At 66.3% G+C, this 56,569-nt stretch carries 52 protein-coding genes (2 of these 52 cut by a window edge); 23 read left to right on the top strand and 29 right to left on the bottom strand.

Annotation, left to right across the window (positions count from 1 at the left end; all coding sequences use genetic code 11):
* From AC27VL_RS01475 to AC27VL_RS01415, 13 genes are all read right to left on the bottom strand, one after another.
* On the bottom strand, positions 1-844 hold the 5' portion of the coding sequence (locus tag AC27VL_RS01475) for a flagellin (RefSeq protein WP_100552482.1). The gene continues 374 nt to the left of window position 1, outside the view; 844 of the gene's 1,218 nt are visible here — the first part of the coding sequence; the start codon lies at positions 842-844; the stop codon falls past the left edge of the window.
* Positions 845-1,243: 399 nt separating this feature from the next.
* The gene (gene flgL / locus AC27VL_RS01470; protein ID WP_488765378.1) at positions 1,244-2,446 is read right to left on the bottom strand and encodes a flagellar hook-associated protein FlgL; all 1,203 of its coding nucleotides are present in this window, start codon (positions 2,444-2,446) and stop codon (positions 1,244-1,246) included.
* Entirely contained in the window at positions 2,443-4,323 is a 1,881-nt protein-coding gene (flgK, locus tag AC27VL_RS01465; protein WP_108267552.1) for a flagellar hook-associated protein FlgK, read from the bottom strand. Before flgK ends, flgL begins: the two co-directional genes overlap by 4 nt.
* 8 nt (positions 4,324-4,331) lie before the next feature.
* Positions 4,332-5,525, bottom strand: a complete 1,194-nt coding sequence (flgJ, locus tag AC27VL_RS01460; RefSeq protein WP_488765376.1) for a flagellar assembly peptidoglycan hydrolase FlgJ — start codon at positions 5,523-5,525, stop codon at positions 4,332-4,334.
* Position 5,526: 1 nt separating this feature from the next.
* The gene (locus AC27VL_RS01455) at positions 5,527-6,669 is read right to left on the bottom strand and encodes a flagellar basal body P-ring protein FlgI (RefSeq protein WP_100552486.1); all 1,143 of its coding nucleotides are present in this window, start codon (positions 6,667-6,669) and stop codon (positions 5,527-5,529) included.
* Positions 6,670-6,671: 2 nt separating this feature from the next.
* Positions 6,672-7,364, bottom strand: coding sequence for a flagellar basal body L-ring protein FlgH (gene flgH / locus AC27VL_RS01450; protein ID WP_025879104.1), 693 nt, complete (start codon positions 7,362-7,364; stop codon positions 6,672-6,674).
* Between the two features lie 22 nt (positions 7,365-7,386).
* Positions 7,387-8,172: a flagellar basal-body rod protein FlgG gene (flgG, locus tag AC27VL_RS01445; RefSeq protein ID WP_025879105.1), complete on the bottom strand. Its 786-nt coding sequence runs from the start codon at positions 8,170-8,172 to the stop codon at positions 7,387-7,389.
* Between the two features lie 103 nt (positions 8,173-8,275).
* The gene (locus AC27VL_RS01440; protein WP_099818408.1) at positions 8,276-9,025 is read right to left on the bottom strand and encodes a flagellar basal body rod protein FlgF; all 750 of its coding nucleotides are present in this window, start codon (positions 9,023-9,025) and stop codon (positions 8,276-8,278) included.
* A gap of 32 nt (positions 9,026-9,057) precedes the next feature.
* Positions 9,058-10,281 (bottom strand): flagellar hook protein FlgE, encoded by a 1,224-nt coding sequence (gene flgE, locus AC27VL_RS01435; protein WP_100552487.1) that lies wholly within the window; start codon positions 10,279-10,281, stop codon positions 9,058-9,060.
* Positions 10,282-10,313: 32 nt separating this feature from the next.
* Positions 10,314-10,997: a flagellar hook assembly protein FlgD gene (locus AC27VL_RS01430; protein ID WP_100552488.1), complete on the bottom strand. Its 684-nt coding sequence runs from the start codon at positions 10,995-10,997 to the stop codon at positions 10,314-10,316.
* 23 nt (positions 10,998-11,020) lie between these two features.
* The gene (gene flgC, locus AC27VL_RS01425; RefSeq protein WP_025879109.1) at positions 11,021-11,428 is read right to left on the bottom strand and encodes a flagellar basal body rod protein FlgC; all 408 of its coding nucleotides are present in this window, start codon (positions 11,426-11,428) and stop codon (positions 11,021-11,023) included.
* 3 nt (positions 11,429-11,431) lie between these two features.
* Positions 11,432-11,827 carry a flagellar basal body rod protein FlgB gene (gene flgB, locus AC27VL_RS01420; RefSeq protein ID WP_089241053.1) on the bottom strand — a complete coding sequence of 132 codons (396 nt, stop codon included), beginning with the start codon at positions 11,825-11,827 and terminating at the stop codon, positions 11,432-11,434.
* Between the two features lie 151 nt (positions 11,828-11,978).
* Positions 11,979-12,923 (bottom strand): chemotaxis protein, encoded by a 945-nt coding sequence (locus tag AC27VL_RS01415; protein WP_089241055.1) that lies wholly within the window; start codon positions 12,921-12,923, stop codon positions 11,979-11,981.
* 134 nt (positions 12,924-13,057) lie between these two features.
* Here AC27VL_RS01415 and flgA point away from each other — a divergent pair, with 134 nt between their 5' ends.
* From flgA to AC27VL_RS01395, 4 genes are all read left to right on the top strand, one after another.
* On the top strand, positions 13,058-13,714 hold the full coding sequence (gene flgA / locus AC27VL_RS01410) for a flagellar basal body P-ring formation chaperone FlgA (protein WP_191078046.1): 657 nt from the start codon (positions 13,058-13,060) through the stop codon (positions 13,712-13,714).
* A gap of 75 nt (positions 13,715-13,789) precedes the next feature.
* Positions 13,790-14,095, top strand: coding sequence for a flagellar biosynthesis anti-sigma factor FlgM (flgM, locus tag AC27VL_RS01405; RefSeq protein ID WP_488765375.1), 306 nt, complete (start codon positions 13,790-13,792; stop codon positions 14,093-14,095).
* Positions 14,092-14,430 carry a flagella protein gene (locus AC27VL_RS01400; RefSeq protein WP_025879114.1) on the top strand — a complete coding sequence of 113 codons (339 nt, stop codon included), beginning with the start codon at positions 14,092-14,094 and terminating at the stop codon, positions 14,428-14,430. The genes flgM and AC27VL_RS01400 overlap by 4 nt, the downstream gene beginning before the upstream one ends.
* 91 nt (positions 14,431-14,521) lie before the next feature.
* Positions 14,522-15,739, top strand: coding sequence for an ATP-binding protein (locus AC27VL_RS01395; RefSeq protein ID WP_099818410.1), 1,218 nt, complete (start codon positions 14,522-14,524; stop codon positions 15,737-15,739).
* A 95-nt stretch (positions 15,740-15,834) separates the two neighbouring features.
* Here the strand turns inward: AC27VL_RS01395 and AC27VL_RS01390 are convergent, their stop codons facing one another.
* Positions 15,835-17,610: an EAL domain-containing protein gene (locus tag AC27VL_RS01390; RefSeq protein ID WP_488765374.1), complete on the bottom strand. Its 1,776-nt coding sequence runs from the start codon at positions 17,608-17,610 to the stop codon at positions 15,835-15,837.
* A gap of 4 nt (positions 17,611-17,614) precedes the next feature.
* Positions 17,615-19,717 carry a sensor histidine kinase gene (locus tag AC27VL_RS01385; RefSeq protein WP_180167013.1) on the bottom strand — a complete coding sequence of 701 codons (2,103 nt, stop codon included), beginning with the start codon at positions 19,715-19,717 and terminating at the stop codon, positions 17,615-17,617.
* A gap of 143 nt (positions 19,718-19,860) precedes the next feature.
* Between AC27VL_RS01385 and AC27VL_RS01380 the strand changes: the two genes are divergently transcribed.
* On the top strand, positions 19,861-22,620 hold the full coding sequence (locus AC27VL_RS01380; protein WP_488765372.1) for a bifunctional diguanylate cyclase/phosphodiesterase: 2,760 nt from the start codon (positions 19,861-19,863) through the stop codon (positions 22,618-22,620).
* Positions 22,621-22,976: 356 nt separating this feature from the next.
* Here AC27VL_RS01380 and AC27VL_RS01375 read toward each other — a convergent pair whose 3' ends face one another.
* From AC27VL_RS01375 to AC27VL_RS01345, 7 genes are all read right to left on the bottom strand, one after another.
* Positions 22,977-23,504, bottom strand: coding sequence for a hypothetical protein (locus tag AC27VL_RS01375; RefSeq protein WP_488765371.1), 528 nt, complete (start codon positions 23,502-23,504; stop codon positions 22,977-22,979).
* Between the two features lie 65 nt (positions 23,505-23,569).
* Complete coding sequence (locus AC27VL_RS01370) at positions 23,570-23,785, bottom strand: hypothetical protein (protein WP_488765370.1); 216 nt, start codon at positions 23,783-23,785, stop codon at positions 23,570-23,572.
* A gap of 98 nt (positions 23,786-23,883) precedes the next feature.
* Positions 23,884-25,074: a methyl-accepting chemotaxis protein gene (locus AC27VL_RS01365; protein ID WP_100552494.1), complete on the bottom strand. Its 1,191-nt coding sequence runs from the start codon at positions 25,072-25,074 to the stop codon at positions 23,884-23,886.
* Between the two features lie 163 nt (positions 25,075-25,237).
* Positions 25,238-25,852 carry a high frequency lysogenization protein HflD gene (gene hflD, locus AC27VL_RS01360; protein ID WP_100552495.1) on the bottom strand — a complete coding sequence of 205 codons (615 nt, stop codon included), beginning with the start codon at positions 25,850-25,852 and terminating at the stop codon, positions 25,238-25,240.
* The gene (gene mnmA / locus AC27VL_RS01355; protein ID WP_488765368.1) at positions 25,849-26,991 is read right to left on the bottom strand and encodes a tRNA 2-thiouridine(34) synthase MnmA; all 1,143 of its coding nucleotides are present in this window, start codon (positions 26,989-26,991) and stop codon (positions 25,849-25,851) included. The genes hflD and mnmA overlap by 4 nt, the downstream gene beginning before the upstream one ends.
* The gene (locus AC27VL_RS01350; RefSeq protein ID WP_089241080.1) at positions 26,988-27,449 is read right to left on the bottom strand and encodes an NUDIX hydrolase; all 462 of its coding nucleotides are present in this window, start codon (positions 27,447-27,449) and stop codon (positions 26,988-26,990) included. The genes mnmA and AC27VL_RS01350 overlap by 4 nt, the downstream gene beginning before the upstream one ends.
* A gap of 1 nt (position 27,450) precedes the next feature.
* The gene (locus AC27VL_RS01345; RefSeq protein WP_346558207.1) at positions 27,451-27,939 is read right to left on the bottom strand and encodes a hypothetical protein; all 489 of its coding nucleotides are present in this window, start codon (positions 27,937-27,939) and stop codon (positions 27,451-27,453) included.
* Positions 27,940-28,052: 113 nt separating this feature from the next.
* Between AC27VL_RS01345 and clpS the strand changes: the two genes are divergently transcribed.
* Positions 28,053-28,379, top strand: a complete 327-nt coding sequence (clpS, locus tag AC27VL_RS01340) for an ATP-dependent Clp protease adapter ClpS (protein WP_025879127.1) — start codon at positions 28,053-28,055, stop codon at positions 28,377-28,379.
* A gap of 135 nt (positions 28,380-28,514) precedes the next feature.
* Here the strand turns inward: clpS and AC27VL_RS01335 are convergent, their stop codons facing one another.
* Complete coding sequence (locus AC27VL_RS01335; RefSeq protein WP_488765366.1) at positions 28,515-29,327, bottom strand: APH(6) family putative aminoglycoside O-phosphotransferase; 813 nt, start codon at positions 29,325-29,327, stop codon at positions 28,515-28,517.
* 138 nt (positions 29,328-29,465) lie between these two features.
* Between AC27VL_RS01335 and clpA the strand changes: the two genes are divergently transcribed.
* Entirely contained in the window at positions 29,466-31,748 is a 2,283-nt protein-coding gene (gene clpA, locus AC27VL_RS01330) for an ATP-dependent Clp protease ATP-binding subunit ClpA (protein WP_049467362.1), read from the top strand.
* Positions 31,749-31,820: 72 nt separating this feature from the next.
* On the opposite strand, the gene AC27VL_RS01325 is transcribed toward clpA, so the two are convergent.
* The 3 genes from AC27VL_RS01325 to aat form a co-directional block, all read right to left on the bottom strand.
* On the bottom strand, positions 31,821-32,216 hold the full coding sequence (locus AC27VL_RS01325) for a hypothetical protein (RefSeq protein WP_191078040.1): 396 nt from the start codon (positions 32,214-32,216) through the stop codon (positions 31,821-31,823).
* Between the two features lie 203 nt (positions 32,217-32,419).
* Positions 32,420-32,638, bottom strand: coding sequence for a translation initiation factor IF-1 (gene infA / locus AC27VL_RS01320; protein WP_005409596.1), 219 nt, complete (start codon positions 32,636-32,638; stop codon positions 32,420-32,422).
* A gap of 86 nt (positions 32,639-32,724) precedes the next feature.
* Positions 32,725-33,465 carry a leucyl/phenylalanyl-tRNA--protein transferase gene (gene aat, locus AC27VL_RS01315; RefSeq protein WP_488765401.1) on the bottom strand — a complete coding sequence of 247 codons (741 nt, stop codon included), beginning with the start codon at positions 33,463-33,465 and terminating at the stop codon, positions 32,725-32,727.
* 71 nt (positions 33,466-33,536) lie between these two features.
* Here aat and AC27VL_RS01310 point away from each other — a divergent pair, with 71 nt between their 5' ends.
* Positions 33,537-34,805, top strand: a complete 1,269-nt coding sequence (locus AC27VL_RS01310) for a hypothetical protein (RefSeq protein WP_488765357.1) — start codon at positions 33,537-33,539, stop codon at positions 34,803-34,805.
* 59 nt (positions 34,806-34,864) lie between these two features.
* On the opposite strand, the gene AC27VL_RS01305 is transcribed toward AC27VL_RS01310, so the two are convergent.
* Positions 34,865-35,989, bottom strand: coding sequence for a GNAT family N-acetyltransferase (locus AC27VL_RS01305; protein WP_488765356.1), 1,125 nt, complete (start codon positions 35,987-35,989; stop codon positions 34,865-34,867).
* Between the two features lie 345 nt (positions 35,990-36,334).
* Here AC27VL_RS01305 and AC27VL_RS01300 point away from each other — a divergent pair, with 345 nt between their 5' ends.
* Positions 36,335-37,717, top strand: a complete 1,383-nt coding sequence (locus AC27VL_RS01300) for an N-acetylmuramoyl-L-alanine amidase family protein (RefSeq protein ID WP_488765354.1) — start codon at positions 36,335-36,337, stop codon at positions 37,715-37,717.
* A 68-nt stretch (positions 37,718-37,785) separates the two neighbouring features.
* On the opposite strand, the gene trxB is transcribed toward AC27VL_RS01300, so the two are convergent.
* Positions 37,786-38,757 (bottom strand): thioredoxin-disulfide reductase, encoded by a 972-nt coding sequence (gene trxB, locus AC27VL_RS01295; RefSeq protein ID WP_025877237.1) that lies wholly within the window; start codon positions 38,755-38,757, stop codon positions 37,786-37,788.
* Between the two features lie 232 nt (positions 38,758-38,989).
* On the opposite strand from trxB, the gene AC27VL_RS01290 reads away from it, so the two are divergent.
* From AC27VL_RS01290 to AC27VL_RS01270, 5 genes are all read left to right on the top strand, one after another.
* Entirely contained in the window at positions 38,990-41,353 is a 2,364-nt protein-coding gene (locus AC27VL_RS01290; RefSeq protein ID WP_100552503.1) for a DNA translocase FtsK, read from the top strand.
* Positions 41,354-41,389: 36 nt separating this feature from the next.
* On the top strand, positions 41,390-43,330 hold the full coding sequence (locus tag AC27VL_RS01285; RefSeq protein WP_488765353.1) for a DUF3857 domain-containing transglutaminase family protein: 1,941 nt from the start codon (positions 41,390-41,392) through the stop codon (positions 43,328-43,330).
* A gap of 110 nt (positions 43,331-43,440) precedes the next feature.
* Positions 43,441-44,079 carry an outer membrane lipoprotein periplasmic chaperone LolA gene (gene lolA, locus AC27VL_RS01280; protein ID WP_488765352.1) on the top strand — a complete coding sequence of 213 codons (639 nt, stop codon included), beginning with the start codon at positions 43,441-43,443 and terminating at the stop codon, positions 44,077-44,079.
* A gap of 269 nt (positions 44,080-44,348) precedes the next feature.
* The gene (locus tag AC27VL_RS01275; protein ID WP_223880159.1) at positions 44,349-45,647 is read left to right on the top strand and encodes a replication-associated recombination protein A; all 1,299 of its coding nucleotides are present in this window, start codon (positions 44,349-44,351) and stop codon (positions 45,645-45,647) included.
* 87 nt (positions 45,648-45,734) lie between these two features.
* On the top strand, positions 45,735-46,136 hold the full coding sequence (locus AC27VL_RS01270; RefSeq protein ID WP_100552506.1) for a DUF805 domain-containing protein: 402 nt from the start codon (positions 45,735-45,737) through the stop codon (positions 46,134-46,136).
* Positions 46,137-46,220: 84 nt separating this feature from the next.
* Here the strand turns inward: AC27VL_RS01270 and AC27VL_RS01265 are convergent, their stop codons facing one another.
* Complete coding sequence (locus AC27VL_RS01265; protein WP_100465333.1) at positions 46,221-46,595, bottom strand: hypothetical protein; 375 nt, start codon at positions 46,593-46,595, stop codon at positions 46,221-46,223.
* 270 nt (positions 46,596-46,865) lie between these two features.
* On the opposite strand from AC27VL_RS01265, the gene AC27VL_RS01260 reads away from it, so the two are divergent.
* From AC27VL_RS01260 to AC27VL_RS01220, 9 genes are all read left to right on the top strand, one after another.
* The gene (locus tag AC27VL_RS01260; RefSeq protein WP_100552507.1) at positions 46,866-47,894 is read left to right on the top strand and encodes an alpha/beta hydrolase; all 1,029 of its coding nucleotides are present in this window, start codon (positions 46,866-46,868) and stop codon (positions 47,892-47,894) included.
* A gap of 121 nt (positions 47,895-48,015) precedes the next feature.
* Positions 48,016-49,395: a Vgb family protein gene (locus AC27VL_RS01255; RefSeq protein WP_100552508.1), complete on the top strand. Its 1,380-nt coding sequence runs from the start codon at positions 48,016-48,018 to the stop codon at positions 49,393-49,395.
* Between the two features lie 50 nt (positions 49,396-49,445).
* The gene (locus AC27VL_RS01250; RefSeq protein ID WP_483022548.1) at positions 49,446-50,492 is read left to right on the top strand and encodes a heme/hemin ABC transporter substrate-binding protein; all 1,047 of its coding nucleotides are present in this window, start codon (positions 49,446-49,448) and stop codon (positions 50,490-50,492) included.
* A complete protein-coding gene (locus tag AC27VL_RS01245; protein ID WP_488765350.1) occupies positions 50,489-51,532 on the top strand; it encodes a FecCD family ABC transporter permease in 1,044 nt (347 codons plus the stop codon). Before AC27VL_RS01250 ends, AC27VL_RS01245 begins: the two co-directional genes overlap by 4 nt.
* On the top strand, positions 51,529-52,290 hold the full coding sequence (locus AC27VL_RS01240) for a heme ABC transporter ATP-binding protein (protein WP_488765349.1): 762 nt from the start codon (positions 51,529-51,531) through the stop codon (positions 52,288-52,290). Before AC27VL_RS01245 ends, AC27VL_RS01240 begins: the two co-directional genes overlap by 4 nt.
* Before the next feature lie 68 nt (positions 52,291-52,358).
* The gene (locus AC27VL_RS01235; protein WP_488765348.1) at positions 52,359-53,108 is read left to right on the top strand and encodes a hypothetical protein; all 750 of its coding nucleotides are present in this window, start codon (positions 52,359-52,361) and stop codon (positions 53,106-53,108) included.
* Positions 53,109-53,512: 404 nt separating this feature from the next.
* Positions 53,513-55,555 carry an elongation factor G gene (gene fusA, locus AC27VL_RS01230; RefSeq protein ID WP_488765347.1) on the top strand — a complete coding sequence of 681 codons (2,043 nt, stop codon included), beginning with the start codon at positions 53,513-53,515 and terminating at the stop codon, positions 55,553-55,555.
* 202 nt (positions 55,556-55,757) lie between these two features.
* On the top strand, positions 55,758-56,030 hold the full coding sequence (locus tag AC27VL_RS01225) for a hypothetical protein (RefSeq protein WP_025877210.1): 273 nt from the start codon (positions 55,758-55,760) through the stop codon (positions 56,028-56,030).
* A gap of 111 nt (positions 56,031-56,141) precedes the next feature.
* Positions 56,142-56,569, top strand: partial view of a SapC family protein gene (locus AC27VL_RS01220; RefSeq protein WP_100554115.1) — the 5' portion only. It continues 328 nt past the right edge of the window; only the first 428 of its 756 coding nucleotides appear in the window; the start codon lies at positions 56,142-56,144; its stop codon lies off the right edge, out of view.

Raw genomic sequence — 56,569 nt, 5'->3', positions numbered from 1 at the left:
CGGCGATGGTGGCGGCGGTGACGCCGGCCGGCGGGGTGGCCGCGCTGACGCCCAGGGTGAAGGTCTGGCCATCCTTGACCGACGCCAGGCTGACCACGCCGGCGTTGACGGAGGCAACCACGCCGGTTTCGCCCAGCTTGTTGTTGATCGCAGCAGCGGTGGCCGAGGTGATCGACTCGCCGGCCTTCACGGTGAAGTCGCTGACGGTGACCGTGGTGGCGGTGCCGCCCGGCGGGGTCACCGAGATCTGCAGGCCGGAATAGGTGGTATCGGCGGTGGCCTTGTCAACGGCCAGAGCGGTGCCGGTGTAGCCGTTGGCGAAGTTGGCCGCGCCCAGCGAATCGGCCTTGGCGTTGACCACGCTGTTGATGGCGATGGCCTGGCCGGCATTGGCGCCCACCTGGAACAGCTGGCTGGTGAACGAACCGTCCAGCAGCTTGGTGCCGTTGAAGTCGGCCTGCTTGGCGACGCGGTCGATCTCGCTGACCAGCTGGGTCACTTCAGCCTGCAGCGCCTTGCGGTCGCTGGCCGAGTTGGTGGCGTTGGAGGCCTGCACGCCCAGTTCGCGGATGCGCTGCAGGTTGTTGCCCACTTCGTTCAGCGAACCCTCGGCGACCTGGGCCAGCGAGATGCCGTCGTTGGCGTTGCGGATGGCCACGTCCAGACCACGGATCTGGGTGGTGAAGCGCTCGCTGATGGCCAGGCCGGCGGCGTCGTCCTTCGCGCTGTTGATGCGCAGGCCGGACGAGAGGCGCTGGATGGTGGTAGCGAGCGAGCTGCCGCTGGTGCTCAGGTTGCGCTGAGCGTTGAGCGACATCGTATTGGTGTTGATTACCTGTGCCATGGGGTCGTCTCCTCTTATGTGGAACCCGTTGGTGAATGAAACGAAGCGCCGCCTGATTTTTTTGTTTGGCTGTGTGCTTCGCCGTTGCCAAATGAATAACGGCGCTTTGTCAACAACCTTTAGCGGGGAATTTCGTTGCAGCCGAATTTCGTCGCTGAAAGCTGTTTTTCCGGGGATTTCCGCCGGCCCGGAAGGGGCGGGGTGAACCCTGGAAGGGGTGGCCAGTCATGCCCGCCCCACGCTGATGAAGGTATCGGCGGGGCCCGGCTGGGCTTGATGGGCGATCCCGGCACATCCGCCGGGCATGGCCCGGCGAGCGCAGCGGTACATGACCGCGGAAACGAAAAAGGCCGCGATGCAGGGCATCGCGGCCTTGGGCTCCAACGCGGGCGCGTGGAATCAGCGGATCTTGTTGAACAGCGACATCGACTGCATCTGCGAGAACAGTGTCTGTGCCGCCTGCAATGCGGTGCTTTCCAGCTGGTACTGGCTCAACGCATCGGCGTAGTCCAGGTCACGCATCTGCGACAGCGTGGTCTTCAGCGTTACGCCATTGGCCTCGCGCATCTCCGCCGCATTGTCCAGCGCCTTCAGCTGCGCGCCACCGGCAGCGCGGGAATCGATCATCCGTTCCGCAGCGCGGCCGACATCACGCAATGCGCTCTGCAGCTCGTTCTGCTGCGCGGCCATCTTCGCCGGGGTACCGGTATCGGCATCCAGCGCGGCGATCAGCTTGTCCATGGTGCCGAAGATGTCGCGGCTGCTGGCGGCCTGCACGTTGAAGCTGTCACCTGTCGCTGGTGCGCCCGCGATCTGCAGGCGAACGCCGTTGATCTCCAGTTCGCTGCCGGCCTTGTAGGTGCCGGTGCTGGTCACGTTGCCGGCACCGTCCAGTACTTCGTACTGGTTGGCGGCCGTGAAGCGCACACTGAACGATTGCCCGTTCCAGCTGTCGCTGCCGTCGCGGGTGATGTTGGTCAGCACGCCGTTGCCGGTGTTGCCTGCCGCTGCGCTGCCATCGACGAAGCCATCGCCGGTGGGAATGCGCAGGAAGATCTCGCTGCCGGGGAGGGCGTCGCGCACGTAGGTGTCCGGGCCGACTTCGACCTGGCGCTGGGTCTGGTCGCCGCGATAGACAACTTTGCCGTCAATCTTGGCGAACGGCGGATCGCTGTCGTTGGTACCACCGAACACGTAGCGGCCGGTGCCATCGCTGCTGTTGGCCAGCGACAGCAGACCGTCGCGGATCTGGTTCAACTCGGTGATCAGGGTCTTCTTGTCAGGCGCACTCAAGGCGGGATTGCTGGCCTGGATGGTCAGATCGTTGACGCGTGCCATCAGGTCGTTGACCTGGGCGAGGGTGTTTTCCTGCACGCCCAGGCGGTTCTGCACGTTGTTGCCGTTGAGCTTCATGCGTTCCAGGGCGGCCAGGCTGCGGTCCAGGCCAACCGCGGCACCTGCGGCGACCGGATCGTCCTTGGCGCTGACGATCTTGCTGCCGGTGGCGATCTGCTGTTCCAGATGGCTGAGCTTGGCCTGCTTGGCCATCATCAGCGCCACCGACTGGCTGTACATCATTCCGGTGGAGATGCGGTTGCTCATCGGCGCACGGCTCCCAGAATGGTCTGGAACATCGAGTCGGCGGTGGAGATCAGCTGCGAGGCGGCCTGGTAGGCCTGCTGCAGGCGAAGCATGTCAGCCGCTTCCTCATCCAGGTTGACGCCGGAGACTTCGTCACGCGCGGCCTGCGCCTGGTCGGCGATCACCTGCTGCGCCCCCAGCGAATATTCCGCCGAACGCGCCGCAGCGCCGACCTGGGTGGTCAGCCCGCCCAACGCGCCGCCCAGCGTTACCGTGCCGGCGTTGAACGCCTTGGCAGATTCCACCTTGGACAGCTTGGTGGCATTGCTGTTGTCCGACGAGCCGGCCGGGGTCGGGGTGATGTTGAAGGTGTCGCCGTTCTTCGGCACGCCATCCAGCACGAAGCTCCAGCCGTTGGCGCTGATGGTCTGGCCAGGAGTATAGGTCTGCGGCGGGCCACCATCGATGGTGTAGGTGGTGGCCGAGGTGAACACGATCGCAGCAGGATTGCGCAGGTTGGCGTTGGCCGAGTCGGTCACGGTCACGCCGCTCAGCTTGCCGGTACCGGTGTTGGCCAGTGCCGCAGCGCCTTTGATCGCGGCGGCCGCGGCAATGCGCGACGGATCGGTGATCGCCATCTCCAGGCTGCCGGCCACGCCGGCCGTCGGCTGCAGCAGGAAGCGATCGTTGGCCGCCGGGGTACCACCGACCACCAGCTTCACGCCGTTGATGAGCAACGGGTCGGCGGCAGTGCCGGTGCCGGTCAGCGGAACGCTCGCACCGGTGTCGGCGCGGCTGGCGGTCCAGTTGCTGCCATCGAACTTCAGCACGATGTTCTGCGCTTCCAGTTTGCCAAGGTCGCCATAGCTGGCGCTGATCGAGCCGGTGCCGGTGTTGCTGGCATTGCCGGTGACACGCGGCGTGCCGATGTTGAAGAAGTCGCCGCCCATCTTGCCGTACAGATCGACGCCCTGGCGATGGGTGCTGTTGAACGTCTCGGCCAGGCCGACAGCCAGTTTGCCCAGTTCGGCCTGGGCCGGGGTCAGCACGGTGTCGCGGAACTCGAGCAGGCCACCGATCTGGCCGCCCACGGCCTTCGGGTCCAGGGTAATGGTGCCGCCCTGGGTCTGCAGTGCGAGCTGCAGGCGCTCGGGCTGGTACGGGTCGGCCACCGTGGTGACCTTCGATGCAGTGGTGCCCACCACCAGCGCCTGGCCGCCGGCGGTGTAGACGTTCATGATGCCGCCGTCCTGGATCACCGCCGTGCCGCCGGTGTAGCCCACCAGCTGCGAGATCAACTGGTCGCGGCGATCGAGCAGGTCGGGCGCGGCGTTGGCGATGTTGGTGCCGATCGCGCCGTTGATCTGCGCGATCTCCGACGCCAGCCGGTTGACCTCGGTGGCACCGGCCATCAACCCGTTGTTGACCTCGCCATTGAGGTTGTTCAGGTGGGTGTTGAGCTGGCTGAAGCGGTTGGCCAGCGCCTTGCCACCATCGAGCATGTTCTGCCGGTCGGCAGTGCCGGCCGCGTTGGAGGACAGGCCGCTGACGGTGTCGAAGAAGTTCGACCAGACCCCGGCCACGTTGGTGGCCGCGTCGGAGAACAGCGCATTGACCCGGTCGGCCATGCCCGAGAGCTGCTTCAGCCGCGCCAGCTCGCCGCCGCTGTCGAGCAGGCGCGAGATCGCCAGCTGGTCGGCAGCGCGGCGGATGTCGACGATGCGGGTGCCGTTGCCAACGTCGCCGTAGCCGTAGTTCTGCGGGGTGGCGGTGGCGAAGTCGACCTTCTGCCGGCTGTAACCGGGCGTGTTGAGGTTGGCCACGTTGTGGCTGGTGGTGGCCAACGCACGCTGGAAGGCGAGCAGGGCACTGGTACCGGTGGAAAGTACGCTGGACATGGGGTTCCTCAACGACGAGTGATACCCAGCGCCGCGGTTGCGGTGCTGGCGAAGGTCTGACCGATGCGTGAGCCGGCGTCGGCCACGGCGGCCACGGCGCGCTCGATGGTCGGGCCGCCGGCGATCGCGGCGATCTTGGCCGCGTAGCGCGGGTCGGTGGCATAGCCGGCGCGTTGCAGGCCGCGCGCGAAGCCCTGCACATCGGTGCCGGCCTGCAGCGCCTGCTGGTAGCGCGGGCTTGTCTTCAGCAGGCGCACGTAGTCGGCAAAGCTCTCCGCAGGTGAGGTGTAGGCGCGGAAGCTGGCGGTCTCGTTGCGGCGCACGCCATCGACATATTCATGGGTGCCGGCGGTAGCGCTCTGGCCCTTCCAGCCGGTGGCCTTGATGCCGAACAGGTTGTGCGAGGTGCTGCCGTCGGCATGCTTGATCTGGCGCTTGCCCCAGCCGGTTTCCAGCGCTGCCTGGGCCACCAGGGCACGGGCGTCCACGCCCAGTTCCTTGGCCGCGCTCTGCGCGTGCTGCCAGATGCTGGCAACGAAGCCTTCGGGCGTGTGCGCGCCCAACTGGGCGACGGCGGTGCGGGTGGCCAGCGCATCGGCCGGCGTACCGCTGCTGCCGCGGTTGCTGGCGGTCGGCGCCCACTGGTCGCTGGCAGCGGCCCAATCGGCACCACCGATGGTGCCGGCATAGGGATCGTCGGTGCCCAGTGAGCGGTGCATGCCGCTGCTTTCCCGGCCAGCAATCAGGTCCAGCGCCTGCTCCATCGGTGCGACCGAAGACTGCGCGCCCTCCTGCACACCGGCCGCCATCTGCTGCAGCATGCGCACGGCCTGGCCAGCATCCTGCAGCGGCAGCGACGACGCCGCCGGGGCATTGAGCTGGTAGGCGCGGCTGGCCTTGGCCGGATCCACCCGGGTATCCAGTGCCGGGCCATCAGCCTGCGCGCCGGACAACTGGCGGGTGATCATGCTCGACAGGCCCAGGCCCTTGCCGCGGGTCATCGCCTCGGCGATCTTCTGGTCGTACATCTCCCGGAACATCTTGTTTTCGCCCGGGAACAGCGAATCGCCGAAGCTGGCATCACGCATGCTCTTGACCAGAATCTGCGCGAACTGGCCTTCAAGCTGGCGCGCGACCTTGTCGATCTTCGCCGGATCGTTCTGCTGTGCGGGGCTCAATTCGAATGCGGGAGTGATGCGCATGTCAGATCACCTCGAGCTCGGCGCTCAGGGCGCCGGCCTGCTTCAGTGCTTCCAGGATCGCGATCAGGTCACCCGGTGCCGCGCCAACGGCATTCACCGCATGCACGATCTCGTCCAGGGTGGTGCCGCCATTGAACTTGAACATGCGGCTGCCATCGTTGGTGGCAGTGATGGTCGACTGCGGCGTGGCCACGGTCTGGCCACCGGCAAAGGCGTTGGGCTGGCTGACGTTGGTGTTTTCCTGGATGGTCACCGTCAACGAACCATGCGAGATCGCGGCCGGGCCGACCCGTACCTGCTGGCCGATGACCACGGTGCCGGTACGCGAGTTGACCACCACCTTGGCCGGCGCAGCGCCAGGGGTCAGTTCCAGGTTTTCAATGCGGGCCAGCAGGCCGATGCGCGCACCGGCATCGGTCGGCGCACGCACAGCAACCGTGCCACCGTCCACCGCGCGGGCCGAGCCCTCGCCAAAGGCATTGTTGAGTGCACCCACCATCCGCGAGATGGTGGTGAAGTCGCTGTTGTGCAGGTTCAGGGTGATCTCGCCGCTGGCACCGAACACATCGGGCAGGGCGCGCTCAACGGTCGCACCGTTGGGAATGCGGCCGACGCTGGGCACGTTCACCGAGACGCGCGAACCGTCCTTGCCCTGCGCGCCAAAGCCGCCGACGATCAGGTTGCCCTGGGCAATCGCATAGACCTGGCCATCGGCACCGCGCAACGGCGCCATCAGCAGCGAGCCACCACGCAGCGACACGGCGTTGCCGATGGAGGAAACAGTGATGTCGATCGGCTGGCCGGGCTTGGCGAACGGCGGCAGCTCGGCATGGATCGCCACGGCTGCCACGTTCTTCAACTGAGGGTTGACGTTGGCCGGCACGTTGACGCCCAGCTCACCCAGCAGGTTCTTCAGGCTCTGCACGGTAAAGGGCGCCTGGCTGGTGCGGTCACCGCTGCCATCCAGGCCGACCACCAGGCCGTAACCCACCAGCGCATTGCCACGCACGCCACCCACCTGGGCCAGGTCCTTGATGCGCTCGGCGCTGGCGGGCGCAGCGATTGCCAGAAGGAGGAAGAATGATCCGTAGAGCGACGCCATGCGTCGCTGCCACGTAGAAGAGAAGAAGAGTTTCATGGCCATACTCAGAACGGCGTCAGGCCGGAGTTGAAGAAGCGGCTCAACCAGCCCATCGCGTTGGACTGCGCGACAGGGCCGCGGCCGCCATAGACGATGCGCGCTTCAGCCACGCGGCTGGAGGGCACGGTGTTGTCCGCGCTGATGTCGCCGGGGCGCACGATGCCCTGTACCTGCACCAGTTCGTCGCCCTGGTTCAGGCGCAGGTTCTTCTGCCCCTGCACCACCAGGTTGCCGTTGGGCAGGCGCTGCACCACCGTCACGGTCACGTTGCCCTGCAGGCGGTTGCTCTGCGCGCTGTTGCCCTTGCCGGTGAAATCGCGCGCGCCCTTGGCCGTTGCACTCAGTATGTCCTTGCCGCCCAGGGTGACCGGTGCACCGAGAATCGACGGCGTGCCGAGGCTCAGGTTCGATTCCTTGTTGGTGGCGGTGTTGGCGCTGGTCTGCGCGGTGGTGTTTTCCAGCAGGGTGATGGTCAGCAGGTCGCCGACATCGCGCGCACGGCGGTCCGAATACAGCTGCAGGGTCGGGCCGGCGGCGTAGATCGCGCCGGCAGTCGGTTCGGCCTGCGGCGGCATGATCGGCTGCAACGGCGCCATCGTCGGATAGGGGCGCACGTCGCCAGCGATCACGCAGCCACCGAGCAGGGCAGCCACGGCGCAGGCGAGGGCAGTACGGGCGAAGGAAGAAAGGGGCGACATGGCAGTTTCCCGGTGAGGGCGGTCAGAGCTTGTTGCTGAGGTAGCCGAGCATCGAGTCGGTGGTCGAAATCGCCTTGGCGTTCATTTCGTAGGCGCGCTGGGTTTCGATCATCGACACCAGCTCTTCCACCACGTTGACGTTGCTGCCTTCCAGCGCGCCCTGCACCACGGTGCCCAGGCCGTTCAGGCCGGGGTTGCCGTTCTGTGCCGGGCCCGATGCGGTGGTTTCCAGGAACAGGTTTTCACCACGTGCCTGCAGACCCGCCGGATTGACGAAGTCGGTCAGGGTCAGCGCACCCACCTCCACCGATGCCGCGCCGTCGGCCATCTTCACGCTGATGGTGCCGTCGGTACCGATGGTCACCGACTGTGCGCCTTCGGGAATCTGGATGCCCGGCTGCACCGGGTAGCCGCTGTTGGTGACCAGCTCGCTGTCCTGGTTGATCTTGAACGAGCCGTCGCGCGTGTAGGCCGAGCTGCCGTCGGGCATCTGCACTTCGAAGAAGCCGCGGCCGTTGACCATCACGTCAAGCGCGCGGCCGGTCTGCTGCTGGCTGCCCTGCTCGAAGTTCTTGGCGGTGGCCACCACGCGCACGCCGGTGCCGATCTGCAGGCCGGTGGGCAGCTGGGTCTGTGCCGAAGACGAACCGCCGGGCTGGCGCACCTGCTGGTACAGCAGGTCCTCGAAGCTGGCGCGGTCCTGCTTGAAGCCGGTGGTGTTGGTGTTGGCGAGGTTGTTGGAAACCACCGACATGCGCATCTGCTGCGCATCCAGTCCGGTTTTAGCGATCCACAATGCCTGGTTCATCTTCGGAGTCCTGTCTGGGTGAAGCCGGCCGCGCGATGCGGCCCATGGGGTAGGGAGTGCAAGCGGCGTGCCAGTACCGGCGTCTGCCGGTGCCGGAATTCCGTCAGCTGCCCAGGCGCAACAGGCTGTTGGCGCTGCGCGCGTTGTCATCGCCGTGCTTGATCACCTGTACCTGCATTTCGTACTGGCGCTGCAGCTGGATCATCTGTACCAGCGCGCCGGCGGCATCGACGTTGCTGCCTTCCAGCTGGCCGCTGTGCACCGCCGTGCCCTGCGCCTGGGCGAACGGCTGCAGCGGATCGGTATTGCGGAACAGGCCATCCAGGCCGCGTTCGAGGCGCTCATCCGGCGCCTGCACCACCTTGATCCGGCCGATCATCGCCATCGTCTGCGGGCCTTCGCCCTGCGGGATGATCGAGATCGTGCCGTCGTTGCCGATCTCCATCGCCTGGTAGGGCGGAATTGCGATCGGGTTGTTGTTGTCGTCCAGCACCGGACGGCCGCTGGAGGTCACCAGCTGGCCGTTCGGGGTCACCGACAGCGCGGCGCCACGGGTGTACGCCTCGCTGCCATCAGTGGACTGCACGGCCAGCCAGGTGCCGGTCTGCAACGACAGGTCCAGTGGCTTGCCGGTGATGTGCTGCGCGCCGGCCGTGCGGTTGAAGCCCGCATCGACGTGCAGCGCATCCACCCGCGAGGCAAAGCCCGGGCCACGGATCGGGAAGGCTTCGGTATTGGCCAGCGCTTCCTTGAAGCCGGGGGTGTCCGAGTTGGCGAGGTTGTGGCTGAGCGTTCCCTGCGCCTGCAGGGAGGCGCGGGCACCGGTCATCGCCACGTAAAGGGCTTTATCCATGCGGGGAGTTCCGTGACAGGGTCAGCAGGTCATCAACGGATGTTGATGACGGTCTGGGTGATCTGGTCCTGGGTCGTGATCATCTGCGCGTTGGCCTGGAAGTTGCGCTGCGCGGTGATCATGTTGACCAGCTGTTCGGTCAGGTCGACGGTGGAGGATTCCAGCGAGCCGGCCTGGATCTTGCCGAGGTTGGAGGTGTCGGCGGCGCCGGTGCGCGGCGTGCCCGAATCGAAGGTCTCCACCCACAGGTTGTTGCCCTTCTGTTCCAGGCCCTGCGGATTGTTGAAGCTGGTCAGCGCCACCTGGCCCAGCGGCTTGTCGTCGCCGTTGGAATAGCGGGCGAACACCACGCCGGTTTCCGAAACGGTGATCTCGTTGAGCTTGCCGGCCGCGTAGCCATCCTGCTGGGTGTTGCGCAGGGCGAATTTCTCGCCGTACTGGGTCGAGCCGCTCACATCCAGCGTCATGTTCAGCACGCCAGCGCCGGTGGTCGGGGTGAAGGTGCCCAGGCTGATCCTGCCGTTGGCCGGTGCGGTCAGCTTGCCAGCGTTGTCGAAGGTCAGCGGGGTCGGCGCGCCGGCCGGCTGGCCATCGACGTAGTTGTGCACCGTCCACGCGTTGGTGGCCGCTTCCTTGACGAAGTAGGACACCTGGGTGTGGCTGACGCCCAGCGAGTCATACACGGTGATGCCGCCGCTGGAGTGGCTGTAGCTGTTGGAATTGGTGGGGTCGAAAGTGGTCACCGTCGGCTGCTTGGCATTGCCCGGCAGGGTGAAGCCGACCTTGACTTCACTGGTCTGCTTGGGCGGGCTGTCGGTGGTCAGCAGCTGCAGATCGACCAGGCGGCCAGCATCGAAGTTGGTGCCGTCGGCGTTCGGTGCCAGCACCTGCAGGCGTGCGCCCTGCGGGTTTACCACGTAGCCGGCGGCGTCGGTCTGGAAGTTGCCGGCGCGCGAGTAGACGCGTGCACCGTTCATGTTCATGGTGAAGAAGCCCTCACCGGAAATGGCCATGTCCAGGCTGCGGCCGGTCTGCTCGTTGTTGCCCTGGATGAACTGCTGGGCCACGTTGGACACGCGCACGCCCGAACCGATCGCGTTCTTGGACAGGCCGTAGCTGGTGGCGGCGAACAGGTCGGCGAATTCCGCGCGCGACTGCTTGAAGCCGGTGGTGTTGACGTTGGCCACGTTGTTGGCGGTGACGCTCAGGTCCGAGTTGGCAGCGTTGATGCCGGACAGGGAAATGTTGAAGCCCATGGGATGCTCCTGTTGGATGCGGTGGGTGCGGCTCAGCTGACGCGGAGCACGTAGTCGAGAGGGGCCGTGCCCAGGCCCTTGAGATTCAGGTAGAGGCCGTCGGAACCGACGGTCACGCTTTCCACCGGTGCCTGCACGAAGGTTGAAAGCTTGGTGCTCTTGCCGGTGGTGTCGACGTGGTTGGCGACGATGTTGTACTTGCCCGGCTCCATGCGCTTGCCGTTGGCATCCTTGCCGTCCCAGGTGAACGCGGTCTCGCCGGCTGCCTTGGCTTCCACGCTGATCGAGGTGACCTTGGCGCCATTGGCGTCGGTGACGTCCACGGTGACGATGCCGGCGGCCGGTGCGGCAACCGTGCCTTCCACCGAGCCTTCCTTCTCCAGCACCAGCTTTTCCGACGGCACCAGCACCTGGTGGCCGACCAGCGCGGCGCCACGCAGCACCTGGTCGCTGGCCATCGACTCCTGGAAGCCCTTCACCGACTTGTTCAGATCGGTGATGCCCTGCACGGTCGACATCTGCGCCATCTGCGAGACCATCTGCGTGTTGTCCATCGGCTTCAGCGGATCCTGGTGCTGCAGCTGTTCGGTCATCAGGCGCAGGAAGTCGGCCTGGTCCAGCGTGTTCTTTTTCTTGGTGGCGTTGCTGTTGGGGGCGTTCAGGCCCAGGGCGGTGTAGACGTCCTGGTTGCTCTGGTTGTTGACGGCAGTGGTCATGACGGTGTCCGGTGCAGTGGGCCTCAGCGGCCCATGGTCAGGGTGGCCAGGGCCAGTTCCTTGGCGGTGGTCAACATCTCCACGCCGGCCTGGTAATTGCGCGAGGTGGAGATCAGGTTGACCATCTGCGCCACCGGATCGACGTCGGGCTGGTAGATGTAGCCATCGCCGTCGGCCAGCGGATGGCCCGGTTCGTAGCGCTTGATCGGCGCCGCGTTGCTCTGGGTGATTTCCTTCACCTGCACCGAGGTGATGTTCGGGTCGGTCTTGCTGGTGACCGCCTGGAAGATCGGTTCCAGCGGCTTGTACACCGCGTCGGCGGAGCCGGCGATGCTGTCAGCGTTGGACAGGTTGGAGGCGATGGTGCTCATGCGCACCGACTGCGCCTGCAGTGCGGAGCCGGCGATATCGAAGATCGGCAGGTTGCTCATGGCTTATTGCCCCGTGATCGCGGTGAGCATGGAACGCACCTTGCTTTCGACGAAGCTCAGCGAGGCGCGGTATTCCAGTGCAGCGCGGCCATAGGCGGCGCGCTCGGCATCGGGGTCGACGGTGTTGCCGTCGATGCTGGGCTGCACACCCTCGCGGGCCACCTGGAACGGATTGAGGCCACTACTGATTTCGTAGTGCTGCTCGTTGGTGGTGGTCATCAGGCCGTTGGCATCCAGCCCCTGGGCATGGCGCAGGGCCGAATCGAAGTCCAGGTCCTGGGCCTTGTAGCCGGGGGTGTCGGCATTGCCGAGGTTGCTGGCGATCAGCTTCATGCGCTGTTCGCGCAACGGCATTGCCTGGGCATGGACGCCCAGGTAGTCGGTAATCAGGTTGCGCACGGTGCACTCCCACGGGAACATTGCCCGGGAAGCTGCAAGCGGTGTGCCAAAGGCGTGGGGTCAGATCCCCGCAGGGGCTCTGACCCCGAGGGTCACGCATTGCGATGTATGGGGTCGGAGCCCCTTCGGGGGTCCGACCCCACGGGCGGCCTTACGCCGCCATCGCCACCTTGCGCAGGCGGTCCAGCACGAAGTCGGCCAGCTCGTGCGGCGAATACTTGGCGACGAAGGCATTGGCACCCACGCGCTCGACCATCGCATTGTTGAATACGCCCGACAGGGAGGTATGCAGCAGCACGTACAGCCCGGACAGGCCGGCGTGGCGCCGGATTTCCGTCGTCAGCGTGTAGCCGTCCATCGCCGGCATCTCGATGTCCGAGATCACCATGGCGTAGCGATCGGCCGGATTCTCACCCGAGGCATGGATCTGCAGCAGGTGGTCCAGCGCCTGCTTGCCATCCGAGAGCAGGGTTGCGCCCACGCCCAGCTGGTCCAGCACACTGCGGATCTGCTGGCGCGCCACCCGCGAATCATCCACCACCAGCACCTGCAGCTGCGGGGCATCGGCAGGCATCGCCATGGCCGGGTCGAGCACCGCTTCACCGCGGACCTGGGCGATGTCGGCCAGCACGCTTTCCACGTCGATCACCTGGATCAGCTCGCCCTGGAAGCGGGTCACCGCTGTCAGGTAGCTGGATTCAGCACCCAGTTCCGGTGGCGGGTGGATGTCTTCCACCGCGATGTTGACGATGCGCTCTACGCCGCTGACCAGGAAGCCCTGGATCGAGCGGTTGAACTCGGTCACCACCAGGTAGCCGGGCGCGGTGTCCGCATCCGGCTCGCGCTCGGGGTGGCCGATGGCCAGGCCCAGATCCAGCACCGGCACCGAACGGCCGCGCACATCGGCCACGCCGGCAAACTGGCCGGGCAGGCCGGGCACCTGGAACAGCTCCGGGCGGCGCAGCACTTCCTGCACCTTGAAGACGTTGACGCCAAAAAGCTGACGTCCGCCGAGGCGGAACAGCAGCAGCGCCAGGCGATTGTGGCCGGCCAGTCGGGTTCGCTGGTCGATCCGGTTGAGCAGGTCATGGGACATGGCTGCTGTATCGGCGCGGGCAGGGCGGAACTTGAGGGCCTGTGTACAGGGCCGGGCACGCAGGGATTTCCGTGCGCTGGCTGTGGCACGCAGCTTGCACGCGTCTGGGCCAGGTCTTACCGACAGGAGGCGTCATGCGCCGCATTGCTTCTTTCCTTGCCATTGCACTGGCCGTGGCCGCGCCGTGGGCAACTGCGGCCGACTGGCAGCCGGTGGCCAGCATCCGTGCCGCGGCACTGTCGACCCTGGCCGCCGGCACCGAAGGTGAGGCCGTCGTCGCCGATGCGCTGCGCCTTCCAAAATGTGGCGGCGCATTGCAGGTGCAGCCCACGGCCAACACCACGGTGGAGGTGAGTTGCCCCGATGCCGGCGGCTGGCGCCTGTTCGTGCCGGTGAAGGTGCGCCGCAACCAGACCGTGCTGGTGCTGACCCGTGGCATTGGCACTGGAGAATCCATTGCCGCCGCCGATATCAGTACTGCCCAGCGTGACGCGGCACGGATTGCCGGCGCAGTGCTGGCCGATCCTGCCGCAGCGATCGGCCGCATCGCCCGTCGGCCGTTGCCGGCGGGAACCCTGTTGTCGAGCAATGATCTGGTTGCACAGCGTCTCATCAAGCGTGGAGACAATGTGGCACTGGTATCGCGGCGTGGTTCGGTCGAGGTCCGCATCGCCGGGCGCGCACTGGGCGATGCCGGGCAGAACGAGCGCGTCTCAGTGGAAAACCTGTCCTCGCGCCGTATCGTGCAGGGCACGGTGGACGCGGCCGGTGACGTAATCGTGGCGCGTTGAAATAATGCAGAATTCCCCTAAAGATCGCGGCCCTGCGGCCGTTATCCCTTGTGTACGGCAACTCCAGGACACCCCATGAGCCAGAAAATCGACGGCAACCTGCAGGTCCCCCAGGCACTGCGCAGCGTGACCACCCCGGCCGCCAAGCCCGGCGGGAGCACCGATTCGGCGGCACGTCCGGTCGAGGCGGCCGACAGCCTGCGCCTGACCGGCGAAGCCACCAACCTGCAGGCCATCGAGCGTGAGCTGAGCACCGCCCCGGCGATCGACGCCCAGCGTGTTGCAGCGGTGCGCGAATCGCTGCAGAACGGCACCTACAAGATCAATCCGGACGCGATCGCTTCGCGCATGCTTGAACTGGACCAGCAGCTGCAAGGATGACCGCGGCGATGAGCGAGCCGCTGCAGCGCCTTGCCCAGGCCCTGGACGTTGAACGCCAGGCCCTGGTCGAGCACGACGTGCACGCCCTGATCCGTGCCACCGGTGCGAAGCTGGAAGCGCTGCGTGCGCTGGAAGGCGCGCCACCGGTGGGCGAGGGCGAGCAACTGCAGGAACTGGCCGAGCGCAACCGCGCCAACGGCGTGCTGCTGTCGCGGCGCCGGCGCGAGGTCAACTGGGCACTGCGCCAGATGGGCCGCACCGAAGAGTCCTCGGCATACGATGCCAAGGGCCAGTCGCACACCGTCACCGCGCGGCGGCCACTCGCCGTCGCCTGACAGGCCGGCGGTCGGCTGACCGTCCGATGGCGGCTGTCGGCCGCCGCATGAACGCGTATATTGGGCGCCTGTTTGATCGCCCCGAGCCGCCGTGTCTGCTGCCAACGTTCTGGTTACCGCCCCCCTTCCGCCGCAACCGGTGCTGCAGGCCCTGCTTGAGCGCCTGCGCGAAGGCTTGCTGCTGTTCACCGAAGATGGACAGGTGGCCTTGGCCAACCCGGCCGCACAGAGCCTGCTGGGCAGCGACGAAGGCGCCTTGCCGCCGCCGCAGCGCCTGCGTGAACTGCTGCCGCCGGATGCCCTCGAACATGCGCGCCAGCACGGTCACTGGAATGGCAGCCTGCCGCTGGGCGAGGGCGTGGTCATCGCCCATCTGTACTTCCATGGCGAGCCCGGTTCGGGGCACTACCTGGCGTTGTTCCGCCATATCGAAGGCCAGGAAGACTACGAGCGCGAACTGCAGCAGCGCCATGCCGAACTGCGCCAGGCGTACCTGCGCTTGAACGGCACCCAGGAAAAACTGTTGCAGTCGGAGAAGATGGCCTCCATCGGCCAGCTTGCCGCCGGCGTGGCGCACGAGATCAACAACCCGATCGGCTACGTGCATTCCAACCTGGGCAGCCTGCAGGAATACCTGCGCAGCCTGTTCACGGTGATCGAGGCCTACGAACGTGCTCTGCGTGCGCCGGACCCGAAGGCGTTGATTCCGGAAATCGACGATATCCGTGACCGCCTGGACATCGATTTCATCAGCCGCGACCTGCCGCAGCTGATGGCCGAATCACGCGAAGGCATCGAGCGGGTCACCCGCATCGTGCGCGACCTGAAGGACTTCTCCTATTCCGGTCGCGACGAGTCGTGGAAGCTGGTCGACCTGCATTCCGGCCTTGAATCGACCATCAACATCATCTGGAACGAGCTCAAGTACAAGGTGCACCTGGTGCGCGAGTTCGGCCAGCTGCCGCTGGTGGAATGCCTGCCGTCGGAGTTGAACCAGGTCTACATGAACCTGCTGCTCAACGCCGGTCACGCCATCGCCGAGCGCGGCACGATCACCGTGCGTACCGGCGTGGACGGCGACACGGTGTGGGTGGAATTTGAAGACACTGGCGGCGGCATCTCGCCGGAACTGCGCCAGCGCATCTTCGATCCGTTCTTCACCACCAAGCCGGTGGGCAGTGGTACCGGCCTGGGCCTGTCGATCTCCTACAGCATCATCAACAAGCACCACGGCCGCATCGATCTGGACAGCACGCCGGGCGTCGGCTCGCGCTTCCGCCTTGTGCTGCCGATCAAGCAGCCGCGGTAAAGGCCTCTGGTAGTGCCGGCCGCTAGCCGGCAACCCGATGAAACCGGCTACCCCGCAGCTGCCGGCCAGGGGCCGGCACTACCCCGTGTGCAGGTTCAGCGCAGCGGTGACCGATCCTCGCCACCATCAGCCGCCTCGGCGGCAACCGGTCCACCGTTGCTGCGCCGCTGTTCCTCGTACGTACGGAACGCCTGGTGGATGTGCTTGCGCAGCTCGTCGTCGTTCCACGGCTTGGTCAGGAACCGGTAGATCGCACCGCGGTTGATCGCATCGGTCACCGTGTTCAGGTCGGTATAGCCGGACAACACCAGACGGATCGTGTCCGGGTACAGCATCTTCACCCGGCCCAAAAACTCGGTGCCGCTCATGTCGCTCATGCGCTGGTCGGACAGGATCACCTGCACGTCGTTGATCGCCAGCAGATCGAACGCATCGCGCACGTTGCCTGCCGCCAGGATGCGGTACCCATCGCGGCGGAACAGGCGCACCAGCGAGCGCAGCACGTTCTCCTCGTCGTCCAGCAGCAGCAGGGTGCGGTCCGGCCGGGTTTCGGCAAACGCCTCCGGTCGCAGGTAACGGCGGCGCAGGGTCATGCCGGCGGCGTCGGCCGACATCGGCTCGCCGAACAGGTAGCCCTGGAACACGTCGCAGTCGTTGCGGCGCAGGAAGCCCAGCTGCGCCTGCGATTCAACGCCGTTGGCGATCACCGTCATGCCCAGCTGGTGGCCCATCGCGATGATCGCGCGGGCGATCGCCGCTTCACGATTGCCGGCCGGCGCGCTCTTGATGAAGCTGCGGTCGATCTTCAGCTTGTCCACCGGGTAGCGCACCAGTGCACTCAGGCTCGAATCGCCGGTGCCGAAGTTGTCCAGGCTCAGGCTGATGCCTTCGTTGCGCAGGTTGGCCAGCGTTTCGTGGACGAAGTTGACGTTGTTGGTCAGCGCGCTTTCGTTGATCTCCAGCGTCAGCATCTGCGCCGGCACGCCCGACGCCTGGATCACGCCCATCACTTCGGCAAAGAAGTTCGGCCGCAGCAGCTGCAGGGTGGATACATTCACTGCGATGGTGAAGTCATCGAAGCCCTGGTCGCGCCACAGCCGGGCCTGCTTCAAGGCACCTTCCAGCACCCATGTGCCGATCTGCACGATGATGCCCAGGCGCTCGGCAGTACGCATGAACCGCTCCGGCACCAGCATGCCCAGGGTGGGCGACTGCCAGCGCAGCAGCGCCTCCATGCCCACCACGTGGCCATCGCGGGCGCTGACCAGCGGCTGGTAGCGCAGCTTCAGTTCGCCGTTGGGAATCGCATCGACAATCTGCCGCGCGATGATGCTCTCGCTGTGCGCGCTCGGCGGCGTGTCCACCGCATGGATGCGCACCGCATTGCCACCTTCGCGGGCGGCCTGGTACAGCGCGTCCTCGGCATGGTCCAGCAGGCGCGAGGCGCTGCTGGCATGCTCCGGGCACAGGCTCACGCCCAGCTTGCCGGTCATGAACAGCGTATAGGGCAGTACCGAAAGGGGCAGCTCCATCTGCTGGCGGATCTCTTCGGCGAAATCCTCGGCCAGTGGCAGATCGGCGGTGCGCGGCACGGCGATCAGGAACTCGTCGCTGCCATGCCGCCACAGCTTGCCGCGTCCGCGCAGGTAGGACTGCAGGCGCTGGGCGACCAGCACCAGGGCCTGGTCACCGACCTCCGCGCTCATGTTTTCATTGACCGAGGCGAAGTGATCGATGTCCACATGCATCAGCATCAGCGCGGTGCCTCCGGAAGCGGCTTCGGCGACCATCGCCTGCAGCTCGGGGTTGCCGGCGCCGAGGCGATCAGGCGCATCATCGATGCTGACCGGGGGCAGGTTGGGGTTCCACATGGGCTCAGTATTCCGCTGACTCGACGGCCGCGGTAACAGCGGCCTGGTAAGGAAGGTGGACATCGACGAGGGTACCGGCGCCATGCGCCGACTCGATCCGGACATGGCCACCCACGCTCTGCGCACGCTCGCGCATCACGATCAGGCCCAGGCCGCGCGGGCCATCCGGATCGAACCCTTCGCCATCGTCACGGATCATCAGGTGCAGCCCGCGCTGGTCGACGTCGCGCAGCTGCAGCACCACCTGGCTGGCGCGCGCGTGGCGCAGCGCGTTGGTCAGGCTTTCCTGGGCGATGCGGAAGCACGCCTGTTCGATGCTGTTGTCCGGGCGCGTGGGCAGCGATTCGATCTCGGCCTGCAGCTCGACGCTGGACGAGCGGAACAGCACGCGCGCCTGCCAGCTCAACGCGGCTTCCAGGCCCAGCGCATCCAGCTGCGGCGGCCGCAGCAGGGTGGAGATGTCGCGCAGCTTGGCGACGGTGGTATCGGCCAGGCTGACGATCTGCGCCAGGTCCTCGCCGCGCCGTTGCGCATCGTCCTCGTCCTGCGCCGCATAGGCCGAAAGCTTGATCGCGGTGATCGCCTGGCCGATGTCATCGTGCAGGTCGCGCGAGATTGCCCGGCGCTCGTCTTCCTGCAGCGAGAACAGACGACCGGCCATCGCCTGCAGCTCGCGGTTGCTGGTCTCCAACGCGCTGCGGGTCTGTTCCGATTCGCTCAGGTCGCGCACGATCAGCAGTTTGCAGTCACGCCCGCCGTAGCGCACGTCACCCACCGCAAGGCCGGCCTGGAAGCTGCGGCCATCGGCGCGCTGCATGGCCAGCACGCTGCTGTGGCCCGGGCTGTGCTGGGGCTGCCCAGCGCGCATCTGCGCGCGCAGCCGGGCCAGATCGCTGCCTGCCACCAAGGCTGACAGCGGCTCGCCCAGCAGCGTGTGGCTGCCGTAGCCGAACAGGCCGGCCGCCCACGCATTGGCATACAGCACATGTTCGTCGGACAGGATCACCACACCGTCGGGCAACACCCGCACCAGCTCGCGGAACTGCTCCTCGCGTTCGCGCAGCAGGCGCCGTGACTGCTCACGTTCGGTCACGTCCTGCAAGGTGCCCAGGATCCGGTCACGGCCGGCCTCATCCACACCGCTGGCCGCACGCAGGTGCACCATCAGCGCGCGGCCATCCATTGCCAGTACCGGCAGCAGCACATCCACCTGCACCTGCTCGCCGGAGCACAGCCCGGCCAGCACCTGATCGGTCTGTGCGGCGGTAGCCGGGTCGGCTGCCACCAGCAGTTCGTCGAAACGGTGCCAGCGTCGCGCCTCGGGCGGGCGACGGCCCAGCAGGCGATAGACCTGGTTGGAGTAACGGCCCTGGCCGGTGGACGGGTCCAGTTCCCATGCGCCGATCCGCGCCAGTTCGTGGGCTTCTTCCACCCGGGCCAATGCCTGGTCGCGCCGAAGCTGCGCCAGGTCTTCGGCCGTGCGGTCGATGGCGATGAGCAGGCGCGCCGTGTGCCCGTCGTAGTCGATCGCGTTCGAGCGCAGTTCCATCTGCCGCAGGCTGCCATCGCGCAGCTGCAACTGCGCACGCAGGATGCACAGCTGCTCGGGCGCCTCGCGGATCTCTTCCAGCTTGGTCTGCAACGCTTGGTCCTGGCCCGGTGGCCAGAGCACGTCGATGGTCTGTGCCAGAAGCGCGTCGCGGTCCCAGCCGAAGGTGCTGCAGGCGGCCGGATTGGCATCGAGGATGGCCAGTGTGTCCAGGTCATAGACCAGGATCGGGCCGGGGTTGCCCTCGAACATCTGCCGCAGGCGCAGCTCGGAAGCCTGCAGGCGGGCATGGGTGTGCAGCACGTGCTCGGCCAGCGGCCGCAGCAGCAGGTACAGCAGGCCCGCGCTGGCCAGGGCGAAGAACGCTCCCTTCATGCTCTGCCACAGTGCCGCCTGCTGCGGGTCGGGAACCAGCGCTGTCACCGCGCCGTCTGTGGCGATCATCCAGGCCAGCGCCATCGCCAGGTAGCTCAGCACCACGCGCCGACGGTCGCGCCCCAGCGCCTGCGCCATCCGCGGGTCGGGAACAGGGGCAGTGCCGGTCGGTTCTACGGGCATGGACAGGGCAGGGAGGAGGGCAGGGAAGAGGGGTGCCGGTCATCTTACCGCGCAGGTGTGCCCTGGCCACTCAATTATCCGCCGCAGGCGCCGTTAACCACTGCGTGCCCCGCTGTCGGGCGTTTCATCCGGAGCAAGATCGCGTGGACCAAGGGATCATCGCCAGCCTGCTGCAGCATCCGCTCGCCTCGGCGCTGGTCATCGTCGACCGTAGCGGGCGCCCGCTCGCGGCCAATCCGGCCGCGCGCGAGCATGGCCTGCCGGCTACGGTGGCCGCCTACGCGCCGATGCTGGAAGACCTGCGCCTGCTGGCCGCCGACGGTGGCATCGTCGCCTGCACGCTGCCGGGCGGCCCACGCGGCCACTACGATGGCCACCTGCGCGCCGTGCATGACAACAGCGGCAACCTGCTCGCCTTCACCCTCAGCGTGCCTGAGCCGGTGCCGATCGACGGCGGTGGCCGCTGGGAACTTGCGCTGGACAGCGCCGGCCACAGCCTGTGGGACTGGGACATCCCCAGCGACCGGGTGGCCCGCACGCCCGCGCTGGGTGAGGAAACCGCCACCCAGATTCTGGCGCGCGTGCACGCCGACGACATCACCCAGGTGCGTGCCGCGCTGGATGAACACCTGCAGGGTGGCAGTGAGCAGTACAGCGCCCAGTTCCGCTTTCGCCAGGCCGATGGCCAGTGGCGATGGGTGCTGGACCGCGGCCGGGTGGTGGCCCGTACCGCCGATGGCCAGCCGCTGCGCATGGTCGGCACCCATACCGACATCGAGCAGCAGAAGCAGCTGGAAGCCCTGCTGCAGGAGCAGCAGCTGCACCTGCGCGAAGCCCAGCGCATCGCCAGCATGGGCAGCTGGTCGTTCGATCCGCACAGCCGCCATTTCTGGTGGTCGCCGGAGCTGCGCTCGCTGCTGGCGCTGCAGCAAGGCAGCATCCCGGGGCAGCGACGCTGGCTCAAGCAGCTGCACCCCCGCTCACGCGGCGCACTGCGTGCCGCCTGGCGGCGCCTGTGGCGTGATGGCCGCGCCGCCAACATCGAACTGGAACTGACCCGCGGCAACGAACCCTCCCAGCACCTGCGGCTGTGGATGCAACCGCTGCTGGACATGGACGGCCAGCCCAAGCGCTTGCTGGGGCAGGTACAGAACATCACCGAACAGCACCAGACCGATGCGCTCATCCGCTGGCGCACCGAACTGCTCAACCGCGTATCCGCGCTGGGTCGCATCGGCGGCTGCGAGATCGAAGTTGCCACGCGCAACATGCAATGGACCGAGGAGTGCTATCGCATCCACGGCCTGCGCAAGGAACCGATCACCCTCGACCAGGCGCTCGCACTGTACGCCGAGGATTCGCGCGCGGCGTTCGAAGCTGCGTTGGGGCGGATTGCCGGTGGCGGCCTGCCCGAGCAGCTGGATCTGTGCTTCTACCGCCAATCCGGCCTGCGCGTGTGGGTACAGGTGCTGATCGAACTGGATCGTCGCGATGGCCTGCCGCCACGCTTCGTGGTCCTGTTCCGTGACATCACCCGCGAGCGTGAAGCCAACGAACGCATCGAGCTGCTTGCGCACTACGATCTACTCACCGGGCTGCCCAACCGGGTTCTGCTGGGTGAGCAGACGTCCGAGGCCATCGAGGAGGCGCGCGATCGCGGCACCTCACTGGCCATGCTGTTCATCGACCTGGACGGCTTCAAGAACATCAACGACAGCTTCGGCCATGCCACCGGCGATGCGCTGCTGAAGGCCGCCGCGACCCGCCTGCACCAGAACCTGCGCAACAACGACCTGTTCGGCCGTTTCAGTGGCGACGAGTTCATCGTGGTGCTGCGCGACCTGGCCGAGCCGGAAGATGCCGGGCACGTAGCGCGCAAGCTGATCAATTCGCTGGCCGAACCACTGCGTCGCGGCGATACCACCTTGAAGGTGGGCGCCAGCGTGGGCATCGCCATGCTCGGCGAGAGCCAGACCGACTTCGATTCGCTGCTGCGCGCAGCCGACGCGGCGATGTACGCGGCCAAGGAAGCCGGTCGCAATACCTATCAGTATTACAGCCAGGACGCGCTGGCGCGGATCCAGCGGCGGTTGGAGATCGAGCATGGCCTGCATGGCGCCATCGAGCGCGACGAGTTCAGCCTGGCCTATCAGCCGCTGCTGCACGCCCATCACGGAGAGCCGCCGGCAATAGAAGCGCTGCTGCGCTGGCATCGTCCGGGGATCGGCTACTGCAGCCCGGCCGAGTTCATTCCTATTGCCGAGAAGTGCGGCGAGATCGTCCGCATCGGCGACTGGGTGTTGTCCGAAGCCTGTCGCCAGGCGGCAGCATGGGACCGTGCCGGCCTGCATTTCGAGCGCATTGCGGTAAACGTGTCGGCGGTGCAGCTGCGTGATCGCGGCTTCGCTGAGCGGGTGATCGAAATCTGCCACGCGCACGGCTGGCCGCCGCAGCGGCTGGAGCTGGAACTGACCGAATCGGCGCTGATCCGTGACACCGACATCCTGCGCCACTGCTTCGATGTGCTTGAACGGCATGGCGTGCCGCTGGCGGTCGATGACTTCGGTACCGGCTTCTCCAACCTCAACTACCTCAACCGCTTCCCGGTCGGCCGCCTGAAGATCGACCGCAGTTTCGTGCAGGGGATGCTGCACGACTCGGGTACCGCGGAAGTGACCCAGGCCATCGTGCACCTGGGCCATGCGCTGGGCATGAAGGTGGTGGCCGAGGGCGTGGAAACACACCAGGAAGAGGACATGCTGCGCCGGCAGGGCTGCGACGAGATCCAGGGCTACCTGTACTCGCGCCCGCTCAGCCCGCGCGACCTGGCGCAATGGCTGCGCCAGCAGCACGCCGCACCCGGCCGCACCGATGCCGCCAGCGAAGTGGTGCTGGTTCGCTGAGGATCCATCCACGCATGGCGTGGATCTACACTGCTCTGGTAGATGCCGACCTTGGTCGGCACTGATGCCTGCACGCGCGATCATCAACGCATGGCGTGGATCTCTTGACGGAGCCTGGCTCTGGTAGATGCCGACCTTGGTCGGCGCCGATGCCTGTACGCGCGATCATCCACGCATGGCGTGGATCTACTGACGGAGCCTGGCTCTGGTAGATGCCGACCTTGGTCGGCGCTGATGCCTGTGCGCGCGATCATCCACGCACGGCGTGGATCTACTGACGGAGCCTGGCTCTGGTAGGTGCCGACCTTGGTCGGCACTGATGCCTGCACGCGCGATCATCCACGCATGGCGTGGATCTACTTTGGCGCGGCAACCAGCCTCTGCGGGAATTCGGACCGCAGCCGTGCACGCACCGCTTCGACCACGCCTGCATAGCGTCTTCGCTGGATGTAAAAGCCCATATAGAACAGCAGCAAGGCCACCAGCATCGGCGACGTCGCCGGCCGGACCAGGATCATCGGAACCATCATCAGCGTCAGGCCCAGCGCGAACCAGCTGCACAGTCCGACCACCCGCACCTCCCGGCGCCGCGCGTCGATCATCACCCGACCGCGCATCAGCGGAAAATAGCGACCGCCGAAGCTGGGTGCGAAGCTTTCGCGAAAGGCGATGCTGCCGTCAGGCAGCGCATGGAACACCAGACGCAACCAGGTGTCGGTCGGCAGGTCATGCTCCAGGCCGGCCAGCGAAAGCTGGGCCAGCTCGGCAGGCGTAGCAGCGATGCGCTGGTTGAACAGGGTGATGCCGGTACGGAAGAAAAACGGTGCCCACATCACCAGCAGAAGGACTTCGACCAGCAGCAAGGTAATCAGTGCGATGGCCATCGGTCTTCCATGAACAGGACCGGCGCATCATGCCATGGGGAGCTTCATCCACGCATGGCGTGGATCTACTTCAACGCACTGCCATCCAGCCCCAGGTCCCACGCCAACCCCAGCAGGTCGTCGCCGGCCACAGCGGGGGCGGGGCGCGTATCAGCCAGCTGCTGCAGCTCCTGTATTTCCTCGCGGGCCACATCTTCCAACTGCCGCAGCTGCTCACGTACGCTCGCATTGCGCGGGCGTTCGTTCTCGTTGATCGGGGGCAGGGCGCGGATCAGGGTCATGGTGCGCTTGCAGGATGCATCCAAAGGCGGGTCACACGCAAAGGCCCCGGCAGAACCGGGGCCTTGCACGCTGCCGGAAGAGGCAGCGGACATCAGGATCAGAACAGCTCGACCGTACCGGCGCCCATGCTCTGCTGGGCAACCGGCTTGTGCGGCGGGCGTTCCCATTCGCTGCGCAGTTCGCGCAGGCGGCTGCCGGTGCGCTGCAGGGCCGAGGCGATTTCCTCGTCGAACACGCCGCCGTTGCGGTGCAGCAGTTCCTGCAGGGCCACCGCTTCGCGGTTGATCGCGGTCAGGCGGTCCAGGTGGGTATGCACGCCGCCCAGCGCCTGGGTGGCGATGTCCTCGAACTGCAGGGCGCGCACGGCTTCGGCTACGCTGCCATCGATCGAACGCGCGCAGTCGGACACTTCGCGCATGCCGTCACCCAGCGACGCATTGATCTGCGCCACGTTGTCCAGCATCGCCGCGGCTTCCTGGCGCGCTTCACGGGAGCGGTCCATATCGCGCGAGGCCATGTGCGAAACCGTCTCGCGGACCTTGGCGATGGCGTCCTTGGAGCTGTGTGCCAGCTTGCGGATCTGCTCGTTGAAGGTGGTCGAGCGCTCGGACAGGTTGCGTACTTCGTCGGCGACCACGGCGAAGCCACGACCGGCTTCACCGGCACGCGCAGCTTCGATGGCGGCATTCAGGGCCAGCAGGTTGGTCTGGTCGGCAATCGACTTGACGTCTTCCAGCAGCGCGAAGATGCCATCCAGGTGCTGCGCCATCTGATCGATGTGCTGCACGGTGGTACTGCTCTGGCCGCTCACCTGTTCCAGCGCTTCCACCAGCTGTTCCATGCGGTGGCTGGCGTGCTGGGCGAAGCGGGCAACGTCGAGGCCAGCGCCGCCTTCGTCACCGGCGCGGTCGACGATGCGCGACAGCGCCTGGCTCTGCTGGCGCGACTTGCGGTTCATCGCATCGAAGCTGCCGCCGAGGCTGGAGACGGCCTGGCGGATCAGGTCGCGGGCGCGTTCCACTTCGCCACGCGAACCGTCGATCTCGTTGCCGACGAAGTTGCGCAGCTCGGTCAGCAGCTGGTCCTGCTCACGCAGGACACGGGCATGTTCCGGGGAACGGTGCGCCTGGGCGCGGGCGGTCCACCACGCAAAGCCGAGCCAGCTCAGCGTCATCGTGGTCAGGATCGCCCAACGCAGGGCGACCGGCCATTCGAAACCGATGGCGAAGGGGAGCAGCAGGGTCAGAGCCAGGGGGGCGGCCAGACGGATGAAAATGCGTGAGTACATGGACGTTCTCGGGAGGTGCACGGAGGATGTATCGGCCGTACCCCCCTTCTCTTTAACGTCGATGTGCTCCGAAATGCATTCTGAATGCGCCGGTTTTCCGGCGCGCCCGGGTGGTCTGGGGTCAGGGCCCTATCCCTGCAGGAAAGGGATCCGACCCCGCACTTCAGGCCAGCTGCCGGTCCACGGCCTCGACCATCGCCTTGCGGCTGAGCAGGAAATCCCAGTAGCTGCCACCCAGCTGCCGCCACAGCACCGCGGCGCGCACGGCGGCCAGCAGCAGTGCACGGATCTCGGCCACCACGCCGGCCTGGCCCAGGTAGTGCGGGTTGCCCTGCACCATCACCCTCGGCTTGAGGTGGCTGATGGTGTCCGCATACAGGCCGCCCAGCGCGGCCAGTACATCCGGGTGTCCGCTGTCTCCCAGCGCGGCGGCCTGCTGCTGGGCGCGCTCGATACCCGAGGCGACCTTGTTCACGGTGGCCCCGTCCTGCACGAACCGGCGCTCCAGCTGCAGCACCGACAGGGCCAGCTTGGGCAGGATCGGATCCTGGCCCTGGCTGCGGAAATGGTTGTGCAGCAGGCGCAGGCCGGACTTCAGTGCGTGCCGATCACCAAACACCGCCTGCGGCGAGGACGCATCGATGCGGAACACGCTGTCCACGGCGGTGCGCACGGCAGCGGCGTCGGAATGGCCGGTATCGGCGATACGGCGTACCTGCTGCAGGGCCTGGGCAATGCCGGCCAAAGCCAGAACGCGGTCGTCGACAGTGAAACTCATGCAGCGAGTACCTCAAAAGGGGAAGGGGTGGTGCGCAGGCGCTGTTCCAGCGGTGCGTCGGTGGCGGCGATCACCGCGCCACCCAGGCAGATCTCACCGTCATACAGCACCAGGGATTGCCCGGGGGTGACTGCACGCTGCGGCCGGGCGAACGAAACCTGCACGCTGCCGTCGTCCAGCACGTCCACCGTGCAGGGCTCATCCGGCTGCCGGTAGCGGGTCTGCGCGGTGCATTCAAAACGCCGTGCCGGCGGCGCACCGGCAATCCAGTGCGCGCTCTCCGAGCGCAGCCGGTTGGACAGCATCCACGGGCTGTCACGGTCCTGGTCCACGTACAGCACGTTGCTGGCCACGTCCTTGCCGACCACGTACCAGGGAGCGGCAGGGCGGCCGCGCACGCCGCCGATGTTCAGGCCTTCGCGCTGGCCCAGGGTGAAATAGAAAACGCCAGGGTGTTCAGCGATCACGCTGCCATCGCTGGGGTCGAGGATCTGCCCGGTTTTGGCCGGCAGGTAGCGTCCGAGGAACTCGCGGAAATCGCGCTCGCCGATGAAGCAGATGCCGGTCGAATCCTTCTTGGCGTGGGTCGGCAGGCTCACGTCGCGGGCAATCCGGCGCAGGTCGCTCTTTTCCAGATCGCCAATCGGGAACAGCGTGGCCGCCAGCTGTTCCTGCCCCAGCTGGTGCAGGAAGTAGCTCTGGTCCTTGGAACGATCGGCGCCGCGCAGCAGCAGCCACTGATGGCCACGCTGGGCAATGCGCGCGTAGTGGCCGGTGGCGATGCGCTCGGCGCCCAGCTCGCGGGCCGCATCCAGGAAGTGCTTGAACTTCACTTCGCGGTTGCACAGCACGTCCGGGTTCGGCGTGCGGCCGGCGGCGTACTCGGCAAGGAAGTGTTCGAACACCCCCTGCCAGTACTCGTTGGAGAAATCGCGGAAATGGAACGGGATGCCCAGCAACCCGCAGACAGCCACCGCATCGCGGCGATCATCTTCGGCGCGGCAGTCACCGCTGCCGTCGTCGGCCCAGTTCTGCATGAACAGACCGGCCACGGCCTCGCCCTGCTGTACCAGCCGCCAGGCGGCCACGGAGGAATCCACGCCGCCAGACACGCCAACCATCACCCGTGGGCTGCTCATGCGACCTCCCGGACCAGTGCAAGCGGGTAGCGTTGGCCGGCCAGGTAGTCGGCCAGCACCTGCCAGACCAGCGGGCTGCGCTGGCGTCCGGCGGCGGCCTGCAGTTCGGCCGGGGTCATCCACAGCGCCCGATCAATGCCGGCATCCAGCGGCCGCGCCGGGTCGTGCGAGACCGGGCGCGCGGCATAGCAGAAGCGCAGGAACGGGGTGCCGTCAGCGGCGGTCCACTGGTAGCAGCCGATGAAGGCGGTCAGTTCCACTGTCCAGCCGGTTTCCTCGACGGTCTCGCGCAGGGCGGCGGCAGCCAGGCTTTCGCCCGGCTCCAGGTGCCCGGCCGGCTGGTTCAGCACCTGCCGGCCCTCGATGGTCTCTTCGACCAGCAGCACCCGGCCGCCGTCGACCACCACGGTGGCGACAGTTGCGTGCGGTGCCCAGCGCGGGTCCGGCGAGGTGTTCAACTCAGAGATCGTCCTTCTTGGTCAGCTCCAGCTCCATCGCATCGGCGGTGCGGATGGCCGCATCGATGGCGTCGCTGAGCTGGTCGGAGGTGGCGTCGGCATCGATCTTCACCACGAACATCGCGGTCGACTCCTGCTTCACCCAGCCGCCCATCTTGGCATCCTGCGAGTCTTCCAGCAGGCGGTTGGCCACGGCCACCGGGAACTGCTTGGTCTGCGAGGTATAACCCGGCGACCAGATCTCACGGATGTTGTGGGTACCGAAGTCTTCCACCGACGAGCGCACATAGACGATCTGGGTGCGGTCGCCTTCGACGTCGAACACCATCTGGTAGTCGCCGTCTTCATCCACCTCGTAGGTGTAGCCCAGCTTTTCCAGATGACGGGCAACGGCCTTGTCGGCCTTCGCGCTGTCAGTGGTGGTCGCAGCGCCAGCGGTGCCAGCGGCAGCCAGGGCGATCAGCAGGGCGGAGAGAAGGGTCCTTTTCATGAAGATCCTGTGAAACCAAGAGTGTGGGAAGGTGCAATTGTGACGGCGGGCGTCCGTGCCGTCCATTCCGCGCAAGGCCGACGCAGGACCGTCTCTCCCCTTATAATGGACCGATGCCTCGCGAGTCCGCCCCCGATTCCCACCACGAGCACGGCGTTGCCGTGGAGCCCGCGCGCCCGGAAGTGGCGCCGCCGCCGTTCTATCAGGTCATGCTGCTCAATGACGACTACTCCCCGATGGATTTCGTCGTGGACGTCCTGCAGCAGTTCTTCAACATGGACCTGGACAAGGCCACCCAGGTGATGCTGCACGTCCACACCCGTGGCCGTGGCGTCTGCGGTGTGTTCACCCGCGAAGTCGCCGAAACCAAGGTGGCCCAGGTCAACGAGTACGCGCGGATGAACCAGCACCCACTGCTGTGCACGATGGAAAAGGCCTGACCGCCCACGGTCCGATCGCGGATGGAGCGCGCCCTGTAGAGCCGAGCCCATGCTCGGCTGCTTTCTGCCCGGGCGTATCGACCCCGGATGGAGCGTGCCCACCAAGGTGGGCACCTACCAGGGCAGGCAGAGGGTTCACGCCTCCGCCAGCGCCTGCAAGGCCATCCGGGCCACCGCATCATCGATGTCGGCCGGGTCGCCGTCATCCCGGAACCACACCGCTGACAGCCCGGCACTGGCCGCGATCCAGCGCAGCAGCCGCGTGCGCTCGATATCGGCCAGCCGGCAGACCTGTTCCAGCCGGGCGTGGAAGCGCTCTGGCCGGGTCGCCACATGGATGCCCGGCCCGCACAGGTCCGGGTTGCTGAACATCGTGGTGTAGTCGAACGCACGGTCACCCAGCAGCCGCTTCGGGTCGATCGCAAGCCAACCCCGTGCGCCAAAATCCAGCACGTTGTCGTGGTGCAGGTCGCCATGCAGCGGCCGTATCTCCTGCTCGTCCTCCAGCAGTGCCATCGCCAGCGATCTGCACTGTTCCAGCAATGGCGGCAGCGATGCCCTTGCCTGCAGCAGATCGGCGAACCATCTACGCAGGCAGACCAGATCTTCTGGCGGTGCGCTCCGTGGCCGGTGCAGCTGCTGCAGGACCTGGCACAGGATCATGGTGCAGGCGTCGTCCTCGCCCTTGATCGAACGTTGCCGCAGCGAGTCGCCGTGCGCCCGTTCGATCAGGATCGCCGGCCCCTCGTGGGCCAGCAGGCGTGCGGCACCGTCGCCGTTCCACCAGCGCAGCAGGCGATGGCCGTTCTGTTCCTCTGTCTCCGTGCTCACCTTCAACATGGCCGCCTCGCCAGAGGCGGTCAGCACCGGCCAGAGCCGGGCATGGGGGGTGCGGATCGAAGGACCATCACGTCGCAATCGCCAGCGGCTCAGGTAGGGTTCGCTCATGGTGAGTGTGCTGTCCTGGAGTGAACGATGATCAAGCGGTTCGCACTGCTAACGCCATCTGAACGTCGCAATCCGCTAGGGTGATGGAAATCGCGTAGTCAGGCCGCATATTGTCCCCAACTGCCGCCGGAGTAATCCATGTTCAGCAAAGACCTCGAACACACCATCGGCCAGTGCTACAAGCGCGCCCGTGAGGCCCGACATGAGTTCATGACGGTCGAACACCTGCTGTTGGCACTGCTCGACAACCCGTCCGCCCAGGCCGTACTGAAGGCGTGTGGCGCCGACGCCGACCGCCTGCGCCAGGAGCTGGAGCAGGCCATCGAGGCCTCCGTGTCCCGCCTGGCCGAAGATGACGGCCGCGATACCCAGCCGACCCTGGGCTTCCAGCGCGTGCTGCAGCGGGCCGTGTACCACGTGCAGTCCTCCGGCAAGAAGGAGGTCACCGGCGCCAACGTGCTGGTCGCCATCTTCGGCGAAAAGGACTCCCACGCCGTCTATTACCTCAACCAGCAGGATGTCACCCGGCTGGATGTGGTCAATTACCTGTCCCACGGCATCGCCAAGCTGGGCGAGGAGGGCGAGCAGCCGTCCTCGTCCGAGGGCGAGGGCCGCATGGAAGGGGGCGAGGGTGAGCCCAAGGGTGATGCCCTGACCGAGTTCGCCAGCAACCTCAACGAGCAGGCCCGTGCCGGTCGCATCGACCCGCTGGTGGGCCGTGCCGACGAAATCGAACGCACCATCCAGGTCCTGTGCCGCCGCCGCAAGAACAACCCGCTGTACGTGGGCGAGGCCGGCGTCGGCAAGACCGCGATTGCCGAAGGCCTGGCCCGGCGCATCGTGGAAGGCTCGGTGCCGGACGTGTTGGCCGATGCGGTCATCTATTCGCTCGACCTCGGTGCGCTGGTGGCCGGCACCAAATACCGTGGCGACTTCGAGAAGCGCCTGAAGGGCGTGCTGACCGCGTTGAAGAAGGTGCCCAATGCGGTGCTGTTCATCGACGAGATCCACACCATCATCGGCGCCGGTTCGGCGTCGGGCGGCACCATGGATGCTTCCAACCTGATCAAGCCGGCATTGGCATCGGGCGAGCTGCGCTGCATCGGCTCGACCACGTTCCAGGAATACCGAGGCATCTTCGAGAAAGACCGGGCGCTGGCCCGTCGCTTCCAGAAGATCGACATCGTCGAGCCGACCGTGGGCGAAACCTACGAGATCCTGCAGGGTCTGAAGTCCAAGTACGAAGCGCACCACGGCGTGACCTACGCCGATGAAGCGCTGCAGGCCGCCGTCGACCTGTCGGTCAAGCACATTGCCGATCGCCTGCTGCCGGACAAGGCCATCGACGTGATCGATGAGGCGGGTGCCCGCCAGCGCCTGTTGCCGGAAGGTCAGCGCAAGGAGCTGATCGACGTCGAAGAGGTCGAGGCCATCGTCGCCAAGATGGCGCGCATCCCGGCCAAGCAGGTCAGTGCCACCGACAAGGATGTGCTGCAGCACCTGGAGCGCAACCTGAAGATGGTGATCTTCGGCCAGGATCCGGCCATCGGCACCCTGGCGTCGGCCATCAAGCTGGCGCGCTCGGGCCTGGGCAATCCGGAAAAGCCGATCGGCAACTTCCTGTTCGCCGGCCCCACCGGTGTCGGCAAGACCGAGGTGACCAAGCAGCTGGCGCTGCAGCTGGGCATCGAGCTGGTCCGCTTCGACATGTCCGAGTACATGGAGCCGCATTCGATCAGCCGCCTGATCGGTGCGCCTCCGGGCTACGTCGGCTTCGACCAGGGCGGCCTGCTGACCGAGAAGATCGTCAAGACGCCGCACTGCGTGCTGCTGCTGGATGAAATCGAGAAGGCGCACCCGGACATCTTCAACATCCTGTTGCAGGTGATGGACCGCGGCGTGCTGACCGACACCAACGGTCGCGAAGCCAACTTCAAGAACGTGGTGCTGGTGATGACCACCAATGCCGGCGCGGCGCAGGCCTCGCGGCGCTCGATCGGTTTCACCAAGCAGGACCACGCCACCGATGCGATGGAGACCATCCGTCGTGCGTTCACCCCGGAGTTCCGCAACCGCCTTGATGCGGTGGTGCAGTTCCAGCCGCTCGGCTTCGAGCACATCCTGCGCGTGGTGGACAAGTTCCTGATCGAGCTGGAAATGCTGCTGCAGGAGAAGCACGTCAGCCTGTCGGCCACCCCGACCGCGCGCGACTGGCTGGCCCACCATGGCTTCGACCCGCTGATGGGCGCCCGCCCGATGGCGCGGGTGCTGCAGGACAAGGTCAAGCGCCCGCTGGCCGACGAGCTGCTGTTCGGCAAGCTGGTCAACGGCGGCAAGGTCAGCATCGACGTGCGCAACGACGAGCTGGTTGTCGAGGCGCAGGCCGAGCCTGAGCGGCTGTTGCCGGCCACGGTGGAGTAAGCGTCTGCCGGGCACTGCCCGGCGACGGAGGCAACGACAGGGCGGCTCAGGCCGCCCTTGTCGTGTCAGCCTTCAGCGGCTGCGCTGGCGGGCCATGCGCTGGAAGGTGGCAGCTTCGAGGGGCTCGATCCGCTCGACCGTGCAGCTGGCGCGGTCGGTTTTCAGCACGCTGCGCGAACCGCCGCACAGCTGGTTGCTCTCGCCCTGGGTTTCAAACGCCAGCCGGCGCGAGGTCACGGCGCTGTTGCAGGAGGCGGTGAAGATGACGCGGTAGTGCTGGTCACCATTGCGCAGCAGCACATCGCGATCGGCGCCGGCGCGCACGATCTGCTGGTCCTCACTCAACGCAATGCAGCTGTCGCCGGTGGTGGCTGGCGGCGTGTCGGCGGCCTGGGCGGCGGGAGCGATCAGGGCGGCAGCGATGAGTGCGAGTGCAGCAAAGCCAGCGGGCAGGGAAGACATGTTCATGGCGGGGGCAGGGGGTGGCGATCCGGACTGGATCGGGTGCCACGATGACGCCGCTGGTGCGAATGCGAATCTGCCGCAAGCATGGCTGACCGATGTCACGGTGCATTCGGTCAGGGTGCCGTCCGGCAGGGCCGGATTTCAGACATGACAAAAGGCCAGCGTCCAGGGCTGGCCTTGTCGGGGTGGCGCAACGCGCCAGCCGCTTACTTCATTCGGTAGGTGATACGACCCTTGGTCAGGTCGTACGGGGTCATTTCAACCTTGACCCGGTCACCGGTGAGGATGCGGATGTAGTTCTTGCGCATGCGGCCGGAGATGTGGGCGATGATTTCGTGCCCATTTTCCAGACGAACGCGGAAAGTGGTGTTCGGCAGCGTCTCGCTGACGGTGCCCTCGAACTCGATGGAATCGTCTTTCGACATGTAGTCCTGTGCGGTTCAGAAAACGGCCACGTTGGGCCTAAGGCGCAGCATTTTACGCGTCAAACGCCCAGCTTGCAAAGATTGTGTTATTCCCCGGCAAAATCCGCTGCCGGCACGCGCCCGACCAGCTGAGTCCAGGCGCCTTCCCGGCCCGGTGCCTGCACCGCGCTGCGGACCTGTTGCAGAAACGGCGCGCGCGGCAGGTGCTCCGCCCCCATGCGCAGCAGGTGCGGGTTCTCCACCTGCGCATCGATCAGTGGCCAACCCCAGCCACGCAGTGTCTGCGCCAGTGCAGCCAGCGCCACCTTGGAACCGCCGCTGGCGCCGCTGAACATGCTTTCGCCGAAGAACATCGCACCGATGGCCACGCCGTAGATGCCACCGACCAGCGTCTGCCGGTCCCACACTTCGAAGGAATGCGCGAATCCCAGGTCGTGCAGCTGGCTGTAGGCATCCACCATCGCAGGGCTGATCCAGGTGCCGTCCTGGCCGGGACGGGGGGCGCTGGCGCAGGCACGCATCACCTGGCTGAAGGCGGTATCGGCGGTCACTTCCCAGTTGCTGCCGCGCATTTGCCGGCGGAACCTGCTGCTCAGGTGCACACCGTCGGTACGGAACACCATGCGCGGGTCCGGCGACCACCACAGGATCGGCTCGCCCTCGCTGAACCACGGGAAGATGCCGCCGGCATAGGCGTTGAGCAGGCGCAGCGGGTGCAGGTCACCGCCCACGGCCAGCAGCCCGTCGGGTTGGCGCAGGGCGGTCTCGGCTGGCGGGAAGGGGGCATCCGGCGCATCGGCCAGGCGCCAGGGCAACTGACGGGTCATGCCGGCATTGTATTCGTCGTGGCGATACGCGATGTCTGGCACCATCACGCTTCACCGGCAAGGAGCCCCGCATGAGCGACCCCATCACCGCCATCCTCGATGCGCACGATGCGCCGCGCACACGCAATGACAGCCTGGGCATGCTGTTGACCCTGGCCAGCGAAGACCGCCCCCTGCTTGGCGCGCTGCTGCTGCAGGCGCTGGAGCGCCGCTCACCCAGTTCCACCTTCCTCGATACGGCGCTGGATCTGCTGCCGGATGAGGCTGTCGCGCCGGTCTGTGCCGATGCCTGGCGGCGCTATCGTGACGGCGAGCGCAGCGAGCTGCTGACCAGCGTGCTGGAGTTTGCCAGCTACCAGGCGCCGCACACGCTGCAAGGCGACTGGGAGGCGCTGCTGGAGGTCGCCATCGAGGATGACATCCAACTGGCCCCGCAGGTCTGGCAGGCACTGCCGCCGCCGCTCGCGGCGCAATGGGCGCATCGGTTGACCGAGGCCGACGACGATCGCGAACTGGAGCGCGCCAAGGCAGTGCTGTTGGCGACCCAGCCGGAAACTTACGCCGCCGCCCGTGGCTACCTGGCCGACTGGAGCGATCTGGATGCGCAGGTCTGGGCGCACTGGGCAGGCTTGGCGGATGGCCCTCGGCTGCGCCGCCTGCATGGCCAGCAACCGCTGCACCTGCGCTTTGGAATCAGGCAGCACCGCGCACAGGTGGCCGAAGAGCCGGGCTGGCGCAAGCGGATCTGGCGGCTGCATCCCACCTGGAATGGTGGCCAGGTGCAGCATGCGGGGCACATGGGCGGCCCGCTCGACGCCGTGTGTGGCAGCTGTCATGCACCGCTGCAGCGTCTGCTGCAGATCGACGTTGCGGCGCTGGAGGAGGGGGCGGCCGGCTCGATCACCCTGGGCCTGTGCCTGGACTGCTGCGGCTGGGAAGATCCGCCCGTGCGCTTCTATCGCCACGATGCGGAAGGCGTGCCGAGCTGCCACCCAAGCCAGCACTGCGAAGTGCCGATCAATCCCACCGACAGCGGCGACCTGATGCAGGCCGACGTCGGTCTTACCGCGATGGACAGCCCTCGCTGGCAGCAGCAGGACTGGGGCCAGTCCAATCATCGGCAGAATCTGTCACGACTGGGTGGCGCGCCGAGCTGGGTGCAGAGCGCGCATTACCCGGCATGCATCGATTGCGGCGAGCAGATGCCTTTCGTGATGCAACTCGACTCAACGTTGCCGACCACCAATGAAGGCATGTTGCTGTGGGGGAGTGGCGGCATGCTCTACAGCTTTTGGTGCGGGAAGTGCCGAGTGAGCGGGCACTTCTGGCAGTGCACCTGAGCGCAGTGCCCTGAATTGCTCTGGTAGGTGCCAACCTTGATTGGCACGCTTCTCCGGCGCTACGGTTCCGCACGAAACGGGCTATGCCCCTGCAGCTCCTGCTGGTAGCGCCTCACATCCCGCCGCTCCTGCCGGCACCAGTCGCGCAGCGCCTCGGCAAACTCCGCATCCGCCACCCAGTGCCGGCTGCGCACGATGGTCGGCAGGAAGCCGCGCGCCAGTTTGTGCTCGCCCTGCGCACCCGGCTCAAAGCGGGCCACGCCCTCGCGCAGGCAGTATTCGATGCCCTGGTAGTAGCAGGCCTCGAAGTGCAGGCCGGGCAGGGTGGCGCCGCCCCAGTAGCGGCCGTACAGCGTGTCGCCACCGCGCAGGCACAGCGCACCGGCAATGGGCTCGCCGTCATGTTCGGCCAGGAACAGCACCAGACCGCGACCCAGTGAGATCGCCAGATGGCGCAGGAAGGCCTCGGTCAGCGCTGGCGCGTTGCCGTATTCCAGGAAGGTCTGCAGGTAGAAGCGGTACATCGCCTGCAGATCGGCGCGGGTGGCCTCATCGCCATGCACCACCCGGAAGCTGATGCCCTGGCGGCCGACCTTGGCCCGCTCTTGGCGGATGTTCTTGCGGTGCTTGTGGTTCATGGCACCGAGAAACTGCTCGAACGTGCTCCAGTCACCCGGGTTCTGCCACTGGAACTGGATGTCCTCACGCAGCAGCCAATCGTCACTGAAGGCCGTTTCGTCAGCCACCGTGTGGAAATTGATGTGTGCCGACGACACGCCGAGTGCGGGCATCTGTTCGCGCAGTGCCGTCAACAGCGCAGCGCGCTGCGAATCGTCACGGGCCAGCAGGCGCGGGCCAGTCACCGGCGAGTACGGCACCGCGCCGAGCCACTTCGGGTAGTAGTCGCGGCCGTGGCGCGCATAAGCATTGGCCCAGGCGTGGTCGAACACGAACTCGCCATGCGAGTTGGTCTTCAGGTAGCCGGGAGCGGCGCCGACCAGGGTGTCGCCGTCCCACAGGGTGAAGTGCTGCGGCTGCCAACCCCAGTCCTCGCGCAGACAGCCGTAGGTTTCCAGGCCGGACAGGAAGGCGTGGCTGACGAACGGGTTGCGGCCGTCGTGCAGGGCATCCCAGTCGGTGGCGGGAATGGACTGCAGGGAGTCGAGGAAGCGGGCGGTGGGCATGAGGAGAGGATAGGGCAGGTGAGGTAATCAGTGCCAAACGTTCTCGTTCGTGGCGTTCTGGCGCCGCAACTGGTCCTGAGGGTTTTACGAAAACTGCAGCAATGTGGAGTGAAGTGCTGATCCCTAGCGGATGGATGGGCAACGCTCAGATGCGCGCACGCAAGCGTGCATCAGTCCATCGCACAGGAGTTAAGCATGAAACGGAGATCTATCATTCCCACGGCAGTTCTTGGGCTACTTCTCGCAGCATCTAGTTCCTGCCCTGCTGCGTCCGTCGAAGTTGTTCCGCCAGAGCAGGCCACAGATGTGGCGCTTGATCTTATGTTGACCCGGGAGGGGCAGCGCATGCTTGACCGCTTCCAGCTGGCACGCTCCAAGTCGGCCAACCTTGCCGTGACGGCGTCGGTTGATCTGGTGCGGCAGGTACTGGTCATTGATCTGGATCGGCGGATTCTGGATGGCGAAGACGATCACTCGTTTGAGGATATCGAGCAGCGGATCAGGACTGCGCTGGCAGCTTATGCACTGCAGGCTGGTGCGGGGGAAGTAGTGACCGAAATCGTCTACGGGGGAAAGCCATACTCGCACTACTTTCAGCGCGACTTACAGTTCAGGCAGGGGGTGGCGCCATTAGGAAACTCGGTACTTGTGTCAGCCAGTCATGGCCTGGTGAGCATTCATCCCGGTCGGGAGTGGGAATTCCAGCGTCCGCTCAGTCACGGCATTCGAGAGGATCTCATCACTCCCGGGTACGCGGAGGAGCTGCAGACCTTCCTTCAGGACAGGGGTTCGGCGTCAGTGTATCGGGCTCGCCGCAATACGGGCGATCTTCACCCGGATTCGATGAGGCCGTGGAGTGAGATGTCCGCACGCTATCATCTTATGAACCTGCTCCCTGACCGCACCGACATCTGGCATCACTTTGCCAACAGTACGGAGAGGGATAGGGAGGTAAAAGACGACATCAGGTCGCGGCCTTACTACGCCAATCATCTGGCGGTGGAGAGCATGCTCAGCCTTCATACCAATGCAAGCGACTCACCCTCTGCCCGAGGCACGCGAGCGTACTACCACGCAAACAAGCAAGCAGATCGTGAATTGGGCGATATGGCGCTGTGCTATATGCATGAACTCATTACTGCGCAGGACGCATACACAGAGTTTCCAGTTGCGGCAAAGTCAGAGGCGGCCCGCCATGGCGAGAACGGGTTCGCACACATGCCCTCGGTTGTGATCGAGATAGCGTTCCACACAAATGCTGAAGACGCAGCCGCCTTGCTGGATCCGGTGTTCCGCACTGCCTCCATGAAGGGAGTCGAGAAGGGCTACCGGCTCTTCCGCGAAGGCAAGGGCTGCGTTCCGTTGAAGGCCGAGCCCATCCAGGGAATCCAGTTGCCCCAGGGAAGCTCACAGCAGGTTGATGTCGCCTTCGAGGGCTATCCGCAGTACCCCATCGAACTGGTCACCACGAACGTGGGCTGCCCGCCCGGATGGACCTGTAGCGACGGAAAGGTTCACATCACTACCCCCGACGACAAACCCAGCCAGATCACCCTGCGGTGCGAGAACGCCGGGAGTGCGCCAATTCTGTGGGATACGCGGGTCGTGGACGCCGATGGTGTGAAATCGCCGCCTGTGCGCCACGTCGTGCAGTGCATCCGAACGTCGCGCGGATCGAATGGGGCTCCGATCAGCCCTGCCGGTGTGGAGCCCGCGACGGCAGGTTGAGTGCTTTGAAGCGGGCGCTTTCGCGCCCGCTTCGAGTAAACCATTCCTCGACACTACAGAAGCCAGTCTCAGCTGGCCTTGCCCTGTGCATCCAGGTAACGCTCTGCATCCAGTGCGGCCATGCAGCCGAAACCGGCCGACGTGATCGCCTGGCGGTAGTGCTGGTCGGCCACGTCGCCGGCGGCGAATACGCCTTCCACCGAGGTCTGGGTGGCGTTGCCGCCCAGGCCCGAACGGATTTCCAGGTAGCCGTTGTTCATGGTCAGCTGGCCGTCGAACAGCTGGGTGTTCGGGTGGTGGCCGATGGCCACGAAGAAGCCGTGCGCATCGATGTCGCGGGTGCTGCCGTCCAGGGTCGACTTCACGCGCACGCCGGTCACGCCGGCCTCGTTGCCCAGCACTTCCTCCACCTGGTGGTGCCAGACGGTTTCGATCTTGCCGGCTTCAACCTTGGCGAACAGCTTGTCCTGCATGATCTTTTCCGCCTTCAGGGTGTCGCGGCGGTGGACCAGGTAGACCTTGCGGGCGATGTTGGACAGGTACAGTGCTTCTTCCACGGCGGTGTTGCCGCCGCCGACCACGACCACGTCCTGGTCACGGTAGAAGAAGCCGTCGCAGGTGGCGCAGGCGGACACGCCGCGACCCTTGAACTCGTCTTCGGTCGGAATGCCCAGGTACTTGGCGGTCGCGCCGGTGGAGATGATCAGGGCGTCACAGGTGTACTCGTGGCTGTCGCCGATCAGCTTGAACGGGCGCTGCGACAGGTCCGCGGTGTGGATGTGGTCGAAGATCACCTCGGTCTCGAAGCGCTCGGCGTGGGCCTGCATGCGCGCCATCAGGTCCGGGCCCATCAGGCCATGGGCGTCACCCGGCCAGTTGTCCACTTCGGTGGTGGTCATCAGCTGGCCACCCTGCTGCAGGCCGGTGATGACGACCGGCTTCAGGTTGGCGCGGGCAGCGTAGACGGCAGCGGTCCAACCGGCCGGGCCGGAACCGAGGATGACAAGACGCTGGTGGCGGGAGGGCAGGCTGGTGCTCATGTAGACTCGCGAAAAGGTAGATGGGACAAGGCGCGGCGATGTTTGCACAGCATCCTTGGCTGGTCATAGAGTGGCGGCTGGGGCAGGGCGATTCAAGCCGATGAACAGAACAGCGCCATCCACGGGCGGTTTCGGGCCCTGTCCCCGCTTGTGCGGCAACGGATAACTGAAAACTGACGCCGTCTCGTTTATTATCAAACACTAACAGCGCATTCCAAAGGTATGGTCTAAGGTGGCGAAGCAGGTCCCCGAACGCTCCAAGTCCGACGACAAAAAGGCATCGCGTCGCACGGCGGCAGCGGCCACGACCGACAATCCACGCCGTCAGCGCCTGTGGCGAGACCTGGGTCTGATCGCCATCGCGCCGGCGCTGCTGTATCTGGCTGCAAGCCTTTTCACCTATTCAGCGACGGACCCGGGCTGGTCGCACACGGGCAGCGTGGTCGCGCCGGTACACAACATGGGCGGCCGCGCGGGCGCGTGGATCGCCGACGTGCTGCTGCAGCTGTTTGGCTATATCGCCTTCCTGCTGCCGGTGGTGCTGGGCGCGCTGGCCTGGATCGCAATGTTCGGCCTCAAGCGCGAGAGCAAGGGCGAGAACGATCTGGATCCCGCGTTGCGGCTGGTCGGGCTGGTCGGCTTCCTGATTGCCGGCACCGGCTTCCTGCACGTGCGCCTGTTCAGTGGTGACGTGTCCCATGCCGGCGGCATTCTCGGCAAGCTGGTCGGCAATTCGCTCAGCGTCGGCTTTGGCGCGCTCGGGGCGAACCTGTTCGTGCTGGTGCTGCTGCTGGCCTCGATCACCTTGGCCACAGGCCTGTCCTGGTTCGTGGTGATGGAGAAGATCGGTCGCGGCGTGATGTCACTGGCGCCGTTGCTGGAGCGCAAGAAGGAGCAGGCCACCGAGTGGCAGCAGACCCGCGTGATGCGCGAGGAGCGCCAGGAAGTGCGCAAGGCCGATGCCGAAGTGCGCGCCAAGCGTGAGCCGGTGAAGATCGAGCCGCGCCCCGAACCAGTGATCGAAAAGAGTGATCGGGCCAAGCGCGACAACCAGATCCCGATGTTCCGCGGCGTCAATGGCGATGGCTCGGACCTGCCGCCGCTGGCCCTGCTGGATGATCCCAAGCCGCAGCCCGTGGGCTATGACAAGGAAACCCTTGACGCGCTGTCGCGGCAGATCGAGTTCAAGCTCAAGGATTTCCGCATCGATGCACAGGTGGTCGGCGCCAACCCCGGCCCGGTCATCACCCGCTTCGAGATCGAGCCGGCGCCGGGCATCAAGGTCAGCCAGATCAGTTCGCTGGACAAGGACATCGCCCGCGGCCTGTCGGTCAAGTCGGTGCGTGTGGTCGATGTGATCCCGGGCAAGTCGGTGATCGGCCTGGAAATCCCCAACGTCACCCGCGAGATGATCTACCTGTCCGAGCTGCTGCGCTCGAAGGAATACGACAAGTCGGCCAGCGCCCTGACCCTTGCACTGGGCAAGGACATCGCCGGCCGCTCGACCGTGGCCGACCTGGCGCGCATGCCGCACCTGCTGGTGGCCGGTACCACCGGCTCGGGCAAGTCGGTGGCGGTCAATGCGATGGTGCTGAGCCTGCTGTTCAAGGCGTCGCCGAAAGACCTGCGGATGCTGATGATCGACCCGAAGATGCTCGAACTGAGCGTCTACCAGGGCATCCCGCATCTGCTGGCGCCGGTGGTCACCGACATGAAGGAGGCCGCCAACGGCCTGCGCTGGTGCGTGGCCGAGATGGAGCGCCGCTACAAGCTGATGAGCGCGGTAGGCGTGCGCAACCTGGCCGGCTTCAACAAGAAGGTGAAGGACGCGCAGGACGCTGGCCAGCCGATGATGGACCCGCTGTTCAAGCCGAACCCGGAGCTGGGCGAGGCACCGCGGCCGCTGGAGACGCTGCCGTTCATCGTCATCTTCATCGACGAATTCGCCGACATGATGATGATCGTCGGCAAGAAGGTCGAAGAGCTGATCGCGCGCCTGGCGCAGAAGGCACGTGCGGCCGGCATCCACCTGATCCTGGCCACCCAGCGCCCGTCGGTGGACGTCATCACCGGTCTGATCAAGGCCAACATTCCTACCCGCATCGCCTTCCAGGTCAGCTCGAAGATCGATTCGCGCACCATCCTCGACCAGTCCGGCGCGGAGACGCTGCTCGGTCACGGCGACATGCTGTATCTGCCGCCCGGCACGGCGATGCCCGAGCGTGTGCACGGCGCCTTCGTGTCCGATGAAGAAGTGCATCGCGTGGTCGAGCACCTCAAGGCGATGGGCCCGGCCGACTATGTCGACGGCGTGCTGGACGAAGTGCAGACGATGGGCGATGGCGTGGTGGTCGGTGCGACCGGCCTGCCGGAGACCAGTTCCGGCGGTGGTGATGAGTCCGACCCGCTGTACGACGAAGCGCTGCGCGTGGTCACCGAGACCCGTCGTGCATCGATTTCCGGCGTGCAGCGTCGCCTGAAGATCGGCTACAACCGCGCAGCGCGACTGATCGAGGCCATGGAAGCGGCCGGTGTGGTCAGTTCGCCCGAGCACAACGGCGACCGCACGGTGCTGGCACCGCCGCCGCCGAAGTAAGCCCTGCCGCATTCCCGACGTCCAAGGAACCGACGCATGCTTCAACCCGTTTCCTGCGCGCTGGCGCTGGCCTGCCTGCTGGCAGCCGGCCCGGCGCTGGCCGATGCCGCCGCGACAGCCGTACCCGCGGTCGCGCCGCCATCCACCGGCAGCGATGCCGAGGCCAGCAACAACTTCAGCTTCGTCCGCTATCGCGCCGACTACCAGGTGCGCCCTGATGCCGGCAACGTACAGACTGAAACCTACGAGATCCTGCTCAAGACCAAGGCCGCGGTGGAGCAGTTCAGCCAGGTGCGGTTGAGCTACAGCGAGAAGATGGAAACGCTGGATGTGGTCAACGCCTACACGCTGACCGCCGACGGCCAGCGCCGCGAGGTGCCGGCCGATCGCATCTACACCCAGGAAAGCTATTCCAGCGCCTCGGCGGCGATGTATGCCGACCGCAAGGTGCGGGTGATCGTGTTCCCCAACCTGGCGCCGGGTACGCGGCTGTTCTACCAAGTGCGGCGCACCCAGCTGACGCCGTACTTCCCGGGCTACTTCGGCCTGTGGGAAACCTTCAATGTGTTCACCCAGTACGACGATGCCGAAGTGACCCTGAGCGCGCCGGCCAACCTGCCCATGCACGTGGACAGCCGCGGCGTGCAGGGCAGCGATCGCCCGGTGGTGAAGAACGGCCAGGCGACGTGGCGCTGGCGCTACCAGCGCCGCGAACCGATGCAGGCGCAGAACTGGTCGGCGGCGGTGTGGGAGTTCGGGCCGAACATCATGGCCAGCACCTACCGCGACTGGGCGCAGATGGGTCGCGCCTATCAACTGAAGGCCGGTCCGGCCGCGCAGGTCACGCCGGAGATCCAGGCGCTGGCCGACGAAGTGACTGCCGGCATCAGTGACCGCCGCGCGCAGGCCGATGCGCTGTACCGCTGGGTCGCGCAGAACATCCGCTACGTCGCGGTGTACCTGGGTAACGGTGGCCTGGAGCCGAACAGTGCGCAGAGCATCCTCGACAACCACTACGGCGACTGCAAGGACCACGTAACGATTCTTGAGGCGCTGCTGGCGGCCAAGGGCATCACCAGTTCGCCGGTGCTGATCGGTGCAGGTGGCGGCCCAACGCTGCCGAAGATTCCGCTGCTGGGTCGCTTCAACCACGCCATCACCTATGTGCCCGAGTTCGATCTGTATCTGGACTCGACCAGTGCCTGGGCGCGCTTCGGCCAGCTGCCCGATGGTGATCTTGGCGCGCCGGTGCTGCACACCCGCGATGCGACCCTGGCGCGCACGCCGGCCAACGATCCGCAGCGCAACGCGACGGTGATGGACGTACGCTTTACCTTCGACGCACAGGGCAATCTGCGTGGCGAGACGGTGCCGCAACTGAGCGACAACGCCGAGATCGGCATGCGCGCACAGTTCGCCCAGCTCAATGCGCAGAACCGGGCGCGCGCTGAAGAATCGATCATGGCCGCGTCCGGTTTCGATGGCCGTGGCCAGCTGCAGCTGCAGGGTGTACCGGTCGACCTGACCCGGCCGTTCGGTTATCGCATGGCGTTCCAGGCCGAGGATTACGTGGACTTCGACGTGGCCGGCGGCATGGCCGTACCCGATCCGCCGGGTGGCGAATCGGTGCGCGGGCTTTATGCCAGCGCCTCGGCACCGGACAACGAGACGCCGTTCTACTGCAATGCCAGCCTGCGCGAGGAAACCTATCGCCTGCAGTTCCCGGTCAATGCCCCGATCATCGCGATTCCCGGCAGCCAGCGGTTTGCCAATGCGGCCGGCGAGTACCGGGTCGACTGGAGCCGACAGGGCCAGGAAGTGACCGTGCATCACCGCCTGCAGCAGAACGCGGTGCGCGGCGCCGAGGCGCTGTGCCAGCCGCAGGACTATGCCGCCTTCCGCGCGCTGTTCCGCGAGGTGCGCCGCGGCTTCCGTGGTCAGGTGCTGTACGGCAAGCTGCCGGGCGCTGGCGGCTGAATCGCCGATCAGCGATCAGGGCGTCATAATGGCGTCCTGATCGCCCATTCATCTTTTGCCGGGCACACTGGCACCCAACTTTCCTGGCCGCGCGCCCACAGGATTCCTGCATGAACCTTCGCCTCCGTCGTTTCCTTGCCACCACCACCCTGGCCGTGGCCTGCGCCGCCGCCGGCAGCGCCTGGGCCGGCGCCCGTGATGACCTGAAGACCTTCACCACCGGCCTTAAGGGCCTGGATGGGCAGTTCAGCCAGCAGGTGTTCGACAGCCGCGGCAAGGTCAAGGAATCCACCAGCGGCCGCGTCGCCTTGTCGGCACCGCGCCTGTTCCGCTGGGAGTACGTGCGCCCGCATGAGCAGCTGATCGTGGCCGACGGCAAGAAGGTCTGGATGTTCGAGCCGGACCTGGAACAGGCGACCGTGCGCGAGCAGGGCAAGGAAGAGCAGAACAGTCCGCTGACCGCGCTGATCAACCCGGCGCTGCTGGAGCAGCAGTACGACGTAAGTGAAGAGGCCGCACAGCGCGATGGCCTGCAGTGGCTGTCGCTGTCGCCGAAGCGCGATACCGAAGCCAGCTTCCAGTACGCCGCACTCGGCTTCAACGCGCTGGGCCTGGCGAAGATGGAGATCACCGACGCCGTGGGCCAGCGCACCGTGATCAGCTTCAGTGGCTGGAAGCGCAACCCCAGCTTCGCCGCCAACACCTTCCGCTTCACCCCGCCGGCCGGCACCGACGTCATCGGCAATTGATCGTGGCCGCCGGGCATGGCCCGGCGCTACCTGCTCTGGTGGGTGTCAACCTTCGCCCTTGGTGGGTGTCAACCTTGGTTGACACGCTTTTGATCTGCCGGCCAGCGGCCGGCACTACCGATCCTGATCCGCCTCGCAGGGCCCGGCACTACCGCCCCAGGTAGGTGCCAACCTTGGTTGGCACGCTCTCGCGGTACAATGAGCACGTGCCAAGACATCGCTCCACTTCATTCCCCGGACCCGATCTGCTGAGTGTCGATCGGGAACACATGCGCCCGCTGGCCGAGCGCATGCGCCCCCGCACCCTGGACGAAATGGTCGGGCAGAAGCGTCTGCTCGCGCCGGAGAGCGCGCTGCGCCGCGCGGTTGAATCCGGGCGCGTGCATTCGATGATCCTGTGGGGGCCGCCGGGCTGCGGCAAGACCACGCTGGCGTTGCTGCTGGCTGAATACTCCGACGCCGAATTCCGTGCCATTTCCGCGGTGCTGTCCGGCCTGCCGGAGGTGCGCCAGGTGCTGGCCGAGGCGGCGCAGCGCTTCGCCGAAGGCCGTCGTACCGTGCTGTTCGTCGACGAAGTGCATCGCTTCAACAAGGCGCAGCAGGATGCGTTCCTGCCGCACATCGAGCGCGGCACCATCCTGTTCGTTGGCGCCACCACCGAGAACCCGTCGTTCGAGTTGAACTCGGCACTGCTTTCGCGTTGCCGCGTGCACGTGCTGGAAGGCGTCTCGCCGACCGACATCGTTGAAGCACTGGAACGTGCGTTGGGCGATCGTGAGCGCGGCCTTGGCGAGGAACACATCGAGGTTGCGCCGGAGCTGCTGCTGGAGATCGCCACTGCCGCCGATGGTGACGTGCGTCGTGCGCTGACCCTGCTGGAAATCGCTGCCGAACTGGCGGGCGGGGAGGGTGGTCGCATCACCCCGCAGACCCTCACCCAGGTGCTGGCTGACCGTACCCGTCGCTTCGACAAGGGCGGCGAGCAGTTCTACGACCAGATATCGGCGCTGCACAAGTCGGTGCGCAGCTCCAATCCCGACGCCGCGTTGTACTGGCTCACGCGCATGCTCGATGGTGGCTGTGATCCGTCGTATCTGGCACGTCGACTGACCCGCATGGCCATCGAAGACATCGGCCTGGCCGACCCGCGCGCGCAGAGCATGGCGCTGGAGGCGTGGGACATCTACGAGCGGCTGGGCAGCCCGGAAGGCGAGCTCGCCTTCGCCCAGCTGGTGCTGTACCTGGCCAGCACCGCCAAGTCGAATGCCGGCTATGCCGCCTTCAACCAGGCCAAGGCCGATGTGCGCGACAGCGGTACCGAAGAAGTGCCACTGCACCTGCGCAATGCCCCGACCAAGCTGATGAAGGAGCTGGGCTACGGCGCCGAGTACCAGTACGACCACGACGCCGAGGGTGGCATCGCGCTGGACCAGACCGGTTTCCCCGATGCGATGGGCGAGCGGGTGTACTACAACCCGGTGCCGCGCGGGCTGGAAATCAAGCTGAAGGAAAAGCTGGACCGGCTGCGCGCTGAGCGCGAGGCGGCGAGGGCGGCCAAGGGCGCATAGCCCGGTTCGCTTCATGCAAGGTTTCTCATTGCCCCGCCCGCCAGCATTTGGCAGACTGCGCGGCCCTGTTTTTCAAGGAACGATGCCGTGCAGGAAATGATGCTGCCGTTGAAGCGCTATGCCCAGTTCGAGGGTCGCGCCAACCGCCGCGAGTATTGGATGTTCCAGCTGTTCCTGTTGCTTGCGGCAACCGTGGTAGCCGCGCTTTCGCTCACGGTGGCGCTGGTTGCCGGCCTCGTCCTGGAAGCTGATTCCAGCTGGATGGCCGGGATCACCATCGGGGCGCTGGCGCTGGTGGGTCTGCTCTGGCTGGCCACGATCGTGCCGCTTATCGCAGTGACCGTGCGCCGCCTGCATGACTGCGGCCAGTCCGGCTGGCTGTATCTGCTGGCCCTGGTGCCGGGTGGTGGCCTGGTGATCCTGATCTTTGCGCTGCTACCGGGTACGCCGCAGGACAACCCGTACGGCCCTGTGCCTACTGGCCCCTGAGGTCGCCAACGTCGCCTCATGCAACGAAGCCGGCTCTGAGCCGGCTTCGTCGTTTCTGCGCTGCTGTCAGTGGTGCCGAGCTGCTTACTGCAGAACGCAGTCTCCCAACGCCAGGTAATCCGATCCCGAGCTGAACTGCAGCGTGCAGCTGGCGGTGAAGGAAACGCCTTCCTCCATCGCTGCGAGCTTGGCGTTCTGCTCGTCATCGGAAGCGGTCAGTCGGGCCAATACCTGGCCATCTTCGTCGCCCGCCTCAAGGACCGGCTCGCCCTGCAGGTTGCTGGAGGCGCCCAGACTCACCGCCGTGAACTGCACGGTCTGGTTGAGCTCTTCCAGCCCGAGAGAGGAATAGCCAGCCTCTTCATAGGCCGAATACAGCCCGGCAAGGCTTGGCGCGGCGTGGCCGGCCAGCGGAGCGAGGAGGCCAACGGCAAGTGCGATCAGTGCTTTGTGCTTCAAGGTGTTCTCACAATCATGGGATCCGATCCCACGGGGGTTGTGGAGCTGATGGGCGGGGGCCAGGCAGGCACCCGCGGAGGCGGGGCGATTCCTGCGCCCCGATGGCACGAAAAGTAGATGAACACGGACTTCCGGCGCAAGCGCTGGCGCACGTGCTGGCGCGCGCGTGATACACAGTGTGACGTTTGATCGATGTGATAATCATTCGCGTTTAAGGTAGACTGCGGTCCCTTGTGAACCGGTGGCCGTGTGCCGCTTTCGCCGTCACTGATGAAGTCTTCCGTCCTGCCGCCGCGCCGTGGCCCGCTGGTATCCGGCCTGGCCGCCTTGATGATGGGTCTGCTCCTGGCTACCCCGTATGCATATGCGCAGCAACGCAATCCGCTGCAGAAGATGGGCCAGACCGTGCTCGACGCACCGGCGGCCAGCTATCGCTTCGAGCGTTTCGTGATCGACAGCCCCGACCAGCAGCGACGCTGGCGGGTAAATGTTGCGATCCCGGCCAAGGCCTCGAAGACCCCGGCGCCGGCGCTGTACGCGCTGGACGGCAACGCCGTGGCAATGGTGCTGGACCAGCCGCTGCTGGCCGAGCTGGCCGCACGCAAGGCGCCGCCGGTGCTGGTGCTGATCGGCTACGACAACGATCTGCGCATCGATTCGGCTGCGCGCACCCGCGACTACACCGCGTGGATAGATCGCGCCGATGACGAAAGCGGCAAGACCCAGGCCGTCGGCGGCGGCGCGGCGGCGTTCCTGGACATGATCGAGCGCCGCATCAAGCCTGAAGTCGAGCGCCGCGCCAACATCGATCACCAGCAACAGGCGCTGTGGGGTCACTCGCTGGGCGGCCTGTTCGTGCTCAGCAGCCTGTACACCCGTCCGGCCGCCTTCCAGTACTACCTCAGCGCCAGCCCGTCGTTGTGGTGGAGCCAGGGAGCGCCGCTGGGCGACGTCGAACAGCAGTTCGTGCAGAACGCACACGGTCAGCCCGCGAAGGTGTGGCTGATGCTGGGCGGCGCCGAGCGCGTCGGCGACCGCGGCAAGCGCGACATGAGCAATCCGCGCGTGGTCGCGCATCTGCGCCGCATTGGTGGCGCCACCCCGGATGCGGCAATGCAGCTGTCCGAACGCCTGGGCAACGTGCCGGGGCTGAGCGTGCAGTACCGCGAGTTCCCTGGTCTCGGCCATGGCCCGATGCTGCCGGCGTCCTTCCACGCGGCGCTGCATGAACTGTATGGCGTGACCGATCGCAGTGCCGGTGACGGCCAGTCAACCGGTGGTGACAACGCCGCCGAATGAATCCCTCGCACGGCAGTGCCGTGCGACCCCACTACCCAGGCGGACTGTCGACGTGCAGCGGCCAAGGCAACCGATGAATCCCGCGCCACGAGGCGCGGCCTACGTGTGCAAGGAGCCTTCCATGTCGTTCCGTCCGTCTTTCCGTCTCACTTCCCTGGCTGCCGGCCTGCTGCTGGCAGTGACCGCCACCGCGCAGCCGGTGTTCGACCAGCCGGCCAGCGCCACCTTCAAGGGCCAGGTTGTCTCACGCGGTGAGAACGTGGTGCCCGGCAGCACCGCCGACGTCACCGGCCGCGGCTTCGTGCCGGGCCAGCAGGTCAGCCTGCTGCGCGGCGATACCGTGCTCAACAGCCAGCCGGTGGTGGTCGATGCCGATGGCAACTTCAAGACCCAGCTGGCCATTCCGGCCGACGCAGTGCCGGGCACCCACCCGGTGGTGGTGCGCGCCAGCCAGCCGGCCGCCGCAACCGTGCTGAAGCTGCGCGTGTCGCCGCAGTTGCCGCTGTCGGGCCAGGCGCAGTTCGCCACCCAGTCCAACAAGCTGGTGCCGGGCCTGTACCAGTCCGCCTACAGCGCCGCCAGCAACGCAGTGTTCGTGACCTCGGCCGTCGGCCGCCCGCCGGTCACCCAGTCGCAGCTGCTGAAGCTGGACCCGAAGTCGCTGAAGGTGACCAAGGCCATCACCCCGGCGCAGGTGCCGGGCAGCACCAACGGTGCGGTGTTCGCGGTGTATGGCGTGGGCGTGGATGATGCCAATGGCAACGTCTGGGTCAGCAACACCCGCCAGGACACCGTGGCGGTCTATCGCCAGGCGGATCTGTCGCTGGTGCATCAGTTCCCGGTCGGCACCGTGCCGCACGCTCGCGACGTCGTGGTCGACAGCACGCACGGCAAAGTGTTCGCCTCGGCCACCGGCGAAGACCATCTGTCGGTGTTCGATGCGAAGACGCTGAAAGCGCTGGAGCCGATCACCCTGGCCTCCGGCGTGGACGACGAGAAGTTCGTGCCGATGAGCCTGGTGCTGGATGAGCCCAGCGGCAAGCTGTTCACGGTCAGCATCGGTACCCCGGAAGCGGCGGTGATCGATGTGGCCAGCGGCAAGGTCGACAAGGTGATCGACCTGGGCAATTCGATCAGCGCCTCGGGCGTGGCCTTCGATGCCCAGCGCAATCGCCTCTACGTGGCCTCGCAGGGTACTGACAACCTGCTGATCGTCGACGTGGCCAGCGGCAAGGTCGTGCACGACGTGCCGGTCGGCGCCGGCGCGCTGAACGTGGCCTTCGATGCGAAGAGCGGCCTGGCCTACGTCACCAACCGCGGCGCCGGCACGGTCACCGCGGTTGATCGTGATGGCAAGGTGGTCGGCAACCTCGATGGCGGCACCTTCCCGAACCACGTCCGCGCCGATGGCAAGGGCAATGTCTTCGCCGTGAACAAGTCGCGTGGCGCTGAAGATCCGAAGGGTGACCGCATCACCCGCATCAGCCTGCGTCAGCCGTAAGCCACAGGGCAGGGCGGCACCCCGCCGCCCTGCCAGCAAGGAGAACCTGCATGAACATCGCTTCCCGCCTGCGCCTGTGCGCGCTCCCGCTTGCCGTTTCACTGGTGCTGGCCGCCTGTGGCGACAAGGCACCGCCGTCTTCGGGCAACCCCGACGCAGCTGCGCCGGCTGCCGCCACCGCCGAGGCCGGGGCACTTCCCGCAGGCTGGCAGCGGGTGGCGGGCAATGACGTGCCGACCCTGCCGGGGCAGCAGGCGGTGTTGCCGACCAAGGTCCAGTCCGACGATGGTGCCGGTGTGGAGGTGGACGACACCAGCCGGATCATTGCCGGCGGCGACGACATCATCGCGGTGATCGAAGCGCTGGGACTGGGCAAGCAGGTGTTCGCCGCGCCGACCAACACCACGACTCAGGCAGGCCTGGCTGCGCCGCATCAGTTCCTGTTCAACCGCACGACCGGCGTGGAAGGCGTGCTGAGCCTGCAGGGCTCGTTGTTCATCGGCAACAGCCTGCGCCGCCACACCGAGCTGGCAAAGAAGCTGCGCGAAGTGGGCGAGCCTGCGGTGGTGATTGATGACCTGCAGCCGGCACCGGACAAGGTGCGCAAGATTGCCGCCGTGCTCGGCGTGGCCGATGCAGGGCAGACCCTGGCCACCCAGGTGCAGCGTCAGCTGGATGAGGCTGCCGCGATCGGCAAGGGCCTGGGGCATGCGCCGCGGGTGATCCATGTGTCGGCGACGGGTGCAGGCGGTTCACCGACCGTGGCCGGTGCCGATAGCGCGTCGGCCAAGCTGATCGCGCTGGCAGGCGGCATCAACATCGGCACCGAGGCCGGCGTGGCCAACTATTCGCAGCTGAGCAACGAAGGCGTGGTCGCGGCGGCACCGGAGGTAATTCTGGTGACCGAGCATGACCTGCAATTGTTCGGCGGCGCCGAGGGCCTGTGGAAGGCCTACCCGACGCTGAAGCAGACCCCGGCCGGACAGGCCAACCGGGTCTGGGTGATGCCGGATGCGCAGCTGAAGTACGCCAGCATCGGTTCCGGTGCGGGCGCGTTGGCTCTGGCCCAGGCGCTGGCGGCGCTGCCGAAGGCATGAGTCCTGCGGATCGGCGCCGCCGTCGCGGGCGGACGATGTTGTTGATTGCGCTGGTCGCGCTGCTGGGTGCGGTGCTGGCGTCGTTTGCCGTGGGGCCGCTGCGGCTGCCGCCGCTGGAAGTGATGCAGGCGTTGGCGGTGAAGCTGGGCCTGCTCGATCCGCAGTCGGTCAGCAGCCGTGACCTGGCCGTGGTGTGGCAGCTGCGCATTCCGCGTGCACTGCTGGGTGCCATGGTGGGGGCGGCGCTGGCGATGGCCGGCGCCAGCCTGCAGGGACTGTTCGGCAATCCGCTGGCCGATCCGGGCATCGTCGGCGTCAGTCAGGGTGCTGCGTTGGGCGCGGTGGCGGCGATCGTGCTCGGTGCGGCGGGCGCAGCCGGCTGGCTGGTGCCAGTGGCGGCGTTCGGCGGTGGTGCCGCCGCGATCGGACTGACCTACGCACTGGCACGGCCGGGCAAGGGCAGTGGCAACGCCACGCTGTTGCTGGTGGGTATTGCGATGGCCGCCTTCTGCTCTGCACTGATCGGTTTCCTGACCTACATCGCCAACGAAAGCGAGCTGCAATCGCTGGTGTTCTGGCAGATGGGCTCGTTGGCGCGGGCGAACTGGGCTGATGTGGTGGCGGTGCTGCCGCTGTTTGTCATCGGTGCGTTCGCGCTGCAGCGCCTGGCCACGCCGCTGGACATGCTGGCGCTGGGCGAACGCCAGGCGCAGCACCTGGGGCTGGATGTGGCGCGTACACGCCGCCTGCTGGTGGCGTTCAGTGCACTGTTGGTTGGCTCTGCCGTGGCATTCGCCGGGTCGATCAGCTTCGTAGGGTTGGTGGTGCCGCACGTGGCACGCTTGCTGGTTGGCCCCGGCCATCGATGGCTGCTGCCGTTGTCGGGCCTGCTGGGTGCGCTGCTGATCGTGGTGGCCGACACCGCTGCACGCACACTGGACCCGCCTGCCGAGATTCCGCTGGGCCTGTTCTCTGCCGCGCTGGGCGCGCCGTTCTTCCTGTGGCTGGTGCTGCAGCAGCGTCGCAAGGCGGCCGCATGAGCGCATTCCTGCAATTGCGCGACGTGGTGGTGCGCCGCCAGCAGCGCGAGATCCTGCATGGCATCACCCTTGCGTTCCAGCCGGGCACGGTGACCGCGCTGGTGGGGCCCAATGGTGCCGGCAAGTCCACCCTGCTGGGTGTGGCGGCTGGCGATCTGCGCGCCGACGGTGGCGACGTGCATCTGCACGGACGCCCGTTGCGCGACTACAAAGCCGGGCCACTTGCGCGCGAACGTGCGGTGATGCCGCAGGAGCACGGCGTGCGCTTCGCCTTCAGCGTGGAAGAAGTCGTGGCGATGGGGCGCCTGCCGCATCCGCCGGATCCGCAGGTGGACGATGCGCAGGTGGAAAGCGCGATCGATGCTGCCGAACTGCAGTCACTGCGCCTGCGCGAAGTGCAGCAGCTGTCGGGTGGTGAATCGGCGCGGACCACCTTCGCCCGCGTGCTGGCGCAGGACACGCCGTTGCTGTTGCTGGATGAACCCACGGCTGCGCTGGATCTGCGCCACCAGGAGCGCACCCTGCGCAGCGTGCGTGCCTGCGCCGAAGCTGGCGCGTGCGTGATCTTGGTGCTGCATGACCTCAATCTGGCAGCCGGCTACTCCGATCGCATCGTGCTGCTGGAACAGGGCAGGGTGGCGGCTGACGGCACGCCTTCGGAGGTGTTGACTGAAGCCAACCTGCAGCGCGTCTACCAACAGGACGTGGTGGTGCTGCAGCATCCGCGCCGCGGTGTGCCGTTGGTGGTGGTTACCTGAGGCGAAGCGGGCATGCCAGGTTGTGCCGCGTATCATGTGCGGCGCGATTTTTTCAAAGGAATGGCCTGATGAATCTCTCCCGCCCGCGTTGCGCCCTGTTTGTCGCCTTGATCGGCGTTGTCGGCGCTGCAAACGCCGCTGCGACCACCAAGGTTTCGTTGATGACTGCATCCGAGCAGGCGTCGCTGATTGAGATACGGCATTCGACCGGCGAGGGTGCAGCGGTTTCATCGTTCACCACCGAGTACTTCGGCAATGGTGAGATCGGCATGGCCTGGGAGGACAAGCGTGTGCTGCTGTTGTGCAAGAATGCGGCCTACCTCAATCTGCCTGGGATGAAGCCCGATGCCAGCAAGCTGTCGGTCGAACAGCGGCAGATGGTGGCTTACGAGGCGATGATGGCCGGCTTCGGCGGCATTGCCGCGCTGGGCGCGGTCACCGGCGAGTCGATCGAGGTTGCCGATGACGGCACCGAGACGCGTCGCCCCGGTGAATCCACGTGGGCCTACGGCGTGGAGCGCTACGAGGTGGCCACCCAGCGCATGCCGGACGGCGTCCTGCGTGTACGCGTGCGCAAGCAAGCGACGGTCAACAACGCAAAGCCGTCCGCGCCGGGTGACACCTTCAGTACCGATGAAGACCAGGCGGCGCGCCTGGCCGAACTGGCGCCCACCGGCAGCTGGACAGAAGTGCTGATCCATGGCGGTCCGCGCAAGCCGCGCACCGACCCGGCGATGTCCCTGAAGGGCTGGGTGTCGACCGTAGAGCAGCATGCTGCGACCGTGGGTGATGCCCGCCGGCTGCACGACTGCAAGTAAGGCGCCTGTTGGCCTGCGTAGCAGCCACCCATGGGGTGGCTCTACCATGGGGCTCATCGTTCCATATATGTGCGCAATATTCACTTGCGCGCCAGATTCACAGGTCTAGAATGCGCCGCATGAACCGGATGCCGCTCCTGAAGTTTTTCACCCTGACCCGCGCAAGCGCGGAACGGGCGTGTCTGCCTGGAGCCCCACGAGGCCGCTGATCGCGGCCTTCGCTGGACCATCCACAGAGCGCCCTCCGGGGCGCTCTTTTCGTTTCCGCCTTCCATCCCTCAACCCGCTCCACCGCAAGGAGAACGTGCCATGCACCAGATCGCCGAGACCGAACGTCAGCCGCACACCCTGTAGCCAACCGGGGTGTGCGGCCCCCCGAAGTTGGCCCAGCAGGAACCCATCTCATGAACACCAATACCCAGACTCTGTCGCGTCTTCGCAACCTCGGCATCATTGCCCACATCGACGCTGGCAAAACCACCCTTACCGAACGCCTTCTGTGGAAGACCGGCGAGATCCACCGCGTCGGCGAAGTGCACGACGGCAACGCGACCACCGACTTCTCGGCGATCGAGCGCGAGCGTGGCATCACCATCGGCGCCGCCGCCGTGCACGCGCAATGGGCGCCGCGCGATCTGCCGCTGCATCAGCTGACCCTGATCGACACCCCCGGCCACATCGACTTCGCCATCGAAGTCGAGCGTTCGCTGCGCGTGCTCGACGGTGCCGTGGCCGTGTTCTCGGCCGTGGACGGCGTGCAGCCGCAGTCGGAAACCGTGTGGCGCCAGGCTCGCCGGCATGGCGTGCCGTTGATTGCGTTCGTCAACAAGATGGATCGCATCGGCGCCTCGTTCGAGCGCGTGCTGGAACAGCTGCAGGACAAGCTGCGGGCGCGACCGTGGGCGCTGGGTATGCCGCTGGGCAGCGAAGGTGACTTCCATGGCTGGGTCGACCTGGTCGATGGCCGCGTGCTGCACTGGCAGGACGGCGGCGCGGCGACGGTGACGGCCTGGAGCGACGCCGAGCGCGCGCAGTGGCAGCCGCAGCGCAATGCGCTGGTCGAGGCCGTGGCCGACCATGACGATGTGCTGGCAACGGCGTGGCTGGAAGGCCGTGACATCGACGCGGCGATGCTGCGCGCAGCGATCCGCCGCGCGACGTTGGCGGGTGCCGGCGTGCCGGTGCTGGCCGGTGCCGCGTTCAAGGACAAGGGCATCGAAACGCTGCTGGATGCAGTGGTCGATTACCTGCCGTCGCCGTTGGATCGTCCTGCCGTTACCGCTGAAAGCGAGGGCGGCGACGTCCTGCTGCCGCCGGACCCGGACGGCCCGTTGGCGGGCCTGCTGTTCAAGATTACCCACCAGCAGCACGGCGCGTTGAGTTTCGTGCGGCTGTACTCGGGCACCTTGAAGGTGGGCGACAACGTGGCCAGCTCGCAGCACCCGCAAGGGCGCCGCATCAGCCGGCTGGTGCGCGTGCAGGCCGACCAGACCCAGGACATCGGGCAGGCCGTGGCCGGCGACATCGTGGCGGTGCTGGGCTGGAAGGATGCGGTCAGCGGTGAAACGCTGAGCGGGCGAGGGCAGCCGTTGCTTCTGGAGAGCATCCAGGCGCAGGCCCCGGTGCTGGCATGGCGGTTGGAGCCGGCGCGTGCGGCCGATCTGATCCGGTTGGCGCAAGGTCTGGCCAGCCTGGCCCAGGAAGATCCCTCGTTCCGGGTGGAAACCGATCGCGACACCGGTGAAACCCTGGCCTGGGGCATGGGCGAGCTGCACCTGGAAGTGATGGTCGAGCGCCTGCGCAGCGAATGGAAGCTGGACATCGGCATTGGTGCGCCGCGCGTGGCTTACCAGGAGACGCCGCAGCGTGCCGTTGAAGGTGTTGTGGGCCGGTTGGTCAAGCAGACCGGTGGCCAGGGCCAGTTTGCACACGTGGTGCTGGACGTGGCGCCGCGCGACGACGGCGAGGTCGTGTTCAATGACCGCATCGTTGGTGGCGTGGTGCCGCGCAACTTCATCGCTGCGGTGGAGAAGGGCGTTCGTGCCGCGCTGTCGGAAGGCCCCCAGGGCCATCCGGTGGTCGGCATCGAGGTCAGCCTGGTGGATGGCCAGACCCACGCGAAGGATTCGTCGGAGATGGCGTTCCATCGGGCGGGCAGCGAGGGCATCAAGGCTGCACTGGCGGCCAGCGGCACGCAATTGCTGGAGCCGGTGATGGCGGTGACGGTGCATTCGCCGTCCGCCTCGGTGGGTGACGTGGTGGGCGATCTGAATCGTCGCCATGGCCGGGTCGCCCGCATCGACGACCAGGACGGTCGCGCCGAAGTCAGCGGTTTCGCGCCGCTGGCACAGCTGGTCGGTTACACGACCTCGCTGCGTTCGCTGAGCCAGGGACGCGCCAGCAGCGAATCGCATCTGCACGGCTACGAGCCGGTGCGTGTGTCTTAAGGAAGGAGCAGGGGAGCCCGTTCGCGGGTTCCCCTTTTTGCGTATTGGCGGGGGCTCATCCACGCATGGCGTGGATGGGTGCCATTCGTGCGCCACGCACTTGCACTGCATTGCAACAAAACTGCAGAAAAAGCTGGATTAAAGTGATGCCTCACGATAAATTGCGCACCCCCCGTTGCTTGCCGCCGCCCGCACCCTGCCCATGCGTGATGACAATGATCCCGGAACCCTGGAGCTGACCCTGCCGCGCAAACGCGGTCGGCCGCCCAAGTTCGGGTACGCAATGAGCGACGCGCAGCGGGCCGCGCGCTATCGGGCGCGGCGCGCAGGGCAGGCCAATCACGCTGATGTGCGGCATTGCAGCGACATGGTCCTGCTGGACAAGATCCGCGCGGCGGTCAGTGCGCGCGACACCGAACTGGCCGGCTTCCTGGTCCACGTTCTGTGGCAGCGTTACCCGTTGCAGCTGAAATAAGTCGGCCGCGGGGTGGCCGTTGTCACCTGCCTTGTTGATAATGCGGGATTCAGGTTGTTCCCGCTGGCGCGCCCGGGATGGCAGGCGCGCATGATCGACATGGTTTCCACGATGACCACCACCAGCGACACCACCACCGAAGCTGCGCCGAGCAGCGCGCCCTTGTTCTACACCCGTCCGGTGCCGCTGCAGGCAGACCTGCACGCCGATCTGCGCATCCTGCCGGGCAAGCTCGAATTCGCTGCCAGCAGCAACTCGATCCCGCTGGTGCTGGGCGAATTCTCGCTGGCGCTGCACCACTTCCCGATCCTGTTCGCAGGCCCGAGCGCGGTGCCGATGGCTGCCGTGGGTGTGACCACCGACAACCTGTTCATCACCGATGGCCTGTGGGACGACGAGACCTACATCCCGGCCTACCTGCGCCGCCATCCCTTCATCTTCATCGATACCGGCGCGGACAATGACTTCCTGCTCGGCATCGATGAAGACAGCCCGCGCGTTGTCCGTGGCGGCGAAGAAGGCCAGCCGCTGTTCGTCGA

The organism is Stenotrophomonas sp. 14P6.2.3 (assembly GCF_057799055.1).
The sequence above is the reverse complement of the archived record's forward strand: the minus strand, read 5'-3'. Positions and strand labels throughout refer to the sequence as shown.

What these genes read in the sequence shown, in the direction of transcription:
- flgL (WP_488765378.1), bottom strand. Translation starts at nt 2,446, where the DNA reads ATGAGCAACCGCATCTCCACCGGAATGATGTACAGCCAGTCGGTGGCG.
- flgK (WP_108267552.1), bottom strand. Translation starts at nt 4,323, where the DNA reads ATGTCCAGCGTACTTTCCACCGGTACCAGTGCCCTGCTCGCCTTCCAG.
- flgJ (WP_488765376.1), bottom strand. Translation starts at nt 5,525, where the DNA reads ATGCGCATCACTCCCGCATTCGAATTGAGCCCCGCACAGCAGAACGAT.
- AC27VL_RS01455 (WP_100552486.1), bottom strand. Translation starts at nt 6,669, where the DNA reads ATGGCCATGAAACTCTTCTTCTCTTCTACGTGGCAGCGACGCATGGCG.
- flgH (WP_025879104.1), bottom strand. Translation starts at nt 7,364, where the DNA reads ATGTCGCCCCTTTCTTCCTTCGCCCGTACTGCCCTCGCCTGCGCCGTG.
- flgG (WP_025879105.1), bottom strand. Translation starts at nt 8,172, where the DNA reads ATGAACCAGGCATTGTGGATCGCTAAAACCGGACTGGATGCGCAGCAG.
- AC27VL_RS01440 (WP_099818408.1), bottom strand. Translation starts at nt 9,025, where the DNA reads ATGGATAAAGCCCTTTACGTGGCGATGACCGGTGCCCGCGCCTCCCTG.
- flgE (WP_100552487.1), bottom strand. Translation starts at nt 10,281, where the DNA reads ATGGGCTTCAACATTTCCCTGTCCGGCATCAACGCTGCCAACTCGGAC.
- AC27VL_RS01430 (WP_100552488.1), bottom strand. Translation starts at nt 10,997, where the DNA reads ATGACCACTGCCGTCAACAACCAGAGCAACCAGGACGTCTACACCGCC.
- flgC (WP_025879109.1), bottom strand. Translation starts at nt 11,428, where the DNA reads ATGAGCAACCTGCCGATCTTCGATATCGCCGGCTCCGCACTGCAGGCG.
- AC27VL_RS01415 (WP_089241055.1), bottom strand. Translation starts at nt 12,923, where the DNA reads ATGTCCCATGACCTGCTCAACCGGATCGACCAGCGAACCCGACTGGCC.
- flgA (WP_191078046.1), top strand. Translation starts at nt 13,058, where the DNA reads ATGCGCCGCATTGCTTCTTTCCTTGCCATTGCACTGGCCGTGGCCGCG.
- flgM (WP_488765375.1), top strand. Translation starts at nt 13,790, where the DNA reads ATGAGCCAGAAAATCGACGGCAACCTGCAGGTCCCCCAGGCACTGCGC.
- AC27VL_RS01400 (WP_025879114.1), top strand. Translation starts at nt 14,092, where the DNA reads ATGACCGCGGCGATGAGCGAGCCGCTGCAGCGCCTTGCCCAGGCCCTG.
- AC27VL_RS01390 (WP_488765374.1), bottom strand. Translation starts at nt 17,610, where the DNA reads ATGTGGAACCCCAACCTGCCCCCGGTCAGCATCGATGATGCGCCTGAT.
- AC27VL_RS01385 (WP_180167013.1), bottom strand. Translation starts at nt 19,717, where the DNA reads ATGCCCGTAGAACCGACCGGCACTGCCCCTGTTCCCGACCCGCGGATG.
- AC27VL_RS01375 (WP_488765371.1), bottom strand. Translation starts at nt 23,504, where the DNA reads ATGGCCATCGCACTGATTACCTTGCTGCTGGTCGAAGTCCTTCTGCTG.
- AC27VL_RS01370 (WP_488765370.1), bottom strand. Translation starts at nt 23,785, where the DNA reads ATGACCCTGATCCGCGCCCTGCCCCCGATCAACGAGAACGAACGCCCG.
- AC27VL_RS01365 (WP_100552494.1), bottom strand. Translation starts at nt 25,074, where the DNA reads ATGTACTCACGCATTTTCATCCGTCTGGCCGCCCCCCTGGCTCTGACC.
- hflD (WP_100552495.1), bottom strand. Translation starts at nt 25,852, where the DNA reads ATGAGTTTCACTGTCGACGACCGCGTTCTGGCTTTGGCCGGCATTGCC.
- mnmA (WP_488765368.1), bottom strand. Translation starts at nt 26,991, where the DNA reads ATGAGCAGCCCACGGGTGATGGTTGGCGTGTCTGGCGGCGTGGATTCC.
- AC27VL_RS01345 (WP_346558207.1), bottom strand. Translation starts at nt 27,939, where the DNA reads ATGAAAAGGACCCTTCTCTCCGCCCTGCTGATCGCCCTGGCTGCCGCT.
- clpS (WP_025879127.1), top strand. Translation starts at nt 28,053, where the DNA reads ATGCCTCGCGAGTCCGCCCCCGATTCCCACCACGAGCACGGCGTTGCC.
- AC27VL_RS01335 (WP_488765366.1), bottom strand. Translation starts at nt 29,327, where the DNA reads ATGAGCGAACCCTACCTGAGCCGCTGGCGATTGCGACGTGATGGTCCT.
- clpA (WP_049467362.1), top strand. Translation starts at nt 29,466, where the DNA reads ATGTTCAGCAAAGACCTCGAACACACCATCGGCCAGTGCTACAAGCGC.
- AC27VL_RS01325 (WP_191078040.1), bottom strand. Translation starts at nt 32,216, where the DNA reads ATGAACATGTCTTCCCTGCCCGCTGGCTTTGCTGCACTCGCACTCATC.
- infA (WP_005409596.1), bottom strand. Translation starts at nt 32,638, where the DNA reads ATGTCGAAAGACGATTCCATCGAGTTCGAGGGCACCGTCAGCGAGACG.
- aat (WP_488765401.1), bottom strand. Translation starts at nt 33,465, where the DNA reads ATGACCCGTCAGTTGCCCTGGCGCCTGGCCGATGCGCCGGATGCCCCC.
- AC27VL_RS01310 (WP_488765357.1), top strand. Translation starts at nt 33,537, where the DNA reads ATGAGCGACCCCATCACCGCCATCCTCGATGCGCACGATGCGCCGCGC.
- AC27VL_RS01305 (WP_488765356.1), bottom strand. Translation starts at nt 35,989, where the DNA reads ATGCCCACCGCCCGCTTCCTCGACTCCCTGCAGTCCATTCCCGCCACC.
- AC27VL_RS01300 (WP_488765354.1), top strand. Translation starts at nt 36,335, where the DNA reads ATGCTTGACCGCTTCCAGCTGGCACGCTCCAAGTCGGCCAACCTTGCC.
- trxB (WP_025877237.1), bottom strand. Translation starts at nt 38,757, where the DNA reads ATGAGCACCAGCCTGCCCTCCCGCCACCAGCGTCTTGTCATCCTCGGT.
- AC27VL_RS01285 (WP_488765353.1), top strand. Translation starts at nt 41,390, where the DNA reads ATGCTTCAACCCGTTTCCTGCGCGCTGGCGCTGGCCTGCCTGCTGGCA.
- lolA (WP_488765352.1), top strand. Translation starts at nt 43,441, where the DNA reads ATGAACCTTCGCCTCCGTCGTTTCCTTGCCACCACCACCCTGGCCGTG.
- AC27VL_RS01275 (WP_223880159.1), top strand. Translation starts at nt 44,349, where the DNA reads ATGCGCCCGCTGGCCGAGCGCATGCGCCCCCGCACCCTGGACGAAATG.
- AC27VL_RS01260 (WP_100552507.1), top strand. Translation starts at nt 46,866, where the DNA reads ATGAAGTCTTCCGTCCTGCCGCCGCGCCGTGGCCCGCTGGTATCCGGC.
- AC27VL_RS01255 (WP_100552508.1), top strand. Translation starts at nt 48,016, where the DNA reads ATGTCGTTCCGTCCGTCTTTCCGTCTCACTTCCCTGGCTGCCGGCCTG.
- AC27VL_RS01250 (WP_483022548.1), top strand. Translation starts at nt 49,446, where the DNA reads ATGAACATCGCTTCCCGCCTGCGCCTGTGCGCGCTCCCGCTTGCCGTT.
- AC27VL_RS01245 (WP_488765350.1), top strand. Translation starts at nt 50,489, where the DNA reads ATGAGTCCTGCGGATCGGCGCCGCCGTCGCGGGCGGACGATGTTGTTG.
- AC27VL_RS01240 (WP_488765349.1), top strand. Translation starts at nt 51,529, where the DNA reads ATGAGCGCATTCCTGCAATTGCGCGACGTGGTGGTGCGCCGCCAGCAG.
- AC27VL_RS01235 (WP_488765348.1), top strand. Translation starts at nt 52,359, where the DNA reads ATGAATCTCTCCCGCCCGCGTTGCGCCCTGTTTGTCGCCTTGATCGGC.
- fusA (WP_488765347.1), top strand. Translation starts at nt 53,513, where the DNA reads ATGAACACCAATACCCAGACTCTGTCGCGTCTTCGCAACCTCGGCATC.
- AC27VL_RS01225 (WP_025877210.1), top strand. Translation starts at nt 55,758, where the DNA reads ATGCGTGATGACAATGATCCCGGAACCCTGGAGCTGACCCTGCCGCGC.